The following is a 57,671-nucleotide window of genomic DNA, read 5'->3' as shown; positions in this document are numbered from 1 at the left end:
TTGTTAAAATCCATAGCGCAAATGTATAAAGTTTTTGTTAATGATAAACCAATAATCTTTACAACTTCACTTAAAAATGAAGAAGATTTTTCAGTTTATATTTACAAAAATACAATTATTGAAGAACTTATTTACAAGTTAAAAGTAGGTAAATTGGATGGTGTTTATATCTATTCTAATAACTTAACTGAAGACTGGATAGACTTTAAAGTTAAGTATAAAGTAATTACAGCGGCAGGAGGATTAGTTTTAAATGAAAACAAAAAAGTACTTTTTATTTACAGAGGAAGTAAATGGGATTTACCTAAAGGACGTGTAGAAGAAGGAGAAAATTTAGAGGAAGCAGCCATAAGAGAAGTTGAAGAAGAATGCGGCATTGAAAAACTAATTATTAACCGAAAACTACTTGTTACTTATCATTTATTTATGCTACAAAATGAATATCGATTAAAACAAACACATTGGTATTTAATGTTTTCTAATTATAAAGGAAGTTTAACTCCTCAATTAGAAGAGGGGATTACAAAAGCAGAGTTTAAAGATAAGAAAGAAACAAATAAAGCATTACAGAATACATTTGCTAATATAATAATGGTCTATGAATCTTATCTAGATAACATCGATTAATGACACTCTGTCATAAAAAATGATTGGATTTGTGTCTTTTTCTGTCAAAATACAAATAAAAAACCAATGGCATACACTTTGACTAATACTACTCGTAAAATTGAATTTAAAACTTAAAAAAGATAAATAAAGATTATGAGTAAAATTATAGGTATAGATTTAGGTACTACGAACTCATGTGTGTCTGTGATGGAAGGTAATGAGCCTGTAGTAATTCCAAATGCAGAAGGAAAAAGAACAACCCCTTCTATAGTTGCATTTGTAGAAGGAGGTGAACGTAAAGTAGGAGATCCTGCAAAGCGTCAAGCAGTAACAAACCCAACTAAAACAGTTTATTCTATTAAACGTTTTATGGGGAATAAATATTCTGAGTCTCAAAGAGAAGCAGAAAGAGTTCCTTATGAGGTAGCAAAAGGTGATAACGATACACCAAGAGTTAAAATTGATGATCGTATGTATACACCTCAGGAAATTTCTGCAATGATATTACAGAAAATGAAGAAAACTGCTGAAGACTACTTAGGTCAAGGAGTTTCTGAAGCTGTAATTACTGTGCCAGCATATTTTAACGATGCTCAACGTCAGGCAACTAAAGAAGCAGGAGAGATTGCAGGACTAAAGGTTCGTCGTATTATTAACGAGCCTACAGCTGCAGCTTTAGCTTATGGATTAGATAAAGCAAATGATGATAAGAAAATTGTAGTATTTGACTTTGGTGGAGGTACACATGATGTTTCTATCTTAGAATTAGGAGATGGAGTATTTGAAGTATTAGCTACTGATGGAGATACGCACCTAGGAGGTGATGATGTAGATGAAAAAATCATTAACTGGTTAGCAGATGAGTTTAATGCTGAAGAAAATATGGATTTACGTAAAGATCCTATGGCATTACAACGTTTAAAAGAAGCTGCTGAAAAAGCGAAGATAGAATTATCAAGCACAACTTCTACAGAAATTAACTTACCATATATCACTGCTACAGCTAGTGGACCAAAGCACTTGGTAAGAACGTTAAGTAGAGCTAAGTTTGAGCAATTAATTGACGATTTAGTAAAAAGAACTATCGAGCCTTGTCAAACAGCGTTAAAAAATGCTGATTTATCAACTTCTGATATCGATGAGATTATCTTAGTAGGAGGTTCAACTCGTATTCCTGCAATTCAAGAAGCAGTTGAGAAGTTCTTCGGAAAAGCGCCAAGTAAAGGAGTAAATCCAGACGAAGTTGTATCGTTAGGAGCAGCAATTCAAGGAGGAGTGTTAACTGGTGATGTAAAAGACGTATTATTATTAGATGTAACACCATTATCATTAGGAATTGAAACAATGGGTAATGTATTTACAAAGTTAATCGATGCAAATACAACCATTCCAACTAAAAAGTCGCAAGTATTCTCTACAGCAGTAGATAACCAACCATCAGTAGATATTCACGTATTACAAGGTGAAAGAGCGATGGCAGCAGACAATAAAACAATTGGTCGTTTCCAATTAACAGATATTCCACCAGCACCAAGAGGAGTTCCTCAAATTGAAGTAACTTTTGATATTGATGCAAACGGAATCATCAACGTATCTGCAGCGGATAAAGCAACAGGTAAATCTCAAAACATCCGTATCGAAGCTTCTTCTGGATTAACAGATGAAGAAATTCAAAAGATGAAAGCAGATGCAGAAGCAAATGCAGATGCAGATGCAAAGGCTAAAGAAACTGCAGATAAAATTAACGGAGCAGATTCCATGATTTTCCAAACTGAAAAGCAATTAAAAGAGTTTGGTGATAAATTATCAGCAGATAAGAAAGAACCAATCGAGGCTGCTTTAGAAGAGTTAAAGAAAGCACACGAATCTAAAGACCTTGCTGCTATCGATGCTGCAATGGAAAAGATTAACGAAGCTTGGAAAGTTGCTTCTGAAGAGATGTATAAAGCACAACAAGATGCACAAGCAAATGGAGCTGGTGAGCAAGGAAGTGCAGATGCAGGAGCTTCAGCTGAAGGAGGAGATAATGTAGAAGATGTAGATTTTGAAGAAGTAAAATAAATTTGATTGTATTATCCTAAAAAGCATTATAAGTTTTATTAGGACTGTAGATGTAAAAAAGCTCGTCATTTGACGGGCTTTTTTGTTTTTAAATAGGTATTAGGTGTTTTTAGAAAAAAAAAAAAGTGTTTTAGAAAAAGATAAAATCACTTCAGCAGTTTTTTCACTGTAAGAGGTGTCCTGTGTGTAATTTTACTTCCAATATAAGGGAGAAGTGCTTTATAACTATAAGGAAGCACAAAAAATAAATCAGAAAAATAAACACACATGAGAAAAAAAATTAACATGTATGCAAGTGCTATTCTTTTTGTACTTGTAAGTATCACAAGTTGTGATAAGGATGAAGAAATTATTCCAGCAGAGTTTTCTATTACTGATATAGAAAAGGATTTTGGAGCAGTAGAAGTAGAACAAACTATTAACTATTCGTTTAAAGTAACAAATGAGGGAGGTTCAGATTTAGAAATAGATGAATTTGTATTAAAAGGAACAAATGCTGCTGATTTTTCAACTAGTGCAGTACCAAAAGTAATTAAAAAGGAAGAATCGTATACTTTTGAAATTACCTTTGCTCCTTTAACAGAAGGAGAAAAAAAGGCTATCTTAGAAATTACGACTAATATTGGGAAAAAAGAAGTAAAAGTAACAGGAATTGCAAAACCAAAACCATTACCAGGTGTTGATTTAAGTGAAACGGCTTTGGTTTTTGGAAACGTAGAGATTAATCAAACAAAAGACGCTACGTTTACTATAACTAATAGTGGAGATGCAGACTTAGAAATTACAGGCTTTGAAATAAAAGGGACCAATGCTGCTAACTTTTCAACTTCAGCAACAACAGAAACTTTAGCTGCAGGAGAAACTAAAACCATTACGGTAGTATTTGAGCCAACCAATGTAGGAGAAAAAACAGCAAGTTTAGAGGTGACAACTAATGCAGGTGTTAAAGCCATTGCCTTAAGCGGTAAAGCTACAGCAACACCTATGTCAGTTATAGAGTTTAGTGAATCACCTATAAGTTTTGGGAATGTTGAAGTAGGTGAAGACTTATCTAAAAATATTATAGTTTCTAATACAGGAAATACAGATTTAGAGATTACTAATGTGAATATTATAGGAGGTAGTTCATCATCATCTTTTACAGTAATAGGAGGAACAAGTTCATTAATAAGAACTATTGCTCCAGGTGATACATATACTTTTGAAGTTAAGTTCACGCCAAGTTCACAAGGATTTGCTTCAGCATCTATTAGATTTTTTAATAACTCTAGTGAAAATGAAGTGTTTTTACCAATGAATGGAACAGGAACAGCGCCAGCACAACCTGCAATTGCTTTTAGTGAAACAGGATTAAACTTTGGTGATGTTACTGTAGGGAACTCTGGAAATGATTTAACTTTTGCTATTCAGAATAATGGTCAAGGAAATTTAGAGGTAAGTAATATTAGAATGAGCGGAGCCAATGCTAATAACTTTACTTTGGTAAATGTATCTGCACCACAAACGATTGCTCCTAATAGCTTTTATGAGGTAACAGCACGTTTTACACCACAATCTGAAGGACAAAAGCAAGCAATGATAGTTGTAGAAAGTAATGATCCTACAAAACCGAGTTATGCTATTATTATTAGTGGAAAGGGGTTGCAAGCTGCTACAGGTAATATTGTAAACATACCAGATGCCAACTTTAAGTCAGCATTGGTAGGGAATTCATCGATAAATACAAATGGAGATGGTGAAATTCAGGTTTCAGAAGCACAAGCTTACACAGGTGTCATTCGTGTAGATGGTCTTAGTATTTCAGATGTTACTGGTTTAGAGGTTTTTGAAAATATTTCACAATTTCATGCAATGAACAACTCTTTAACAAGTATAGATTTAAGCCAAAACACAGCAATAACACATTTGTCGTTAAAAAACAATAACTTAACTTCATTAGATCTTTCAGCTAATACAGCTTTACAAACAATATTAATTCAGCAAAATAGTATTAGTACAATAGATTTAACAAATCATTCTAGCTTAGTGAATTTTCAATGTGGAGGTAACAATATTTCTACGTTAGTGTTACCTACTATTGCAAACGGTTTAAGAACTTTATATTTAGAACAGAATCAAATTAGTACGTTAGATGTTTCTATGTATCCAGATTTAAGAACACTTGTTGCTTATAATAACAACTTATCAAGCATGGATATTTCTAATAATTCAAGAGTAATTTCATTGCATTTAAGAAATAATAATTTAACAAGTTTAAACGTAGCAAATGGTAATAATGTAAATTTCATTTATATGATTGCAGATGGAAATGATAACTTAACATGTATTCAACATGATGCTGGTTTTGATCCTTTGAATCCACCAAATACACAAGCAAACCAATGGGTTAAGCCATCTGGAGCTTCTTGGAATACAGTCGCATGTCAATAAAAAACATTCCCTTTAAATAGTAATTCAAGAAAGAAAGTTACCTGTGTAAAAAGCAGGTAGCTTCTAATAGTATAAAAACAATAATAGAAATGAAAAAATATACAATATTAGTTTGTTTATTCTTAGCTAGTTTTTTGTTTCATCAAACAGCCAATGCTCAGTTTGGTAACATGTTAAAAAAAGCTAAGCAAAAAGTAACAAAAAAAATAGAAGAGAAAGCTTCTTCATCAATAGAAAAATCAACTACAAGTTCAGATACTAATTCAACGTCTAATACAAATGAGTATTCAGATGAAGAGTTTAAGAAAGAGTTAGCTAAAAAGTATCCCAACGATAAAGAAAAGCAAGATTTTTATTTTAAAAAGTATAAAGAATATCAACAAAAACAAGTAGCGGAAAAAGAAGCCTTATTAGCTAAAGAAAATAGTAAAGGAACAGTTGTGAGCGAAATTCCTTCACCTATAGAAAGTAGTGAAAATGATAAATTTAAAGACAATCAAATTTATGTATTAAACAGAACGAAATTTAAAAAAATGCCTGCTTATGATGGTGGTTTTTCTGATAAGATGGAACTGTCTGGTTACTACCATTTATCACAATACTTTGTTAGAAATCCTTCAAGTCATTTTGATAGCAATCCAGGTGATATTTACGAAGGCTTTTCTATTGAATATGATCCAACATCATATCAGTTAAATGCATATTTTTCACCAAACCAAAAACGTTATGGTGTGGTTCCTGAAAAATATAGAAAATCTGCCGATAAAGGTAATATTCAGTTCCAATTTGGAATGGGAGGCGGACCAGAATGGACTAATGCTAATGTTCTTTTATTGGAACCAGGAGTATTATTAATTGGAGCAGAGGTATATCATAAAAACGATAACGTTGGTCATAAGTGGATGAATAATGCTCAACCAAAGCAGTTTGTAATTGCTGCAAAAAATCCAGAAAAAATTAAGAAGTATTATAAAAATCCTGAATTAACATCTCAAACAACTTTTGCTAAGTTTGATAACTTACGTAAAGATTGGTTAGGATCAAAGTTAAATAGTGTAACAATGCCAGCAAAAGGGAGTTTTGATAAAAACTCAGCAATTAAAAATGCAGCTGTAAGTGGATTGAATAAATATTATGGTAAAATGAGTATGAAAAATATATATCAATACATGACATCTGATAAATGGTCAACTGTAAAACATAAGGTAACAGGGGTACCTTTATATCAATGGGCTGTAGGAGCTGTTGTACAGAAAAATTCAGATGGGCAATGTATGTTGCAACAGTTTATAGTAAGAAAAGATTATATAGGTGGAGGAAAATATGGGAGTCCTTTTTTTAATGGAATTAACAGAGGAAGTATTAGAGCTCCTTATGGAGGGTATGTAAAATGTGATGCTAAACCTAAAAACTAAAATATAGACTTTAAGTTAAGAATAGTTCTAAAAGGTGGTGTTTTGCGTATTATTGCATAACCACCTTTTTTTGTAATAAAATTAAATTTGTGAAAAAAACTTTTTATATACTAATCTTTATTTCTTTTCTCTTTGAAAATGTATTTTCACAGGAGCCTTTTTATACACAATTTACATCTGATGATGGATTAGTATCTTTAGCAAATTATAATATTATACAAGATAAAAATAACCTAGTTTGGGTTGGAGGGGAGCAAGGTTTGTTTTATTACAACGGTAAAAGATTTAGGCAAGTTAAAAATACTATTTCTACCACAAAAAGTATTTTTAACTTACAAATAGATAAGGAAGGACAAATTTGGTGTTCGACCATTTCAGGACATATTTATAAAGTAGTAAATAAAGAACTACAATTATTTAAAGATTTTTCAAATGAATTGAAAGGAGCATTTGCAAGCTTAATTGTTTTTAATGATGATGTGTTCTTTATATCACAAAGAAAAAGTTACCAAATAGATAAAAAAACTGCGTCGATAAAAAAAGACCTAAATGCCAATATTTCTAAAATAGCAAAAACAAAAAATGGTTTTTTTTACTACAATTTAAAAGAAACTAATACTATAACTCAAGTTTATGAAGAAAGTGGGCAAGCAGTTTTTAAAAAAATAAATTTTGATATAGAAAAAAACTTTTTAAATGAAGGAAAGCTTCAAATGTTTGAATGGTTTGATGATGTTGTTGTTAAAGTAGAAAAGGAGAACTCAAAGATATTTTCAGTTAATATACATACGAGAAAAATAACTACCACAAAACTTCCTGAAGCTCTTAAAAAAGCACAAGTTTATAATACCAAAAAGTTTAAAGAAAACTGGTTGTTAACATCAAAAGGTATTTATATAACTTTAAACAAAAACAAAGTAAATAATACTAAACAAATTTTTAAAGATTATCATATAACTGATGTTCTAAAAGATAATGAGAATAATTATTGGCTTGCAACACTGCAAAATGGAATTTTCGTTGTGCCAAGTTTAGAAATAACGAAGAAAAGTTTTGTGGAAATAAAAGAAGATATTATCTCAATAGAAACCATTGGTAATAATAGATTATTATTAGGAACTCAAAATGGTAACTTAATAGATTACAATACAGAAGATAATTATTATAAAATTATCAGTTTATCTAATCAACGACCTGTTAATAGAATAAAATATAATAAAAACCTACAAAAAGCATATATAAGCACAAACGGAACCAGTAGCTATACATATGATATAAAAAAGTTGAAAATTACTAATGTAGGAAATCAGTTTACCACAGCTAAAGGTTTTACGAAAATAAATAAAGATTCATTGGTGTATCTATCATATCGACGTGCTATTATTTATACTCAACTTTCTAGAAATAAAGACTATATAGTTTTAGAAAACAAAAGACCTATTAGTACTCATTACGATTCAAAAAACAAACTTATTTACGTTACTTATATTGATGGAACAGTAGCCTATAACAATAAATTACAAACTATTCCAGTACATCATCAAAATAAACCTATTATTTTTTCTGAATACACTCAAACTACTAACGGTAAAATATGGGCAACTACAAGAGATAAAATTTTAGCTTTAGAGGCAGGAAAAGTAACTGATAGCATAACCTGTTTAAACGGATTGTTAAAATCTCAAATAAAAGGAATTTTAGGGAAGGACAATTTTCTATGGATTGTTACTGAAAAAGGAATACAGCGATACGATACAGATAAAAAAATAATAAATACAATAAACTTAACTGATAAAAGTGCTATAAAATTTAAAACTCCAGTAATACAAAATAATTATTTATGGATATCTGGTAACAATTTTTTATGTAGAATAAACACATCTGTTCCAGAGTTAATAGAACCAAAATTAGCTCCGTTAGCCTACATAAGTAATGTTAAAATTGGAGGAATAGAACAAGAAATAAAAACAAAATACAAACTGCCTTACAAAACTAACGACATTACATTTAACTTTAATGCTAATGGATTTAAATCTAGTAGTAAAAATGTTTTTCAATATAAACTTTTAGGTTTTAATACAGAATGGCAAACATCTGAGTTAAACGATGATGTAGTAAGATATATTGGAATTCCATCAGGAAGATATAAGTTTTTACTTAGAACCAAAAGTTTAGATGGAAGTATAGGAAAAGAAAGTAAAGGAGTTAAAATAATTGTACAAAAGCCTTTTTGGGAAAGTTGGTGGTTTATTGTGGCAATATTTATAATATCTGTTTTAGGAATAATAATATATTACCGAATTAAATTAAAATGGAAAGAAGAGGAAGGAGAACGAGAACTAGAAAGGGTAATTTTAGATAGTAGAATAAGTAAGTTAAGGCTAGAAAACTTACGCTCACAAATGAACCCTCATTTTATTTTTAATTCCTTAGGAGCTATTCAAGATTATGTAATGAAGAATGAGAAATATTTAGCAAGTGATTACTTAGTTAAATTTTCTCGTTTAATAAGAATGTATTTAAATCATAGTAGAGTAAATGTAATACTACTCAAAGAAGAACTTAGTTCACTCGAGATTTATATATCATTAGAGCAATTACGATTTGAAAATAAATTTAAGGTTCACTTCTTAGTAGATAAAAACATAAATAAAGATCAAATTGAAGTTCCGCCGTTGTTTATACAACCTTTTGTAGAAAATGCTATAAAACACGGACTTGTTCATAAGAAAGACCGAGGAAATTTATGGATAACAATAGAAGAAAATATTAACAAGGTTTTAATTATAACGATAAAAGATGATGGTGTTGGACGAAAAAAATCTTCAGAAATTAATAAGAAAAGAAAAGGGCATAAGTCTTTTGCTGTAAACGCTACCCAAGAGCGAGTTTCGTTGTATAAGAAAGAAAAGTTATTTGATATTTCAGTAGATTTTACGGATAAAGTAGATGAAAACAATAATGCTACAGGAACGATAGTAACACTAAAAATAAAAAGAATTTAATAATGAAAGCTTTAATAATTGATGATGAGGCAAAAGCACGTAGTGTAATGAAAACGATGCTTATAGAGTTTTTTCCTGAAATAAAAAATGTTATTACAGCAGATAACTTAGTAGATGGAGTAAAGTCAATTAAAGAAAACAATCCAGACATTGTTTTTTTAGATATTGAAATGCCTGAGTACTCAGGTTTAGAAATATTAGATTTTATTTCAGAGCCTATAGAGTTTCAATTAATTTTTACAACAGCATATCAACAATACGCATTAGAAGCACTAAAATTATCTGCAATAGATTATTTGGTTAAACCAATTGACAGAGAAGAGTTACGAGTAGCTATAAATAAAGCAAAAGTTAATATTAACCAAAAAAAGGTAACAGCACAATTTTCAGAGTTAAAAAAAGCCATTCAATCATTATCATCACATAAAATAGCTTTAGAAGTACCAGGAGAAATTATTTTTGTTTCGCATGAAGATATTTTATACTTAGAAGCAGATGGAATGTATACAAAAGTACATTTAGCAAATAGAGAAAGAGAATTAATTTGTAAACCACTAGCATACTTTGAAAATCAACTTCAGGGAAACAACTTATTTTTTAGATGTCATAGATCTTACTTAATAAACCTTCATTATTTAGAAAAATTTGTTAAAAAAGACGGAGATTTTTTACTAATGCAAAATCAAACAACAATTCCTATTTCAAAAACAAAAAAGCAAGAATTTCTAAAAATTATAAAAGAAGTATTTTAGATTTGTAAAATGCAATTTTACCAAAAAGAAATTCAATTACCAGCATTTAATAGAGGCTATCACTTAATTACAGATGTTTTGTTAGAAGCACTTCCAGAGCTTGAAAATATTCAAATAGGACAGTTACAGGTATTTATAAAGCATACTTCTGCTAGTTTAACTATTAATGAAAATGCAGATCCTACCGTTCGAATAGATTTCGAATCGCATATCAATAAAATGGTTCCTGAAAATATGCCATACTATAAACACGATTATGAAGGTGCTGATGATATGCCAGCACATATTAAAAGTTCTATGTTAGGATGTCAGGTACAAATTCCAATTACCAATGGAAATCTCAACTTAGGAACTTGGCAAGGAATATACTTAGGTGAGCACAGAAATTATGGAGGGAGAAGAAAAGTAGTATTAACAGCCTTTGGAAATTAAATGAAATATCATAAATTCAATTTTTACAGAAGTACGTACTGTGAGTTTAAAATGCAAAATATGAATTTCTTTGATGATATGAAGGCACATTTTCAAAGTAAATCAGGAAGCTATTACTATTACACAGAGGAGGGTGTTTTTCGTTATTCAAATCACTGGGGTAGAGTTGCCAATTGTCGTTGGAAGATTCAGGGAATAGAAAACTATAAAAATCAAAATTATTATGTAGGGTACGCAAATTGGTCTGATTTTTATCCATTAAATAGTACTGATAAAGTATTCTATTTAGAAGTAGATTATACAGTGCATAAAGTGAATATTAAAAGAGTTCAAAATAATTCAGAAGAAGCTCATTTTTTAATGACTTCAGAGTTTGCACATCAGCGTTTAAAGCAAGTTCAAACTTTATTTAAAGAGTATAAGTGGGCACGCTATTATGAAGAGGATATTGATATTTTGCGAAAAAAAATAATCAATAAACTAATAACAACAAACAAAACTCTACAACAAGTAAAGTTAGAGTTATAAATCTTTATAATCCCTGTTAACACCAATACTAAACCCAAAACGGGTGTCACTCTCTCTACCAAGTCTGTGAATAGCTACTTTACCTAATGGAATTTTACCAAACTCATTGTTTGTGATTTCTTCATTATTTAAAACAAGCTTTCCTTTAAACTGTTTTTTAGTGTTGTACTCACTTCTATCTTTTTTATTCTGATATATATTTATAGATAGAATATTATCCTTATCAGTATAGCCGCAAAAAATACCATGTGTATCCCAAATAATATAGTCATTACTTTTCTTTAATTCTCTACTAGGTTGACCTAAAACTTCAACCAAAGTACTATAATTAGTAGGGAATGTAAGAGGTTTGCTATTAATATGAATAACGTCCGTATCGCATACTATAGTTAAATTCGCTATTTTTTTCTTCTTAAAAAAATTAAACATAACAGTTCCTAATTTGATTAACGGGGGTTTAACGTAAAACTAAAAAATAAATTTTAACTAACTCCTTTCTCTTTTAGTTAAATTTGCTAATTAGATATAAAAGCCTAATAAATAATGAACATACCTCAAACAAGTTTTCCTCGAATAATAATTATAGGAGGAGGATTTGCAGGATTGGCAGCGGCAAGAGCTTTAGAAAACCAAGAATTACAGGTAGTTTTAATAGATAAACACAATTACCATACTTTCCAACCTTTACTATATCAAGTAGCCACAGGAGGATTAGAGCCTGATAGTATAGCGTTTCCTTTGAGAAAAAGATTTAATGATGTAGAAAACTTTTTCTTCAGATTAGCAAAAGTAACCCAAATACATGCCGAGAAAAACTATATAGAAACTACGATAGGAAATTTAGAGTATGATGAGTTGATTATAGCCACAGGGTCAACTACAAATTTTTTTGGAAATACAAATATTCAAAAATACGCGATGGAAATGAAATCAGTTCCGCAGGCATTGAATATTCGTAGTTTAGTTTTAGAGAACTTTGAAGAAGCATTATTGGTAACCGATTTAGAAAAGCGAAGAGCATTAATGAATTTTGTTATTGTAGGAGGTGGGCCAACAGGAGTAGAGTTAGCTGGTGCTTTAGCGGAAATGAAAAAAGGAATTTTACCTAAAGATTATCCAGATTTGGATATTCGACAAATGAAAATTAACCTTATTCAAAGTTCAGGAGAGCTATTAAAAGGAATGAGTAACAAGGCTTCTGAAAAAGCAGAAGACTTCTTAATAAAGTTAGGTGTAGATGTATGGAAAGATCTTCGTGTACTTGATTACGATGGAGAAACTGTTACTACAAACGGAGAAGATCATTTTAAAGCACAAACTGTTATTTGGGCAGCAGGAGTAAAAGGAGTTGCTGTTAATGGTTTAAATGAAGAATGTGTAGTTGAAAGAGCTAATCGATTTAAAGTAGATGAATACAACAAAGTAATTAGCTACGATAATATTTATGCTATTGGAGATGTAGCATGTATGAAAACAAAAGACTATGAAAGAGGCCATCCTATGATGGCGCAACCAGCCATTCAACAAGGTAGGTTAGTAGGTAAAAACGTCTTAGCGAAATTAGAGAATAAAAAACAAAAAGCATTTGTGTATAACGATAAAGGTTCCATGGCTACTATTGGAAGAAATAAAGCAGTAGTAGACTTACCGAGCTGGAAATTTCAAGGTGTTTTTGCGTGGTTTATTTGGATGTTTGTACACTTATTCTCACTTATCGGATTTAGAAATAAAGCAGTTGTGTTTATGAATTGGGTATATAACTACGTACGTTTTGATAGAGAAACAAGGCTAATTATCCGTCCTTACAAAAAGAAAAACAAGTATAGTTTTAAAGAACAAGAAAATGGCAATTACTAGAAATGTTAAATGCCCAAATTGTGGAGTTTTTAATAAGAATAGAGATTACTGCAAAAACTGTAACACATTAATTTCTTTTGAGAAAAAACAAGAACAAAAAGTTACAGCATATAAAGAAGAGGAGTTTAAAAAAGCAAAACATGAAATAGAAAACCCCAATTTAGCAGAACGATTAAAGAAACATCCGCTTTGGCTGTATCGTGTTGTTGGTTGGGTTTTATATTCAGCATATTTATTAGTCAGTGCTATTGGTGCTTTAATAGCATGGTTTATAGCTATGGTGGCAGCAGGATAGCGTGCAGAAAAAGATACTTACATATTATTTTATAGTTTCGATAATTATAGGAAGTCTTATTTATACCGCACAAAAGCTTGGTATAAAACTTCCTTCTTTCATTAATAATTATGTGAACGATTTTTTAATAATACCTATAGTATTAACAATATGCCTCTTTGTTTTACAATGGAGTAGAAACAATAAGAGTTATCAAGTTTCTTTAGGTGTAGTATTTTATATATGTGTATTATATTCCATATTATTTGAGTTTATATTGCCTAAATATTATGTAAGATATACAGCAGATATATTAGATGTTGTTTTATATTTTGCTGGTGGCTTTGTATTTTTAGTCTTGCAAAAAAAGAATAGCAGCACATGAAAAATAGGCTAATAATTTTATCAGATCTATGGGGAGCTGAAGATGCTAGTTGGGTTTCTTTGTATGTAGATATGTTGTCTAGTTATTTTAAGATTACATTTTATAGTAGTTGTGAGTTAGCTGAAATGCCGAACGAAGATTTATCAGAAGAAGAACGCCATAGTTTTTTTCTAAACGGTGGAGTAGAAAAGGCAGTTAAAAACTTAATAGAGTTAGAAAATGGACAACTTACGGTTTTAGCTTTTAGTATAGGAGGAACCATAGCTTGGAAAGCCTGTTTAAAAGGTTTAGATGTTAAAAAACTTTATGCTATTTCATCAACAAGATTACGTTATGAAACTGAAAAGCCAAAAGCCGAAGCAATACTTTATTTTGGAGAAGAAGATAACTACAAACCAAATGATAACTGGCTTAAAAATATGAAAGTAAGTCATAATATAATTCCACAGAAAACTCATGAGATGTACAAGGAAGAAGAGTTTGCCATTAAGTTATGTTTGCAAATAAAGAGTAGTCTATGAAATCATCTGAAAAAATACCTAATAAAACAGTCGTACGGATAAGTAATGCTATTGATTTTATTGAAGGAAATTTGGATAAAAAACTTGTTTTAGAAGAAATAGCAGAAAAGGCCTATTTCTCTCCATATCATTTTCATAGACTTTTTAAAGCCGTAACTAAAGAAACAGTAAATGATTTTATTACTAGAAAAAGAGTAGAAAAGGCAGCTTCTTTTTTACTAAATAAAAAGAATAAAACGGTAACAGAAGTATCCGAAATAGTTGGTTTTGTAACCCTATCATCATTTTCAAGGACTTTTAAAAAGTTTTACGGAATGAGTCCTGCTGAATTTAAAAAAGAAAGCCCATCTAAATATAGCAAGATTTGTAAAACAGAAAGCAAGAATGGAAAAATAGAAACACAGTTTGAACAATACATTTGTAACATAGATACAAACTTAAAATGGATGCAAATGAAAGCTAAAACTGAAGTAAAAAAAATGCCAACTTTAAAAGTGGCTTACTTAACACATCAAGGAAAAATGGATGCAGTAGAAAATGCTTACCATAAATTAATGAAGTGGGCTTATCCTAAAGGGTTAATGCAGCAGGAGAACTTAAGAATGTTAACGGTATATCACGACAGTCCTAAAATTACTGATGAAGACAAAATAATAATGAGTGTTTGTTTAACTTTAAATTCAGAGGTAAAAACTGAAGGAGAAGTAAGTGTAAAAGAAATACCTGAAGCAAAATGTATAGTATCTCGTTTAGAAATTACTCCGTCAGAATTTCAACAGGCATGGGAAAGTAGTTTTGTGTGGATGAGTGAACATGGTTTCAAAAAAGCTGACCAAGACCCGTATGAGATTTTTTATAACAACCCTAATGAACACCCAGAAGGTAAATGCATCGTAGATATTTGTATTCCTGTGGAGTAGAAAGTCATTGTAGTACTATTGATGTATGTTGCATAGAGTCTTTTTGGATACTATGCAACATCTCAATTTTATAAGACAGTTGTATCTAGTCAGCTAACGATTTAGGTTAAATGCTGAGTAAGGTATTACTACTATTCTTTATGATAATTCTTTTAGAGGAGTTTTAGGTTTTGAAGATAGCATGCTTCTAACAATAAAATAACTAGCCAATCCACAAACTATACCTGTAATTGCAGCAGGAAAAATAGTATCATCACCTATTCCTACTGTAGAGGCAAATATTACAATTCCCAAAATTTCTGCTCCAAACCAAGAGCCAATCATTATACCTTTCCACTTTTTAGGGTTTTCTCCTTTTTCTTCTGCTAATTCAGCTATTTTTTTACCTAAAAAGACTATTGCTAATATTTCTAACATATTTTTATTTTGATTAAATTTTCTTTTCACTTTTAATTCTCAATGTATACAACTAACATATGAGCATAATAAAAATTACTATTATATTCTTTAATAACAAATAGGAAGAAGTCTATAGCAATTTTTATTGAGTCAAATATAAAAAAATAAACATAAAAGATGTTTAATTATCATCGGGCAATACCCCAAGCCTAATTGGGATGTCTTTTCCTGTATAAGGGGAGTGGCACCCCTATAGTAAGGGGAACGATACTCCTTGGGTAAGGGGAGTAACATTCATTGCCTAATAGAAGTGTTTTTAAACAAACTATTTGTTGTAGAAAAATGTTAGTTAATTAGTAAGGTTGAAAAAGAAGACTGTAATTACTGATAGTTATATAAAACAAAAATCCCGAGTTAACAAACTCGGGATTTTTGTTTTATATTATTTTTTGATTAGTAATTTACGTAATCAACAATTTCTAGTCCGTAACCAATCATACCTACACGTTTGGTTTGTTTGGTGTTAGAAACTAAACGTAGTTTATGAATGTGTAAATCGTGCAAAATTTGAGCACCAATACCAAAATCTTTATTGTCCATAACTACATTAGGAGCTTTCATTTCTCCTTTAGCTTGGTTTTCTTTTAAAATACGAAGTCTGTTTAATAAGTTCAATGCTTGCATTTGCTGATTTATAAACAAGATAGCGCCTCTACCTTCATCATTAATAACCTTAAACATTTGGTCGAGCTTTTTATCAGCGTTGTTAGTTAAAGTTCCTAATATATCGTTGTTTACCAAAGTAGAGTTTACACGAGTTAAAATAGGTTCGTTTTTGCTCCATGTACCTTTAGTCAAAGCAATATGTACTTGGTTATTGGTAGTTTGTTGGTATGCACGTAAACGGAAATCGCCAAAACGGGTTTGAACATTAAAATCTTCTTTCTTTTCAATTAATGAATCGTGTTCCATTCTATAAGCTACTAAATCTTCAATAGAAACAATTTTTAAATCGAATTTTTTAGCAACTTTCATTAGTTGAGGTAAACGTGCCATGGTACCGTCTTCATTCATGATTTCAACGATAACTCCTGCAGGTTCTAAACCAGCCAAACGAGCAAAATCAATAGCGGCTTCAGTATGTCCAGTTCTACGTAATACACCTCCATTTTTAGCTTTTAAAGGGAAGATGTGTCCTGGTCTAGCTAAATCAAAAGGTTTAGTATCTGGGTTTATTAAAGCTTGAACAGTTTTAGCTCTATCTGAAGCAGAAATACCAGTAGTAACACCATTACCACGTAAATCTACAGATACGGTAAAAGCAGTCTCCATAGGGTCTGTGTTGTTACTAACCATCATTCCTAATTCTAACTCTTTACAACGAGTTTCAGTTAATGGGGTACATATTAATCCACGACCATGGGTTGCCATAAAGTTGATCATTTCGGGAGTGATTTTTTCAGCAGCAGCTAAAAAATCACCTTCATTTTCACGATCTTCATCATCAACTACGATAATAACTTTACCGTTTTTAATGTCTTCTATAGCTTCTTCAATTGTGTTTAATTGAATATTAATTGGAGTTTGTGTTGTCATTATGTTGTGGTTTTCTCTTTTTAGAGAATAAGTTTTTTACAGAGTTTCGTATTGGAGCAAAAAAACTATTAATATCAAATAGTCCTTTGTCTTTGGTAGCCCTAACAGTTAAAGTTATAGCCAAAGGTAGCATTAAAAATACACTTAGCCAAGATCCAGTAATGGCTGTAAGTGAGCTTTCTTCTGCTAAGTTTCTTCCAAAAGTGTTGGAGAAGAAGTATAAAACATAAATACCTATAGCCAAAATCATAGGCAATCCCATTCCTCCTTTTCTTATAATGGAACCTAAAGGCGCTCCAATAAAGAAGAGTAATAAACAAGAAAGTGAAAAGGCTACACGGTTGTAAAATTCAATGTCGTATAGGTTTAAATACTTTCGCTTGTTTTTTAGGGTGTCTTTGTTAGACTTGTTATTGTTTATTGTACGCTCTAATTTAGAAGTAGCTACAGAGAGAATACTTCGTTTTTCTTTTAATTCAAAGTTTTCAAGAATATTTAGCGAAAGGTCTTTGTTAATCAATGAATCAGGATACTGATGTAAGTCTTCTACATCAATACTTAAAAATAAGTTTTTGGCTCTACTATGAACAAAAGCATCATAACTTTGTTTCAAAGTTGGTAAAGTATCTTTTAATTGAGCCAAACTTAACATGTTGTAGTTTGTTTTATATTTCTCTTCTTCTAAGTCGTCATTGCTAAATGAAGAAATATCAATATTAATGGTGTACTTTTCAAAATCAGCATAGGAAGCAGGCATTTTTTCTCGCTCTTTAAAGGAAGCTCCGTTTTTTAAATGATGTTCAAAGTAGTAACCATCTTTTAAAACTAAAGTCATATAACGACTGCCTTCTTCTGAAAGGATTTCACCACTTTTTGCGGTAATAATTTTATTGTTTCCTTTTTTTGAAGATAAGTCGTAAATCATTACTTCTTTTAAAAGGTTGTCGTCTTCACCATATTTTTCTTTAAATTTTATTTGAAAGTTAGGTATCTCAGTATTAAAACTTCCAGCAACTAAAGCAATGGCAGGTTGCTTCTTTTTAATGTTTACCTTCATGTTCAATTGCTTAAGCATTGCGTATGGGTATACATAATTAAGAAACAAAAAGTTGATACCACTTAAAAAGATAGCTAAGAAAACAATAGGGCGTACCATACGTTGTAAGGAAACACCTGCAGATTTTGCGGCTGCAAACTCGTAGTTTTCAGATAAACTACCCAGTGTCATAATAGAAGACAGTAAAACACCTATAGGTAAGGCTTGAGGTGCTACAATGAGGGTGGTGTACCATAAGAATTTTAAAATAATTCCTATACTAATACCTTTCCCCGCAAAATTATCAAAAGCTAACCATAGCGCTTGCATTACCAGTACAAATAAAATGATAAAGAAGGTTGCTAAAAAAGGAACTAAGAAGCTTTTTAATATATATCTGTCTAATGTTTTCACAGATGCAAAGGTAGTAGGTTAGTGGCATATAAACACAAAAGTTTTGTTAATGATTTTTTTAGTAAACCAGTAACAAAACTTTTATGTAATTTTTTAATCGATATAGTATCCTTGCTTAGCGTACTTAGTTCTATCGAAAGAAAAAAGTTGAGCAGATATAGGTTGGTTACTTTTAAACTTAGTAATAGTAAAGGTAGTTTCAGCACCGTTAGAACCTATTTGTGTTAATTTGTAGATGTGCTTTGTTTTAGCATCAATACCTAATTTAACTTTTACAATATCAGAATTACTGTCAATAGGAGTAAGGTCTATATATTGAACTTTACGTCCGTTACTGTTCTTTAAAGCTCCCATTTGATAATTATAACCCTCTTTGTAAAAAGTTAATAATTTAGAAGGGTAAATAAAACCGTCTTCTTCATCTAAATTACCGTTGTTAATGCTAACTTCTTTTTCGTCTTGGTTAATAACAACTAATTTTTTTCCATCAAAAATAAAAGTATTTCCAAGGTAATCTAAGTTGTATTTTTCACCAGATAGGGTAATTTTACCTCTAATTGGTGGGTCGTTGGTAATACCAGCTTCTCTATTTATTAAAGAAGAGTTAAAACCGATAACCATGTTTCTGTAGGTACCCATTTTATTTGAAACTTCGTCTAGCAATTTTTTTGCTTCAGAAGAATTTGTTTGTCCCATAGCACTAATGCTAATACATAATCCAATAAATAATAATCCTATTTTTTTCATCGTCTTTCTTATTTCCACTTTCGGAATAGTTTATAATTATTAATTCTTTTCACTCTCTAACAATTGCTCTAAGGCAATTAAATCTGGTACAAGTACTTGTCGTGCTTTACTACCTTCAAAAGGTCCTACAATACCAGCAGCTTCTAATTGATCTATCAATCTACCTGCACGGTTGTAACCTAACTTCAATTTACGTTGCAATAACGATGCCGAACCTTGTTGAGCAGTAACAATAACTTCAGCTGCTTCTTTGAACAGTTTGTCTCTGTCCGCAATATCAACATCAAGATTTGTGCCACCTTCTTCACCAACATATTCTGGAAGTAAATAAGCTTCTGGATATGCACGTTGAGAGCCAATAAAATCAGTGATTTTTTCTACTTCAGGAGTATCTACAAAAGCACACTGAATTCGAGTAATATCATTTCCTCCAGAATACAATAAATCACCTCGACCAATTAATTGGTCTGCTCCTGGAGCATCTAAAATAGTTCTCGAGTCAATTTTTGAAGTTACTCTAAAAGCAATTCTAGAAGGGAAGTTTGCTTTTATAATACCTGTAATTACATTAACGGAAGGACGCTGTGTTGCTACAATTAAATGAATACCTATAGCACGTGCTAATTGAGCTAAACGAGCAATAGGGGTTTCTACTTCTTTTCCAGCGGTCATAATCAAATCAGCAAATTCGTCAATTACCAATACAATGTAAGGTAAAAAGCGATGTCCGTTTTCAGGGTTTAGTTTACGAGCCTTAAACTTAGCGTTGTATTCTTTAATATTACGAACCATTGCATTTTTAAGCAAGTCGTAACGATTATCCATTTCAATACATAAAGAGTTTAAAGTGTTAACTACTTTGGTAGTATCTGTAATAATAGCATCAGAATCATCTGGTAATTTCGCTAAGTAATGACGCTCTATTTTATTGAATAGTGTTAATTCTACTTTTTTAGGATCAACTAATACAAACTTTACTTCAGCTGGGTGTTTTTTATATAGAAGTGATGTTAAAATAGCATTTAATCCTACCGATTTACCTTGTCCTGTAGCACCTGCCATAAGTAAGTGAGGCATTTTAGCTAAATCGATAACAAAAGTTTCGTTTGAAATAGTTTTACCTAAAGCAATAGGAAGTTGCATTGGTGATTCTTGGAATTTCTTTGAAGAGATTACCGAATGCATAGACACGATAGTTGCTTTTTTATTTGGTACTTCTATACCAATAGTTCCTTTTCCAGGAATAGGAGCGATGATACGTATCCCTAAAGCTGAAAGAGATAAGGCAATATCGTCTTCTAAGTTTTTAATTTTTGAAATACGAACTCCTGCTTCAGGCACAATTTCATATAAGGTAATGGTTGGACCAACGGTTGCTTTTATTTGTGCAATACCAATTTTGTAGTTTTTTAAAGTTTCTACAATTTGATTTTTCTTAGCCTCAAGTTCAGTAGGGTCAACAGAAATGCTTTCATTATATTCTTTTAGTAAATTAAAAGAAGGAAATTTAAAATTTCCTAATTCTAGGGTAGGGTCAAATTCACCAAAATCTTTGAGTAATTGATCAGATAAGTTTTCAGAAACACTCTTTTCTTCTGCAATTTTTTCAATAGCAACTTCTACTTCTTTTTTACTGTCTTCTGATATATCTATTATAGGCTCGTTAGTTTGAGTAATATCTAAAGAAATCTCTTCTCTCTTTTCGTTATTTGAAGTTTCATCAACACCAGAATAGTTAGAAATAGTTGGTTGTAAATTTTCTAGAGATAATTCAAAGTTTGATTTATCTTTTTTAATTTCTTCAGTTTTAGAAACTTCAGAATTGGTGTTAACATCAGCATCATTTACAATAGTAGAGTCGTCTCTGTTAACTTTTGGAGTGTTTTTTATAGCATTAGCTTTTTTCTCTTTATTAACTTTTACTTTTTCGCTAATTGCTTCAGGAGTAATACTAAAGCGGATGATTAAATAAGCAACTAAAAAGAAAATGAGTAAAATAGCCAGCCCTGTTTTACCTAAGAAAGTTTGTAAGTATTCATTCAATTCAAAACCAATAACACCAGACAATAGTGCATGCTTTTTTTCAACAAAACCAAGAGCTGTTGCAAACCAAAGCATAATAAGAATAGCCCAATTCCAAGAAGTGATAATTCTTTTTAAATTGGTTTGTAGTAAAATTCTAGCTCCCGTTAAAAATAACGTTAGAGGTATTATGAAGGCTCCTAAACCAAAACCTTTATATACAAGAAAGTTGCTTAGTTTGGCGCCTATTTTTCCTAGTAAGTTTTTGGCAGGAATCGTTCTGTCAGCAAATTGATTTAATGTGCTTTGATCTTCTTGCCAAGAGAAGAAAAAAGAAATAAAAGCAACGGTTAAAAATATAGAAAACAGTAGCAGAAAAAAACCAAGAATAGTTTGATTTTGTCTGTTAGAAAAAAAGGTTTTAATCCTTTTAATAATAGATTTTTTTGGCTGTTTTTTTTGAACAGTTGTCTTCTTTTTTGCCATGTATTTTTGTTAGAAATAAATTGAACGCTACAATATAGCTATTATTTTAGGAAGGTAAATTATCCCAGCTATAATTAAAGATATTGTTGCAGCAAATGCAGGAGCACCTGCAGCAATATCTTTAATAAAGCCTATTTTTTTATGATAATCAGGATGAATAAAATCAGCTACTTTTTCAATAGCTGTATTTAAAGCTTCGGCCACTAAAACAATACCAATCGCTAAAGTTTGAATCATCCATTCTGTTGCAGATATATTAAAGTAAAATCCGAAGATGGTAGCAATTAAAGCAAATGTAAGTTGAGCTTTTATGCTATCTTCTGTAGTTATTAACAACCACATTCCTTTTACTGCAAATTTAATACTACGTATGCGTCCTTTTAAAAAGCCGTCATTCGGGTTCTTCATATGTTTTTAAAGAGCTTTTAATGCAGCTTCATAATTAGGTTCGTCTACAGTTTCGTTTACTTGTTCTGTATAGGTTATATTACCATTTTCATCAATGATAACAATAGAACGAGAATGTAAACCAGCTAAAGGTCCTGTAACAATTTCTAATCCATAGTCTTTACCGAATCTACCAGCAGCAAAATCAGATAACATTACTACATTTTCAATGCCTTCAGCACCACAAAAACGACCTTGGGCAAAAGGTAAGTCTCTAGAAATACATAAAACTTTAGTATTTTCTAAATTGGCTGCTTTTTTGTTGAATTCTCTAACTGATGTAGCACAAGTACCTGTATCGACACTTGGGAAAATATTTAAAATTAATTTAGAGCCACTAAAGTCACCTAAATTTTTAACAGATAAATCAGTTGCAACTAACGAAAAATCAATTGCTTTAGTTCCAGTTTCAGGTAAGTTACCTATTGTTTCTATTGTGTTACCTTTTAGAGTTATTGAAGCCATTTTATATGTGTTTTAGGAAAATCAAAAATAAGAATAATTAAATAACTTATAAGAATATTCTAAGTTTTCCTTAGGATTTTAATTTCTTGTAAAACCAGAAGACAATCTTTTTCGTAGGTATGATTAAATAGAAATATTAATTTAAAAAATCATTATTTATGAAAATCTTAAACTTTTTAAAAGTAACCGTTTTAGCAGCCGCTTTATTTACCAGCTATAGTATTACGGCACAAGAAAAAACAAAAATGGTTGGGGGCGCAGAAATGTATCCATCAAAAAACATTGTACAAAATGCTGTAAATTCTAAAGATCATACAACATTGGTGGCTGCTGTAAAAGCAGCAGATTTGGTAGATGTTTTATCAAGTAAAGGCCCTTTTACAGTTTTTGCTCCTGTAAACAAGGCTTTTGATAAGCTTCCAGAAGGAGTAGTTGAATCATTATTGAAACCAGAAAACAAAATGAAATTACAAGCTATTTTAAAATACCACGTTGTTGCTGGTAAATGGAGTGCAAACGAATTAGTAAAAATGATAAAAGACAAAGGAGGTAAAGTTGCTATAGAAACCGTTAGTGGTGGTAAAATCACTGCATGGATTAAAGGGAAAAATGTTTACATATCTGACGCGAATGGGGGAAAAGCAAAGGTTACTATTGCAGATGTAAATCAATCTAATGGAGTAATTCATGTAATTAATAGTGTTTTATTACCTAAATCGTAAGTACGAGAATAAAGTGTAATTATTTTGATGTTATAGAAGCCGCTTTTTTAAGCGGTTTTTATTTTGTTATAACCCTACATTATTTTAGATAACAGTTGTATTTTTGCAAGCTGAAAAGTGAACTAAATTGAACATCAAACAATATACATCAGAGTTTAAATATAATTTAAAACTGGCTGCTCCAGTAATGCTAGGTATGTTAGGGCATACTTTTGTGAGTTTTATAGATAACATAATGGTAGGCCAACTAGGAACTGCTGAGCTAGCAGCGGTTTCATTAGGTAATAGTTTTATGTTTATTGCCATGTCGTTAGGTATTGGTTTTTCTACCGCAATAACTCCTTTAATTGCCGAAGCTGATTCTTCTAATAATTTTGCAGAAGCAAAATCTACTTTTAAGCATGGGCTTTTCTTGTGTACTATGATGGGAATTATGTTGTTTTTGGTAGTTTTCTTTTCGAAACCATTAATGTATTTAATGAAACAACCTATAGAAGTGGTTGAGTTGGCAATTCCATATTTAGATTTGGTAGCTTTTTCGTTGATTCCTATGATTGTTTTCCAGGCATTAAAACAGTTTAGTGATGGAATGTCAATGACACGCTACCCTATGTATGCAACATTGATTGCTAATGTGTTAAATGTATTACTGAATTACTTACTTATTTACGGTAAGTTTGGTTTTCCTCAATTAGGTATTGTAGGAGCTGCATACGGAACGTTACTATCAAGGTTTGTAATGGTAGCGTATTTATGGTGGTTGTTAAGTAAAAAGGAACGTTCAAAACGTTTGGTTACTAATATCAAGTTTTTTGTGTTAGATACTTTGATGATTCGAAAAATCATAAATTTAGGTACACCAAGTGCTATGCAAATGTTTTTTGAAGTGGCCATTTTTACGGCAGCAATTTGGTTGAGTGGATTGTTGGGAAAAAATCCACAGGCAGCGAACCAAATAGCATTGAATTTATCTTCTATGACGTTTATGGTAGCAACAGGATTAAGCGTTGCTTCTATGATTAGGGTGGGAAATCAAAAAGGATTAAAAAACTATAAAGAATTACGAAGAATAGCATTTTCAATCTTTTTCTTGGGAACTATATTAGCGGTTGTATTTGCTACTTTCTTCTTTGTCTTTCATAAATCATTGCCAAATTTATATGTTGATTTAAGCGATGCTGAAAATTATGCAGATAATATGGAAGTAATGAGTATAGCAGCAAACTTACTAATAGCTGCGGCAATTTTTCAAATTAGTGATAGTATACAAGTTGTAATGTTAGGAGCTTTACGTGGCTTACAAGATGTAAAAATACCTACATTCATCACTTTTATATCGTATTGGGTAGTAGGTTTTCCTATTAGTTTTTTCTTCGGTTCAGAAGAGATGTATGGAAGCTTTGGTATTTGGTTAGGTTTGCTTGCAGGGTTAACAACAGCATCAATTTTACTTTTTATACGATTTAATAAATTAACTTTACAATTGATTAAAACAAAACATAATGAACTTACCTAAATTTTTATTAGCAGATAATAGCAATCACCCAGAAGATATCTTTGTTTTACATACAGAGTATCCTCGTTTTTTAATCAATTTAAAAGATGATGAAATTGAGTGGTTTGAAGACTTGTCTAACGAAAACGAACAAGATTTAGCTAATGAGTTAGAGGGCTTAATTGAGGCTGCAGGGGTATTTTATGACGCTGAAATGGAAGGATTAGAATAAAGTTTATTGAGAAGACTACAATAAATTATATTTTGAAATAGAAAACGCAATAGTGGTTAAACAATCACTATTGCGTTTTTGGTTTATTTAGTTATTTGATGTGTCCAAAAGGCACCACTAATGTCTGTTATTTTTACGGTGTATGTTCCGTTAGAAATATTTGAAAAAACTTGATTTTTGAAAATCATTTTAGCTTTAGCACCTAAAGGAACAACCAAGCTATGTTTACCCGGTTTTATTTTAGCAACATAATAATTTGAGATGTTTTCATTAGTTAAAGAAGATAAGTCTTTTTGAGAATACTGAATAACAATATTACCATTTTGATCAAATAACTCGATAGCGATAATCCACGATCCATATACATCAACACCTTCTGTTCTAAAAAGGTTGAAAGAAAGTGTATCGTTATTAATCTTACCTTCTGTTATTTCTATTTTAGGTTTAACCGATTTGTTATGAAGTGTTCCCCAAACACCACCATGAAATACTTGGTTGGTGAATAAAGTCATTCCTAAAATAGCTAAGGATCCTATTAAAACAAATCTTGGGAAAATGTTGTTTTTAATCGGTAAGATTCCTGATCCTAACCATGCAAACCATTTCTTTTTGGTGAAGGAAAAGTTGTTTTTTATAAAGTAGTTGTCTAGTGAGTATTTACCGCTTCCTGTTAAAAAGAGTACATATCCTGTTGCGATTCCAAGTACACCAATTTGCCATTCATCAAGGCATGTTGTTCCTATCCAACCAGAGCCCAAAAGAATACCCATAGCGAGACCAAATACACCAATACTCATTATTCTGGTAAATAAACCAAAGATGATAAATAGTCCTACAATTCCTTCAATAATGGTAAATATTACCATGTTTAACCATAGTATATCTGGATTTTCAACTAAGTATTGAATAAGAGGTTTAATACCCAATGCATTAGGAAGAAAATGGTTGAATTTTTCTCCAATGTATCCTGCTACTTCAGGGTCGAGTTTATTGGCTAAAATTGTCCTTCTCCAAAAAGCAGAGAAGTAGGTCCAACCAATAACTAACCGTATTGCCAGAGCCAAAAGCCCTGAATCGTTTTTTATATTGTTGTTAATCATTATGTTTTTATATTAAAACTTATACTATCCGTAGTTTATAGTACAAGCGATAGCTACATAAGTAAGTATCTATGTAGGTTATTATTTTTATTTGTAATTCTTAAGAAGAGGGAGGACTAAAGGTGGCCTTTAAAGTTCTTAAATAAAATATAAAGAGGAACTGAAGATACTACATGTCTCTTTTTTTGATAGCCAGTCCTTATTTTATTTGGGGAAGTTTCAAGAAACAGAAAAGAGGTGTTAAAATCTCTATTTATAAAAACAGGAAAAACTTTAACAGAAGGTATTGTTTGTAGTAGAGAAATATCAGTAATCTCACTACTATAACAACTAAGGTTACTTGTGGAGGTTTGACTTTTATTTGAAACTTCGGTTAGCGGAAGATTAAGTTCTGCTTGTATAAAGTTTCTAACTTTACAGGGAGAAAAAAATAATAAAATAACTAGACCTACTATAGGAAATAGCGAAGAAGTATTTGGTATTTTATTAAATTTTATCACAACGTAAACTTATAAAATAAACGGAGTGTAGTTTGTTATAATTTTCTTAATAAAGTTAGTGTATTTGTAAATGTTCCATTGTCTTACCAGCTAATCTTTTTTCTCCAACAATTTTAAAACCAAGTTTCAAGTAAAGTTTCTTAGCGTTAGGGTTTTCCTTATCAACTAAAAGCCCTAAGGTCTTCTTCTTTTTATGAACGTACTCATCAATTAAAAAGGTTAATATTTTAGAGCCAATACCTTTACCTTGGTAGCTAGGATTTACACCAATACAATCAATATAATATTCTCCAGACTGGGTTTCGTCTTCGTATGTTAGTTCTTGATTAAACCTAGTTTTTAGTAATAAAGCTACTGGTTTTTTAAGTTGTTTTAAGTCGGCACCATCATATAAGTTAGCTGCAGCAATGACTTTATTGTCACTTTCTATAACCCAACAGTTTTCGTAAGAGTACTGATTGCTTTTTTGAATAATTAATGATTCTAAAAAAGTAAGTGCTTTTTCTGTAGAATTTTCTCCAATAAATGTATAAATGATGTCTTCCATTGCCAAGAGCATGCAAAAAGCAATTTCTTTAGCGTCTTTTTGGGTAGCTTTTCTAATAATCATTGTAAATTTTTTACTTCGTTGTTATTTCTAACCAATCGCACGCTTATACCAAACGATTTTCCTCTATGTTCTTTTGTATAGGTTGTAATTTTTTCTCTATTACCAGATACAGCAAATCCTTCTTTAAAACTCATGTAGCTAGCAGTATTTTTATTAGGTGTTGTAGAACTCCAAAAAGCGTAAGCTCCTTTTCCCCAAAAGAAAGTAGAGTCAATCTCTGTAAATAATTGTTTATAATTAATTCTATCTTTTTCATTTTTATTGATAGAACGATATTCTTTTATGTTGGGAACTCTCCAATCATTAAATCCTGCATAGTTATGAGAATTCATTTTTTCTTGCCATTCAAATACTTCGTCCCACTTATTTAAAAACCTTTTTTCAATGGCACTAAAATCGTTCTTCATCCAAATTAAGTTTGTGGTAGAGTCTAACACAATTAAAGTAGTGTCAATTGTTTTTAGGCTCTTGTTAGGGGTAACTACTTTTATTTTTACTTCAGCTTTCTTTTCAGGGGTGTTGTTTTCTTTCTGAGCCTTCTTACATGATGAAAAGCTAAGTAGTAAAACAACAAGGGTAAGTATTCTCATTTTCTTAAAACTTCAATTTTTGCAAATTTATGCTCTCTAGAATTAATTTCTTACATATTATTACAAATAATATTTATGTAAACCTCTGTAACTTTCTTTTTTGATTTTTAAAGAAAATGTAGTTCCAAGAAAAGTTTGACGTGCTTGTTTAAAGTATCTATATTTGAGCCCTTAATGAAAATGATTTTAGATGTTAGATTTTGTGATTATTGGTGGTGCGCAAGCAGGCTTATCCATGGCTTACCACTTAAAAAAGATGGAAAAAAGTTTTATAGTAGTAGATGGAGAAGAAGAAATTGGAGCCTCTTGGCTCAATAGATGGGACTCTTTAAGACTATTTACACCAACTGAATATAATCACTTGCCAGGTTTAAAGTTTAACGCGCCAAAAGGTCATTATCCTTCCAAGTATGAGGTTAGCAATTACTTTAAATCGTATGTGAAGAAGTTTGACATCCCAGTACAACTGAATACGTTGATAATTTCTATTAAAAAATCAGTAAAAGGATTTCATGCATTATATAATGAGGGAGAAATTGTAGCAAAAAATGTAATTGTAGCAACGGGACCATTCCACATACCTTATACGCCACCATGTCATACAAAATTGTCAGAGAAAGTGTTGCAAATGCATAGTAATTACTATAAAAATAGTGAGCAGTTGCAAGAAGGTGATGTTTTAGTTGTTGGAGGAGGAGATTCAGGGTATCAAATTCTAGATGAGCTATCTAAGGATAAGAAATCAAATACAGTTTATTTTTCGGGAGATACTAAAGTAAAAACCTTACCCCAGCAGTTTTTAGGAAAAACTCTATGGTGGTGGTTTACTTTAATTGGATTTTTAAAATTTAACAAATATAGTTGGATAGGGAAAAAAATAAGCACTTCTTTACAGCCTGTAATTGGCACGGATGTAAAAGAAATTCTATCTCGTGAAAATGTAGTTACAGTAGGAAGAACCAAGGATGCTTTAGATAATGAAGTTGTTTTTGAAAATAAGAAAGTAACATCAATAAAAAATATTATTTGGGCTACAGGATATCGTCCAAACTTTAAGTGGATAGAAGGCTTGGAGTTAGATGCAGATAATTATCCCAAAAATTATAGAGGAGTGAGTAATATTGAAGGGTTATATTTTATAGGCTTACCTTGGATGTATACTCGTGGTTCTGCTACTTTAGGAGGTGTAGTAAAAGATGCTAATTATTTAGCCAATGTAATTAGTGAAAAATAAACTTACGTATGTAAAAAACAAAACCACTAATAACTAATAGTATTAGTGGTTTTGTTGTATAAGAGATAAAATGTTACATCTAATAAACTAAGCTTAATTACTTAATTAAGGAACTTAAAATTTTAGCACTTAAAAATAATCCAAAACCAAATACGGTATGTGTTATTAAACTCATTATTCTTGCTTTGATTGGATCAGGAGTGTTAGAAGCGGCAATTCCCAATCCAAATGCAGGTTGCATGAAAAAGAAAGGTGCTACCACTGTTACAATTCCTATAATTAAAGCTGGTAAAAGTGTAGGGTGTTCAAGCCATTTTTTACCAAAAATAAAGACTAAGAGAAAAGCAAATACAATTCCTATAGTATAGTGTGCAACCCAACCAATTAGGTGCTCATGTTTTATGGAAGGAGCGGTAAATATTGTATGATGAGAAAATTTACCGTCAAAAAAATAACCAATCCAACGACCCAGAAATTTGTAATCAAGAGTTTTGATACCAAAGTAATTTAAAATGATAGAGTAAACATCCATGGTTGCTGTAGCACCAATACCTACTAAAATTGTTTGAAATAAATGATTCATGTTGTTTTTCAGACAAAAGTAAAATGTGAGAAGGTGGTTGTGATAGGACAAATCAGAGAAAAAATAGGATAAATTAACATAACATAATTAAAATTTAGTTGTTCTCTTTTACTGTAATAAAAAGTCAAAATCTTATTACATTCGCAGTATGCAACAAACAACAAATACAATAGTAATGGTTCGTCCTGCAAGCTTTAGGATGAATGAGCAAACAGCAGTAAATAATTATTACCAGCAAGAATTATCGGGAATGTTACCTGCATCAGTTAATGCTAAAGCACAAGAAGAATTTGATGCTTTTGTAGAAAAATTACGAGCTGTAGGAGTTACTGTAATAGTTGTTGAAGATACTAAAGAGCCTAATACACCCGATGCATTATTTCCAAATAACTGGATTTCTTTTCACGAAAATGGAGATGTAGCTATTTATCCGATGTTCGCAGAAAATAGACGTTTTGAGCGTAGAGAAGACGTATTGGAAATACTAGAAGAGAAAGGTTTTGTAATTGAAAATGTTGTAGACTATTCAGAAGCAGAAGAGGAAGGAATTTTTTTAGAAGGAACTGGGAGTATGATTTTAGATAGGCATAATAGAAAAGCCTATTGTGCTTTGTCTCCTCGTGCTGATGAAGAATTATTTATTGAATTTTGTGAAGATTTTGAATACACACCTGTAATTTTTACAGCGAATCAAACAGTTGAAGGAAGGAGAGAAGCTATTTATCATACGAACGTGATGATGTGTGTTGCAGAAACTTTTGCGGTAGCGTGTTTAGATTCGATAGATGATAAAAAAGAAAAGAAAAACGTATTAAAGCATTTGAAGTCGGATGGAAAAGAAGTTATTGCCATATCAGAACAACAAGTAACACAGTTTGCAGGAAATATGCTACAAGTTAAAGGAACGAATGATGAGCAATACTTGGTTATGAGTTCTTCCGCCTTTAATTCATTAAACCCAAATCAAATTAAAGTTATAGAAAAGCATTGCAAAATAGTACACAGCTCTCTAGAAACTATAGAAACCTGTGGCGGTGGAAGTGCTCGCTGTATGATGGCTGAGGTTTTTTTACCAAAAGCCTAAGTAACCATTGTGTTAGAAACTTTATAATTTTTATAGTATTGCATTAAAATAAAAGAACAGATTACAGAAGATGCAATCCCTTCAATGGCTAATGCAAATACAACTAGTGGTAAACTTAAATTTTGACCCCAAAAAGAAGATTGTTCAAGTATTGTCATAAAACCAGCATCAATAAAATCTACATATATAATTAGTCCCAAAATAGTTAAGGCTACAGCAATTATTGAGGTTCCAATTCCTAATAAAAAATTGCTGAAATATAACGACTCATGGTTTTTGACAATATTGGTTTTTATAGCTCTGTTAATACCATAAAGAACGAAAGCAAAGTTTAAGAAACGTAGTTCGGAAACATCTTCTAATCCAAAAATTTTCATAACTAGAAAGAAGCCGACAATGCCTGCAAAAATTAGCAACGCATTGCTGAATATAATTTTATTGCTCGTCATAATAGTGCATTTTAAGAGTTAATTGTCTTAAAAGTACAAAATAATGATATGAAAATCAATTATTTATAGTAAAGCTTCTCTTAAAATTGTTACGGGATGTTTTGCTAAACGTTTTGTCCCGTCATAAATTTGATGACGACAACTAGTACCAGCAGCAACTATTTCTGTATCAACGGAACAATTTCGAACCTTAGGAAACAATGTATCTTCACCCACTTGCATACTTACTTTATAATGCTCTTTTTCATATCCAAAAGAGCCTGCCATACCACAACAACCTGTATTCATAATTGTTACTTTATAGTTCTTAGGAATATTTAATATAGAAAAAGAAGCGTGTGTACTAGACAATGCTTTCTGATGACAATGCCCATGTATTTTAAGTTCCTTTGTTTCATTACTAAATTTAGTAGTGTCTATGGAACCTCTAGCATGTTCATCAGCTAAAAACTCCTCAATAGTAAAGCAATTTTCAGAAAGTTTTTTGGCAGATACCTTATCATCTGCTAAACGTAAGTACTCGTCTCTAAAGGTTAAAATAGCCGAAGGTTCTATTCCAATTAATGGAGTTTCTTCAGAAATTAATTCTTTAAAAGTATCCACGTTTTTATTAGCAATTTCTTTAGCTTCTTTTAAAAATCCTTTTGAGATATAACTACGCCCACTTTCCTCGTGGTTTACAGTTTTTACTTCATATCCTAATTTTTCTAATATAACAACTGCGTCTTTTCCAATTTCTGCATCGTAATAGTTTGTAAACTCATCATTGAATAAGTAGATGGTTTTTGTTGAGTTGATTGATTGATGTTTTTTTAACCAAGCACTCAAAGGTTGTTTTGCTAACTTAGGAACAGAACGCTCTGTGGCAACTCCCATAACCTTTTTAGCTAGAGTAGTATTGGTAAAGAAATTTGTTAGTGCAGGGAATTTACTTCCTAATTTATTGTATTTAGCATTGTTAGCAAATAACTTACTACGGAAAGAATATCCGTTTGTTTCTTGATATTGGTACAAGAATTCTGCTTTCATCGAAGCAATATCTACATTACTTGGACATTCACTAGCACAAGCCTTACAACTCAAACATAGGTCTAAAATATCTTTTAATTCTTTAGAATCGAATTTGTTTTTAGCAGTATTGTTAGTTAAAACTTCACGAAGTGTATTGGCTCTAGCACGGGTAGTTTCTTTTTCGTTTCGAGTTGCTCGATAACTCGGACATAAAGTCCCGCCAGCTTCAGGAGACTTACGACAATCACCTGAACCGTTACATTTTTCAGCCAACTTTAAAATACCTTCACTATCTGAAAAATCTTGAATGGTTTCAATATTAGGTTCATTTCTGTCAACTTCATAACGCAAACTTTGATCCATCGGAAAAGCATTGGTAATTTTTCCTTTGTTGAATACGTTATTTGGATCGAAAGCCTTTTTTATTCTTCGTAATAGTTGGTAGTTGTTGTCACCAATCATTAGCGGAATAAACTCCGCACGCACAATACCATCACCATGTTCACCACTAAACGATCCTTGATACTTCTTAACTAACTCAGCAGTTTCAGTAGTTATTTTTCTAAACAGTACAACATCTTCCTGTTTCTTTAAATTCAAAATAGGACGTAAGTGTAGCTCACCAGCTCCTGCATGCGCATAATACACCGCTCTTTGCTGATATTTATCCATAATTTTAGTAAACTCCTCAATATAGGTAGGTAAATCTTCCAAGGCTACAGCAGTGTCTTCAATACAAGCTACCGCTTTATCGTCTCCAACAATATTTCCTAATAACCCTAAACCGGCTTTTCGTAGTTGATGGACTTTAGCGATGTCTTCACCATATACTTTAGGGTAGTGGTACCCAAAATTGTTTGTTTTTAAATCTTCAATAAGTTTATCGGCTAGTATTTCTGCTTCTTCAATGGTATCGGCAGAAACTTCTAACATTAAGACTGCTTCAGGGTCGCCTTGTAAAAAGAAGCGATTCTTTGCTTGTTCACGGTTGTTTTTAGTACAATCTAAAATTACTTTATCCATTAATTCACAAGCATAGAGTGTGTGTTTCATGGTAGTAACAGTAGCTTTTAAGCTTTCGTTTACACTAGTAAAATGCGGACATACCATAATACTTTGCGTAGGAGGTAAGTCGTCTAGTTGAATCGTAATAGCCGTTGAAAATACTAAGGTTCCTTCACTTCCTGATAAAAATTTAGCAGGATTGATAGTTGGTTTAGTTCCGCCAAATAAATCGGAAGTTAAAAATTCATCAACAGCATATCCTGTATTTCTTCGGTGAATGCTTTCTTTTGGGAATTCTTTTTTTATTTCTTGCTGAACAGCTTCTTGAGAAAGCTCTGTATAAATAGCACGATAGATATTTCCTTCTAACGAATTTTCTATTTTCTTTTGGTTGAATTCTGCTGAGGTAATTTCAGAAAAAGTAACTTCACTTCCATCACTTAACAAACCTTGGATAGCAATGACTTTATCACGAGTTACTCCATAACGTATAGAAGTACTTCCTGAAGAGTTGTTACCTACCATTCCGCCAATCATACAACGGTTAGAGGTTGAGGTATTCGGTCCAAAAAACAATCCGAATGGTTTTAGGAAGCGGTTTAAATCGTCACGAATAATTCCAGGTTCTACCGTAATGGTTTTGTTAATTTCATCAAAAGCCAATATGTTGGTAAAGTGTTTAGAAACGTCTACAACAATTCCATCTCCCACACACTGTCCTGCTAATGAAGTTCCTGCTGTACGCGGAATTAAGGTGATGTTATTTTTAGTAGCAAAATCAATTAATAGTTGAATATCCTGTATGTTCTTAGGATAGGCAACTGCTAGTGGGATTTTACGATATACTGAAGCATCGGTTGCGTAAATGTTTTTATGTAGGTCGTCAAAAAATAGTTCGCCAGTTAATGATTTTTTGAACGTTTCTAGTTGTGTTGTTTGTACCATTATCTTAAATACCTAAAATGTGGGTAGTGTTGTTAATTATTCTATTGGAATGTGACGCTTAAAACAGGTATCGAAACATATAAAAGTATCGGTTCCTGCCACTCCTTTAATTAAATGTACGTTATCGTATAGTATTTTTTGTAAATGTTCGTTGTCTCTAGCAAATATTAAAATAAAAATAGCGTAGTAACCAGAAACAAAGTTACATTCGGTTATTTCGGGTATTTTTTCCAACTCGTACATTACTTCTTTAGCAAAGCGAGCTTCACGCAATCGAATACCTGTGTATGATTTGGTTTTATAGCCTAAGCTTTTTTCTTCTAAAACAAACTCCGCATTTTTAATCACACCTTCAGCGGTTAGTTTTTTAATGCGTTGATGAATTAAGGAATTGGAAACTTTTAACTCTTCCGCAATTTGCGAATAGGCTTTACGAGCATCTAAACGTAATTTTGATAGTATTTGTTTGTCTATATAATCAAATTGATTTTCCAAAAGAATAATTTTGTTAGAATAAACTTAATATAAGCTACAAGATAAACAATCGTTTTTAACGAAAAAAAAGTGTAGCCGATAATGCAAATATACGGCTACACTTTTTCAATATTCTATTTTATGCTTAAGCATTTATTACTGCTAAGCAGTTTTGTATGCTTTCATCTTGCATGTCTTCATACCATTTTGTTAACTTATAAACAGGTTCACCTAAATCTTTTTCAAATAATGATTGATTTGAAGTGCCTTCATATTCGCGTTTAGCATCATCTGTTCCTAAGTTTGAAGCAAAAATTCCTGCTGCACTTACAGGTAAGAAATCTTCGTAAACCATAGGTTCTATGCTTAAATAGCCATCCTCTAATAATTGGTTTACATCTGCTTTTGTATACACTTTTTCTTTAGATAAAGTTTTTGCTTTATCGGTAGTGAAATAATGGAAATATGCCAACTCTTTTGAGTGTAGCTCTTCATAGTTATCAGGAAAAACTTTAAAATTTTCTGCTAATAATTTATTGTATTCTGAGGCGTTTTCGGCAGTTGGTGATCCACCAATAGCTTTACGTGTTTTACCTAACAACTCGTGATACAAGTCAAGTCCTTTTTGAGTTAACGCTGCACCACGTTGTTCAATCTCACCAAAACGAGCTTTGTGTTCGCCTATTTCTTCTTTTTCAGCATTGTTTTTAAAAGTTACTTTTTCGGTCAATGCTTTAAAACTTGTTTGGCGTAATAGAATAGGGCATTTTCTTGCAGGAGGTCCTTCTATATTATCTTTTGGTGGAATATTACGAGTTTCCATACTTATTTGCACCTCGTCTATATCTAAAGTTCTAGGGGTTAGGTGGTTGATGTGAGGCCCTTTGAAAGCAACTACATCAGCAATTAATCTGTGTTGATTTAATAAAGCTTCATACATTTCATAATCTACAGTAGCAGTATCGTGCCAACGAAAAGTTTCTAATGCTTCTTGAACAAAGGTTTCGGCATCTTCTTTATTTAAACCTCCTTCTTTTTCAGACTTATCAATGAGTTGTAAAACTTTTTCTGTAAAAATTTGACGTTTTTCTAAAATAGTTTCAACATTGTTACGAAGTTCAACATCATCAATTAAATCTAAACGTAATAAAGAGGTAAAAACTCTGAATGGAGCTTGGTTAAGAGCGGTACTTTCAATAGCTCTAAATGCTGTAGAATGAACAGGAACACCAGCTGGGGCTAAATCGTAGTAGCCAACAGAATACATTCCCATTACTTTAAACAGACGTCTCATCGTAAATAACTCATAGGGTTTACCTAAACGAATTGCTCCGTGGCGTTCCATATTTAGTCGAGTTAATTCTCCTGTATGTGCTAACTGCTCTTCAATTTCTCTAGACTCAGAAAGAACATTATCATTGATATCATGAACCAAATCAAGTAACTCACCATAAAGTGGTACCTCATTTTTGTACATATCAGACATAATTTTAGAGAAGCGGTTACGAATGTACTCTGGAGAGACAAATTCTTCAGCTGTATTAGTAAAACTTTCTAGTTTATTTTTTGATGACATAGTTTATTGAGATTTGCTACAAATTAAATGAATTTAATTTTTTTTAGTGTTTATAAAAGTGAATTTTGTTTTATTGGTGTTTATTTTGAGTTTATTTGATTTTATAGATGCGTTTTTGTAAACCAAAAAGACAATTTTTCACTGAAAAAGTGATTTTTAAAAGTCAATTTGACTTTTTTAGTACACAAGCTTTTGTGAAATTTTAATATTATTAGAGAGTAAGTGTAGTATACATATTCTAAACAACAAACTTAAAAGCTTTACTATCTTAAGAATAATAGAGAATAATTGTTTTCATAGATGGAGTTCCTGTTGAACTTTAAGAAGAATTTACAAAAGGTAGTTTGTTATTTAAAATGGTTTATATATCTGATTTAAATATTTTTTCAAAAGCATTGTATACAGCTTCATGTAAAGCATCTCCATGAGTTTTATCTTCTAAAAAATCAAAGTGAAGTTTTGAATTTTCAGTTGCTTTATCAAGCAGTTTGTTGTATAGTTCTTTGGCAGTTCTTTCCATAATTGGGCCTTCTTTACCAACTGCAATGTAAATGTTCTTCTTAGTGGTATACTTTACTGGTGTGAAGGTCAAAAGTTTTTCAGCATCCCACCAAAGACTAGGGCTTACAATTATGTAGTTGTTAAAAAGGTTGGGAGTTTTAAATAAAACTTCTGTAGCTAAAAGCCCTCCAAGTGATTGTCCGATTAGTGTTTTGTTATTAGTGACTCTGTAGTTGGCATTAATAAAGGGTAACAGTTCTTTTTGTAGAAACTGAATAAACTGTTTAGATTTTCCAGAGGAAGGAAACTCTTTTTGATCAATTTCAAGGGTTGAAGGGTAAGTGAAATCTCTTTTTCTATCTACATTTCCAATACCAACAACAATAGCTTCAGGGAGCATGTTTATCCATGGAAAAGAACCAAATTGCACAATTCCAGCAATGTGAATAAAATCCTCATTTTTAGAGCCGTCAAGTAAATAAATGATAGGATATTTTTTTGAATTATAGGTGTTGTAGCTAGCAGGAAAATAAATATTTAGTGTTCTGTCCTCTTTTAAAATAGCCGACTTTATTTGAACAGTTTTTCCAATAGAAAAATCACTTTCATTAATTTTTTCAGGAATATTTTGAGCAAAACTAGCGATAGTTATGAGTATAGTGGTAAGTATCGAAATTTTATGCATCATTTCATGACTTTTTGATATTTAAGTAAATATAGAATACTTTTTTTTATGATAAAAAAGCCTCTAGTTTTACTTAAATCAGGAAAATGAATTATTGCATTCAAGCTTGCATGCATAGAGAAGTTTTATTTTAAATAATTTAGAGATTTCAGAGAACTGTTTCATTAATTGTGTTTTTTAATTCCAAGCACTAGTGTTTTAGAGTCCTTGTCTAACAGAAATAAAGAAAGGTTTATAAATGAAAATGTCACATTAAAAAAGTTTAATAAAAATTGAAAGGTGTATATTGCTTTTTCTCTTCTTAAGTTAATTATAGGTAATTATTTAGTTAGTGGTAAAAAAGAAATCTTTTAGTCCACTTAAAATACTTTGCACAGCATAAGAAGCCAAGATAAGCCCCATCACTTTACTAATAACTGTAATACCATATTCGCCAATCCTTTTTTGTATACGGCTGGCTAATAAAAGAATTATCATAGTGAGTGCTACCACAAAAAGAACGAGTAAGGTAGTAATAATTTGTTGTTGTATGGTGTATAAATGGTTGTCGGTTAATAATACTACAGCCATAATGGCTCCTGGAGAGGCAATTGAAGGGATTGCTACAGGAAAAATAGTTACATGTTTATAATCTGAAATTAAATGTTTTTCAGATTCTGGTTTTCCTTCGCCAAAAATCATTGTTAATGCAAAAAGAAAAAGGATAACACCTCCAGAAATTTGAAAAGCATCTAGAGTAACTTTCATCCCTTCTAAAATAATTTGCCCTACAACAATAAAGAATAGTAGAATTAAAAAAGCAATGAATGATGCGCGGATAGCTACTTTTTTCTTGTGGTATGTATCCAATTGTTTGGTAGCTTCTAAATATACAGGAACTGTTCCTAAAGGATCAATAACTGCAATTAAAAAAAGGATGGTTGTAATTATTTCTGCTACCATTATTAAAATTTGTTAGATAACGAAGTTACTTTTTTTGAATGTAGTATCAAATATAAAAACAAAAAGCCAAAGCTGTACAGCTTTGGCTTAACTAATAAAACCAAGTATTAGTGTCATCGGAGTTAGCTAACCAATGAACTAATGTTGTTAGTGTCAACTATATTTTAATGTAGACTAATAACTTTTGTCATTAACCACTTTTCATGTTCTTTTTTCCAGATAGCAATAAACTTGCTAGGTACAGATTTAGCATTAGGTTCTCTATTATTAAAAAATTTATGATAACCTATTTGAACGGCTCCATACTTATTAATAGGGTATACCTCAATGCTACCCTTTATCAAGGTACGAGTAACCTTACCACAAATATTTTTTTTAGTGGCAGCTATGATTTCATTTTTAGAGGTAGATAAACCACCCTTGTCATGAAAGAATTCAATATCATCACTTAAAATACCTGCTTGGGTTTTCATGTCACAAGTATTATAAGCGTTAAAGAATATACTATCCATTTTTACAATTTGATTGTGTAGATCAATATCAACAGGTTTGTAGTTAGGAATCTCTTGTACTTGTCCATTCATTACCCATGATAGTAAAAGTGTGTATAGTAGGGTAACTATTTTCATAAAAAAGTTACCCTTAAAAAAGAAGTCAAATAAATCATTCATAGTTTTTCAGTTTATGCGTTTACCAAGTTTTAAAGCTTAAAGCTCCTTCTTCATTATACAGTCTACGGAATCCTTTTGATATAGTATCTAATGTACCGTTTGAAATTTTAATACTACCTACATAGCCATCGTTACAATCAATTTCTAAAACTAGATTGTCAATTGTTTTATCATTATTAAATTTAGAGCTAACAATATCAATATCTATGTTTTTACGATCTTTAAACCAGTTGATTAATTTGTTAAGCTCATTTTCAGTAGTTTTCTTTGAGATGATAAATTCCGCTTTTGTATCATTAATTGTGCTGTCAAATAAAAAGCTTATTTCATCATCATTATCAGAGTCCCAATCATCAGACTCTTCATTATTAATATCTTCTTCATCACAATCTAAACAGTTAAAGCCTTTAGAAGTCATTTTAAAATGATGGTTGGCCATATCACGGTCGTATACATTTTGGACGTTTTTTACATCATCTAAAAAGTTGCGAGACGAACCTTCAAAGTATACAGTTGTTCCTTCAGGAATGTATAAAACAGCGTCAATTTCTTCATCTTTCCACATGTTTTTGTATTCACTAATAAAAAAGGCATCAAAAACAATAGTGTTGTTAGCTGTTTTAAAGTTGTATTGAATGGCTTCTGCATTACTATTGGCATTATGACGTTTTCTTCCTTCAGAAGTTTTCTTTATTTCTATATAAGCATTACCAGTTTCACTCTTACGAACATCGATATTTATATCGTTAGAGTATTTCATTTCTTTATCATTTACATGAACAGATACTGAATTATCTCTATTGCGTAAGTTGTGTTGATAGTAAATATTATCGTCGTTTACTACTCGTATTTTTAGCGGCTCTTCTTGATTGTAGGTAATACTATGTTTCGAAACATGTGCACCATCGTAAGCATGTGTGGTAAAATATTCAATACCAGAGAACCCGATTGCTAATAAAGATATCAACCAAAGTCCGAATAATGTTAAAACTGTTGCAATACCAAGTCTTTTAACATTAGGAGATAAAATTCGTAATCCTAAAATAAATAGGACAACAAAAGGAATTCCTATTAAGAAAAATACAAATGTCATTAATAACCATTTAGGCATAGCCGAATCATAAAAGAAAGGAGGGTAGTGAATCATGTCTCCATCAAAATTTAAGATTTCTAAGCTTCCTACAGAAAATAAGGTTAGTAGCAATGAAATGATTGTAATACCAGCGATAAATATTAATAAAACGCCCATGAATTTACCAAACACTTTGAATACGGCTAGTAAAATTTTACCCATAGTGTCTATGAAATCCTGAAAACCAGATTTAGTTTGGTTACGTAGTTTTTGATAATCAGCATTTGAAATTTTATCCGATAAATCATGGGCGCCTTCCTTTACCTTTGATGAAAGGTTTTCAAACTCATTACGAATTTTTTTTTCAATGTTATCAATATTTACAGCTTCACCCTCCATTTGCAACTTTTCAGAAGTGGTTTTAGCTTCTGGTAGAATAACCCATAAAATGATATATCCTATAATTCCAAAACCAAATCCTGCTAATGTTAAAATAAGGAAAGCTAAACGAATCCAAACAACATCAATATTAAAATAATGTCCAAGTCCAGAACATACTCCTCCTAGAAACTTGTCATCACCATCTCTAAACATTTTTTTGTTAGAAGTATTTCTCTTATAGTTGTAAGAAGTATTTTCGCTATACCCTTCTTCAGCTTCCGCATAGTCTTCAGGTTGCCCCATAATAGCAATAATTTCTTCAATGTCGCTTTCATTTACTACTTGACGAGCATCAGTAATTCTTTCAGATAATAACTCACTAATACGAGCTTCTATATCTGCAATAATTTCATTTTTTCCTTGTGGATCATCGCTTAACGAACGAGCGATGGCATCTAAGTATCGTTTTAATTTCTGATAGGCAGTTTCATCTATGTGGAAGAAAAATCCGCCCAGGTTTATATTTATTGTCTTATTCATCTTTAGTTGATTTTGTACTTGTTACTTGGTTTACTGCGTTTACTAAATTATGCCATGTTTTGTCTAATTCTTTCAAGAACATTCCGCCATTTTCTGTGAGTACGTAATATTTTCTTGGAGGTCCAGAGGTTGATTCTTCCCATCTGTAACTTAATAATCCTGCATTTTTTAAGCGGGTAAGTAACGGATATATGGTTCCTTCAACCACAATCATTTCAGCACTTTTAAGATTTGAGAGTATTTCAGAGGTGTATGCATCTCCTTTTTGTAAAATAGATAAGATACAGTACTCTAAAACTCCCTTACGCATTTGTGCTTTTGTGTTTTCTATCTTCATGTAATGCGGTTTATGGGTTATTTTATAAATTTTATTGTAAGTGGATATTTATACATTTCACCTTTATTAGCTTTCATGGCTGCTATAATTATCAGCGCTACTTTAATAAGAGCGACAATACTTACAACAGAAGCGAATCCAAAAATACCAAACAATCCTCCGTGTCCATGGTATCCACCAAAGTCGATATCTATACCATCAAACCCGTTGAAAATTCTTCCGAAGAAAAAAGGAATAAAAGAAAGGCCTAGTATAAAAATGTATAAACTATAACTGATGTTAAAATTAACGGCCTCTTTACCATGTTCATCTAAAAAAGTACTTCGTTCTTTTAAAGTTTGCCATAATATAAGTGGGGTGATAATACTTCCTAAAGGAAATAAATACCCTGCAAAAGCAGAAATATGTATTAAAAAAGCATTGGTATTTTGGTTGTTGTGTTGCATAGTGAAATGATTTATATAATACTTTATAATGCAAATATATATCTTTTAAAAGGTATTATGCAATACATAGTACTAAAAATTAACAAAATTTAACATTTAAATGAAGCGATATAATTAAATAAAAAGCTGTACATTGCCTGTAAATACTGAAAAAATGAAGTTTACACCAAGAAAAGTTAATGCCTTTTTATTATTTAAGTTACCCTCAGCTTTTTTTACTGGAGTGCGATTAAAGTCGCTTACTAACGACAGAGCAGTGGTTAAAGTAACCCACAAATGGGTAAATCAAAATCCATTTAAATCAATGTTTTGGGCAGTACAAGGAATGGCATCAGAATTATCTACAGGTATTTTGGTAATGAAAGAAATAGATGCTTCGAATAAAAAAATTTCTATGCTGGTTACTAATATGAATGGAACTTTTACTAAAAAGGCTACAGGGAAAATTCGTTTTGAATGTAACGATGGTAAATTAATAAGAGAAACTATACAAAAAGCAATAGATACAGGTGAAGGGCAAACAATAACTGTTACTTCAGAAGGTTTTAACGAAGAAGAGGTTTCTGTTTCAAAATTTGAATATGAATGGAGTTTAAAGGTTAAAAATTAGTTTTGTGGTGAGGTTTAATTATATTTTTATAATTATAGTACTGCTATTTTCTTGTAAGAGTGAAGAAAAGGGTAAAAAAGAGAAAGTTGAAACAAAGTTTTTAGTTAATAATCAGTTTCAAGAAATACTTGATAAGACAAAATTAGAAGGAGCTATACTAGTTTATGATTTGCATAAAGATGTGTATTATTCTAATAATTTTGATTGGTGTAAAGCTGGAAATTTACCGGCGTCAACATTTAAAATTCCGAATTCTATCATTGCTTTAGAAGCTGGAGTCGTAAAAAATGATAGCGCAGTCTTTAAATGGAATGGAGAATCTAGGTATCTAAAGATTTGGGAGCAAGATTTAACGTTTAAAGAAGCTTTTCACTACTCTTGTGTTCCATGTTACCAAGAGGTAGCTAGAAAAATTGGAGTTGAAAGAATGAAATCCAGTTTAGCAAAGTTAAATTTTGGTTCAATGGATGTAAATGAAATGACTTTAGATAATTTCTGGTTAGAAGGAAAATCTAAGATTAATCAATTTCAGCAAATAGACTTTTTAAAACGATTACATAATTCAGAGTTACTTATTAGTGAGCGTACCGATAGTATCATGAAAAGTATGATGATAATGTATAAAAGCAATCAGCATGTATTAAGAGGTAAAACAGGTTGGTCAGTAAGAGGTGAAGAAAATAATGGTTGGTTTGTAGGTTACGTTTTAGTTAAAAAGAATGCTTATTTCTTTGCCACAAATGTAGTTCCAAAAAAGAATTTTGATATGAAGTTTTTTAGTAGAGAAAGGAAAGAAGTGACTTTTAATGCTTTAAAAGCGTTAAAAGTATTAAGCGAAAAAGAATCTTTTGTAACAAAACAGTAAAAAACTCTTCTTATAAATATAAAAACAAAAAATTATGAATGCACACGAAATAGATTATCGCATTTTTGGAGAAGAAATGCAGTATGTAGAAATAGAATTAGACCCGCAAGAAGGAGTAGTTGCTGAAAGTGGTAGTTTTATGATGATGGATGCTGATGTGAAAATGAACACAATTTTTGGAGACGGTTCAAATCAAGAAAAAGGATTGTTAGGGAAAATTTTTTCTGCAGGAAAACGAATCTTAACAGGTGAAAGCCTGTTTATGACGGTTTTTACCAATGATGGTCAAGGAAAAAAACAAGTTTCTTTCGCATCACCATATCCAGGGAAAATAATTCCAATTGATTTAACAGAATTTGGAGGGAAGTTTATTTGTCAAAAAGATGCTTTTTTATGTGCAGCTAAAGGGGTATCTATTGGAATTGAGTTTTCAAAACGCTTAGGAAGAGGGTTGTTTGGAGGAGAAGGTTTTATCATGCAAAAAATGGAAGGCGATGGTATAGGCTTTGTGCATGCAGGTGGTACAATGGCAAAAAAGGTATTACAACCAGGAGAAGTTTTAAAAGTAGATACAGGCTGTATTGTTGGTTTTACTCAAGATGTTGATTATGATGTTGAATTTGTAGGAGGTATAAAGAATACCATTTTTGGAGGTGAAGGATTGTTCTTTACAAAGCTGAGAGGTCCTGGAACTGTATATATCCAATCATTACCATTTAGTAGGTTAGCAGGTAGAGTGTTGGCTATGGCTCCACAAACAGGAAAAGGAGATAGAGGAGAAGGAAGTGTTTTAGGAGGTTTAGGAGATATTTTAGATGGAGATAATAGGTTTTAGAAATATAAGTAAATAAAAAAGACCGCTAATTTTTATTAGCGGTCTTTTTTATTTTATTGGTAAATTAGATACCTAATTCTTCAAACATATTGATTAAACGTTCTCCTTCTGATGGTGCTGGAGCGTTTGGACTTACAATATTACCATCAGGATCAATGATGATAAATCTTGGTAAACCTTTTATTAAGAAGTTTTGAGCCCAATCTAAATTTAAGTGACTATCTCCAGCCATTAACTGTATACCAGTCATTTCTCTATCTTGAATGGTTTCTTTCCATTTTTCGTCATTACCTTTAGCATCAACATTAATGCTTACAAACTCAATGTTTTTACCATGGTATTCTTGCTCTAATTTTTTTAATAAAGGGATTTCTCTTTTACAATAAGCACACCAAGTAGCCCAAACATCAATGTATAAGTACTTTCCATGTCCTAATAAATCATCTAAAGAAGTTGTACCTCCATCATAGTTTACATAATCCTTAAACTTAGGAGCAGGTTGTCCTTTAGCAGTGGTTTTTAATAAATTGTAATCTTCAGTAATCTCCTTTTTATGTGTTTCATTAGTTGAATATGCCATGAATTTTCTGTAAAATTCTTTTAAATCACTAGCATATGTAATACTATTTTGGGCACTATTATATAATAAATCGTTTTTAGCAATTGTGTCAGTAACTTCAGTATGAACAGTTTCTAAATAAGTTAAATAATAATCATCACCTTCTTTATTATTTTCTCTGGCCATATTTTTTAACTCGGCTTCTAACATTGCTCTATAGAAGTAACAGTTAACATAATCTGAACCACTACTGTAGTTGAAGTTTTCTAAAGGGTCAGGGAAATCTCCTGAAACTTTAAAATCTTTATCGCCAGTTAAAGTAGCATGAAAGTCTTGATAGTTGTACAAGTTTCTTAAACATTCATAGTCAATATTTTTAACTTCTTGTTTTAAGAAGTCAGCAGGTAATTGCTTGGAAATTGAAAGTTCTGTTACAGCATCTTTATATTCATTAGTTTTTGCTAAGAACTCTTCTTCTTCTAAAGCAAAGTATTCATTGGCACTGACAAGTATTTCAGGCCAAGTTTTTTGTTTTTCATAAAGGTAACTATTGATGTTTTTGTTAGTACCTTCAAAATTGATGAAGTCAGCATTCTTGTAATCAAATACAATACCTGTATCATCAGTTTTTGTTAAGTATAAATTAATAGGTTTTTTATTACAAATTAGAGTGTAGTAACCATCTCTATTAATTTTAAGGGTATCAACAAAAGAACCAGTCTTTCTATCAAATTTTATTTTCTTTTCAAAACGAAAGCCATTTAAAGTAATATTACTCTTTTTGAAGTTTTCAATTTTACCCGTCAAAACCAAGTAGTCTTTAACAGGTTTTTCTTCTTTTTTACATGAAATTATGGTAACTCCTAAGAGGGCTAAAAGTACTAGTTTTTTCATTGTTTAATGTTTAGTGAGAATATGGTGTTTAAGGCGTCGAAGTTACTTTTTTTAACTTTTTTATCAAAAAAATTAACAGTTTATTTAAATAACACTCTATTTTTTACATAAGATTCCCTTGAGGTTTTATCTTTTTGGTTCTTTGTACATCTTAAAAATATTAAAAAAGGATACTACACATGTAATAAATTTACAACCAGTTGGTTTATAAGATATTCATAGTGTTGTATTACTAGATAAAAGGTTTTTTACCAGAAGAGTCAAAAGTAAAAATATTAAAATGTCTCGCTTATCTTGATGAGAAAATGAAAACTCATAGCGATCCAATTTATAGAATCAATACAGGTTTTGGTTCGTTATGGAACGTTAAGATTAGTTTACTTACACCATAGATTTATTACAATAAGTAGCTTTTTCAAAATCTCTTATATTGATAGAAATGATAGGAACTTCAGGGAACATAAGTTTTAATTCAGTAATAATTTTTTCTGAAAGGTTCTTTTTTTGAGTGATGTTTCTTCCTTCCATAATGTTGGCAAAAACATGGATGAAATTATCGTTAGTATTTCCCGTAATATAATATTCAAAAGGATTAATTCTTACCTTAATATCTCGCTTGTCAAAAAGATTAGTTGATTCAGCAGTATCATAAACTTTTTGTATAATTTCTTTAGGAGATTTTAATTTGATAATGTTTTCAGAGCAATCAATCACAAAATGTGGCATAATTTTTATTTAGTTTTTTATAGGTTAAAGTATAGTAACTCTTTGTGAATTCCAATGGTTGAGTTTGCTGTACAGTTTTATTATTGCTGACAAATTATTTTTTAGCTCGTTCTACTAATTCTAATTGTTCAATTTTAGCTTCAGTAGTAAAGAGACCGTAATTGATAAAAGCTTTTTTCTTTTCTATTTTATCAATGGTGCCTACTGCATTACCATCAACTAAACGAACTCTGTCATTTACTTTAAAAACATAGGCGGCTCTTTCTTTAGCAATTTTTTCGGCTTCTTTTTTCTTTTCTTCTCGAACTTTTACAACTTTTTGAAGTACTTCTTTTTCTACTTTTTTAATTGCTTCCTGTTGTTTTTTTGTTGCAACTTTCTCTTCTTTTTTTTCTGTTTTAGTTTTCTTTTTAGGTGGATTCTTCTTTATATACTTGGTTTTTTCAGCCATAGCCCATTTAAAAAAGCTAGCAGAAAGTTCTTTCTTATTATTTGTTTGGAAGTACTTATTGAGCATTTCATTAATGCTCCTTCCTAAAGATAGCATGCGTTGATTGTTATCGTATAACTCTTGAAAACCTTCTAATTTTTCACGTATTTTAAGTTCTTTTTCTTGTAAGTTTTCAATATGCTCTTGTCCTTTCGATTTTTGTTTGTTTAAACTTTCAGAAGTTTTTTGTAAGCGATTTCGCTCCTTTTGAAGTTTAGAAATCGTCTTATCTAAACGAACTTTTTCGGTTTCAACACGTTTTTTAGCACGATTGATTAAGCTATATGGAATTCCGTTTTTCTGCGCTACTTCAAAGGTAAAAGAACTTCCTGCTTGTCCGATATATAATTTGTACAAAGGTTCTAAAGTACGCTCATCAAATTGCATATTAGCATTGGTAACATTATCCAATTCATCAGCCAATACTTTTAAGTTTGCGTAGTGCGTGGTAATTATTCCAAAGGCTTTCTTCTCATAGAATTCTTCCAAGAAAATCTCAGCCAAAGCTCCTCCTAATTCAGGATCAGAACCTGTACCAAATTCATCAATTAAAAACAGAGTGTTGTCATTGCATTTTCTTAAAAAGTAACGCATGTTTTTTAATCGATAACTATAAGTACTCAATTGATTTTCGATAGATTGATTATCACCAATATCAGTCAAGATAGTATTGAAAAGTGTGGTTTCACTACGTTCGTGAACAGGAATTAATAATCCACTCTGTAGCATGACTTGTAATAAGCCAATTGTTTTTAGCGTAATACTTTTACCACCAGCATTCGGGCCTGAAATAACAATAATTTGTTGCTCTTCACTTAACTGAATAGTCTGTGGAATAGTTTCAATATTTTTAGCGTTATTCTTTTGCCATAAAATAGGATGAAAAGCATTTTTTAGAAAGACCTTTTTTTCCTTCGTAATTTTAGGAAGTAGTCCGTTGATGCTTTTTGCATATTTTGCTTTAGCACCCACCATATCTAAATGTGTTAAAAAAGAAATATATTCAGTTAATAGCGGGGTAAAAGGTCTTATTTCAGTAGCTAAAGCTCTTAATATACGTACAACTTCTTGCTTCTCTTCATATAACAGGTTTTGTAACTCTCTACTGTAAGCCAACGTAGCTTGAGGAGCGATATATACAATATTACCTGATTTAGATGAACCTAATAAGCTACCCTTAACTTTACGTCTATGCATAGCCAAAACAGCCAGTACACGTTGGTTGTCGATAACAGTTTCTTTGATATCGTCTAAGTAACCACTCGAAATATTTTTACTCAAGGCACGAGAAAAACTTTCTGAGATTTTACCTCTAACCGCGCCAATATCTTTACGTATATGTTTTAAAGCAGCAGAAGCATTATCGGCAACCTCACCATATGGAGTAATTATCTTCTTTATGCTATCTACAATTACTGTTGTAAACTCAACTTCATCACTTAGGGAAAATAATGTAGGGTAGTAGGTTTGAAACTTTTTTAAAAATTTCTTTTGCTCATTCACAGTTTCTGAAACAGCTGAAACCTTTAAGAAACCGTCTGTTTCTAAAAAACTATTTTCTATAGCAAGTCGCTTAATTTCTTCAGAAATATCTTCAAAATAATGATTCGGAATTCGGTTTTCATTTTCAAAAGAAGACAGATATTCATTTACCATATTCAACTCAAAAAATAATTTTCTTTTGTTTGAAATAGGTTGAATTAGCATTGTTTTCTCTTTTCCTAAATTAGAAATGCAATGTGTTGCAACTTGTTCTAAAACTGTTGTAAATTCTAAATCTTGAAGTGTTTTTTCTGTAATGTTTTTAGTCAAAATAGTATATTTGAAACCACGACAAAAATAACAAACAATGCAAGTAAAAATTAATGATAGCTGGAAAAATATTTTACAATCAGAATTTGAGAAGCCTTATTTTGAAAATCTTACCAGTTTTGTTAAAAATGAATACTCAAAACATACTTGCTACCCAAAAGGGTCGGATATTTTCGCAGCGTTTGATTTTTGTGCGCTAGATGATTTAAAAGTAGTGATTTTGGGTCAAGATCCATACCATGGAGTAGGGCAGGCAAATGGATTGTGTTTTTCGGTACATGATGGTATTACACATCCACCATCATTAATTAATATTTTTAAAGAAATTGAAAAGGATGTAAATATTCCATATCCTAAAAGTGGTGATTTATCCCGTTGGGCAAAACAAGGAGTGTTGTTATTAAACGCAACCTTAACTGTAAGAGCAGGGGAGGCAGGAAGCCATCAAAAACAAGGTTGGGAACAATTTACTGATGCTGTAATTCAGAAAATATCTGAAGAAAAAAAAGATGTTGTGTTTTTACTTTGGGGTGGTTTTGCTAAGAAAAAAGCAAAGCTTATTGATAAAAACAAGCATCATATTTTAACCTCAGGTCATCCATCACCTTTAAGTGCTAACCGTGGGTATTGGTTTGGTAACAAACATTTTTCTAAAACCAACAATTTTTTACAAAGTATAGGTGCTGCAACTATTCAATGGTAATTTCTGGTAAAATGGTTTTGTTGTAATAGGGTAAAATAATTGCATCTAACATATCTTCGGTAACATCAGGGTAGTGTACTTTAACAATTTTGTTAGAGTTAATCCATTTTTCAATTTTTGGTAATTGTTTTTTGCTTAGCTTTTTTACGACTGTAACTCCCATTTCTTTTAAAGTAACAGCGTTGCATTGTTGTTCGTATTGATTTTTCATTGGAATAACCAATAGTTTTTTACGTAAGTATAAAGCCTCTGTAGGTGTTGCAAAACCGGCACCACAAACTATTCCTTTAGCAGAAGCCATGCTGCGAATGAAAGCATCGTCGTTTATTGGTAGGATGGTAATATTATGAAAGAATTGATGTTCTTTTGTTTTTTTAGAAAAGACTTGCCACTTTATGTCTTTTATGTTTGAAAGTACTTTGATTATTTTTTCATCGCTGTAAGAAGGTAAATATACTGTGTAATGTCCTTTGTTTGTAATATTTCTATAGCGAATTTCCTTACGAATAATAGGCAAGAAGGTTGAAGAGGAATGAGTTTTAAAGTGAAATCCGAATTTATTTTTTGCAGGTGCATAGTATTTAATAATTAAACGTTCTAGCCTAAACCTTTTAAAAGCAGAGTTTTTTTCGTTTAATAAAGCGTTTTGGTTACTTAAAGAAATAATAGGGACATTTCTAAACAAACATGCCCAAGCTGAGATAGGCTCAAAATCGTTAATAACTAAATCATATTCTTTTACAGGTAATGTTTTAACTTCTTTGTAAACTTTCTTAAGCTTTAAGTCTTTTAAGCTACTAATTAGATCAATTCCTCCCTTTTTACCAAAAACGAACCCCAAACCATGTAATTTATATTTTATACTGAAAGGAAGCTCTATTTCGTATTGTGAACCACTAACCAATATGTCAACATCACCACGTCTTTGCAAATGTGGGATTATCTCTAAAGCTCTACTTGCATGTCCGTTTCCTGTTCCTTGAAAAGCGTATAATATTTTCATCTTTTTAATTTTTTTATAATTGATTGTTTTTAGAAAATTACCTATTTAGTAGGGACTGACCATTTCCTAACTTAATGTCCATTATAAGCTTCATGGTTATTGGGTTTTAATGTTAAACTCTTTGAGGAGCTCTGTAAAAAGCTCGCTATTGTTGTGTTCAGAACTGATGTGTTCTAAATCTTTTACAGGGTAGTCTAAATGAATGTTTTTAGCTATCTCATCCTTTTCATATTCATATAAAGACCACGTTTTGTTTTTGTATTCTAGAGCAGTTAAGTTTTCTATCCAATCGCCAGAGTTTAAGTATACAGTACTTCCTTTTTCAGTTTTGATGGTTCTCATTTCTGGTTGATGAATATGTCCGCATACTACATAGTCGTACCCTTCATCAATAGCAATGTCTGCAGCAGTTGTTTCAAAATTATTGATGAATTTAATGGCGCTTTTTACACTATTTTTAATTTTTTTGGAGAAAGAGAGTCTGCCGTATCCTAGTTTATGACTTACCCAGTTTACAATCGTATTAATAAGGATTAAAAAATCATAGCCCATTCCGCCTAGTTTCGCAAGCCATTTTGAATGTTGCATAGTAACATCAAAAACATCTCCGTGAAAGAACCATCCCTTTTTACCATCAATATCAAGTACTACTTTGTTCACGATTTCGAAGCTTCCTAAGCGAAAACCTTTAAACCTACGCAGCATTTCATCGTGATTTCCTGTGATGTAATACACTTTTGTTCCAGAGGTAATAAAGTTCATCAATTGTTTGATGACTTTCATATGTGGTTTAGGAAAGTAACGTTTGTTAAATTGCCAAATATCAATAATATCTCCGTTCAAGATTAATATTTTAGGATTGATAGTTTTAAGGTAGTTGTTAAGCTCTGTTGCTCTACAACCAAAAGTTCCTAAGTGTACATCTGATATTACAGCAATATCTAATTTACGTTTTTTGTGTTTTTTCATTCTAAGTATACTTCGATGTTTACCAAAGTTACTTTTCGAATGTTTTTAAAAAGTGAAGTAATTATAAATTATTGGTAATAAAATCTTTACTAAAAAGTGTAGTGAAGGTTATGTAAAAGTAAAAAGCTCGGTTTTTACCGAGCTTTTTATATAGTTTGTTTGAAGATTATTTATTGTACAATACCCACTCTCCCTTTTCTAATAAAGGAATGGCTTGTTTGTACTTAACTTCTTTCTCTTCACCAGACATTACATTTTTGATGGTAACTTTTTCGTTACGACCAATTTTTGGTTGTTCACGAACAACTGTTTCTACAGCTTGTTGTTCCTGTGTTTGTTGGTTACGTGCATTGCTAATAGCTTGCTGTGTTGAGTTTTGAACTTCATCTTTACGTAAATCTAATTGCTCACGTTGTTGTTCACGAGCTTCAGATACTTGTGAAGCTTCTTGACTAGGTAATTTTCCTTTAAACAAGAATGATAATACTTCTTTGTTAATCTTATCAATCGTTTCTTGGAATAACTCGAAAGCTTCAAACTTATAAACTAGTAAAGGATCTTTTTGCTCGTACGTAGCATTTTGAACGGTTTGTTTCAGCTCATCCATTTTACGTAAGTGATCCTTCCAGTTTTCATCAATAATTGCTAAAGTGATGTTTTTCTCAAAATCATTAACTAATGATTTTCCTTCACTTTCGTAAGCTTCTTTTAAGTTGGTAACTACTTGTAAAGTTTTAGAACCATCAGTAAAAGGAACTACAATACGCTCGTAACGGTCACCTTCGTTTTCAAAAACATTTTTAATTACTGGGAATGCATTTTCAGCATTTCTTTCCGCATCATTTTTGTAGTGCTCTGTTACTATTTTGTATAGCTTGTCAATTAATTCTTGCTCTGATGTTTTATTGAATTCTTCTTCAGACAAAGGAGAAGTCATTGCAGAGAAACGAATTAATTCGAACTCAAAGTTTTGGAAGTCTTTTGCCTCTTTATTTTGTCTTACAATTGAATCGCATGTATCATAAATCATGTTTGCGATGTCAATTTGTAAACGTTTTCCATCTAATGCATGACGACGACGTTTGTATACAAACTCACGTTGTGCGTTCATAATATCATCATACTCTAATAAACGCTTACGGATACCGAAGTTGTTTTCTTCTACCTTTTTCTGAGCTCTTTCAATAGATTTTGAAATCATAGAGTGCTGAATTACTTCACCTTCTTTTAATCCCATTCTATCCATCATCTTAGCGATTCTTTCAGAACCAAATAAACGCATTAAATTATCGTCTAAAGCTACATAGAACTGAGAAGAACCTACATCTCCTTGACGTCCAGCACGACCACGTAACTGACGGTCTACACGACGAGAATCATGACGTTCTGTACCAATAATAGCTAAACCACCTGCTGCTTTAACTTCGTCAGATAATTTAATATCGGTACCACGACCAGCCATGTTTGTTGCAATAGTAACAACACCAGGTTTACCTGCTTCAGCAACAACATCAGCTTCTCTTTTGTGTAACTTTGCATTTAAGATATTGTGAGGAATCTTACGAATCTGTAACATTCTTCCTAATAATTCAGAGATTTCAACCGAGGTAGTACCTACTAATACTGGTCTTCCTTCTCCAACTAATTTTACGATATCTTCAATTACAGCGTTATACTTTTCACGTGTAGTTTTATAAACTAAATCTTGTTTATCGTCTCTTTGAATTGGTTTGTTTGTAGGAATTTCAACTACATCTAATTTATAGATTTCCCAGAATTCACCCGCTTCAGTAATCGCAGTACCTGTCATACCAGATAACTTACGATACATTCTAAAGTAGTTTTGTAAAGTAACGGTAGCAAACGTTTGTGTTGCATCCTCAATCTTCACATTTTCTTTAGCTTCAATGGCTTGGTGTAATCCATCAGAGTAACGACGACCGTCCATAATACGACCTGTTTGCTCATCTACAATCATTACTTTGTTATCCATAACCACATACTCCACGTCTTTCTCAAAAACCGTATAGGCTTTTAAAAGTTGGTTCATGGTATGAATACGCTCGCTCTTCACGCTAAACTCGCGGTATAATTCTTCTTTTTGATCAGCTTTCTCTTCTGGAGTAGCATCGCTATTATCTATTTGACCAACTTTTACACTAATATCTGGTAAAACGAAGAACGTTTCATTTTTTGTGATATCAGAAAGATGTGCAATACCTTTATCAGTTAAATCAATTTGATTATTTTTTTCTTCAATAGTAAACCATAATTCTGCATCAACTTCAGGCATTAGCTTGTTGTTATCTTGCATGTAAAAGTTTTCTGTCTTTTGAAGGATCTGTTTAACACCTTCTTGCGATAAAAACTTAATTAAGGCTTTGTTTTTAGGAAGACCTCTGTAAACTCTTAATAATAAGAAACCACCTTCTTTAGTATCTCCCTCTTTAATTAAACGTTTAGCTTCAGCTAAAACACCTACTAAATATTTGTTTTGAAGCGAAACTAAATCAGCAACTAGAGGTTTTAATTCATTAAATTCATGATGATCTCCTTGTGGTACAGGTCCAGAGATAATTAACGGCGTACGAGCGTCATCAATTAAAACAGAATCCACTTCATCAATAATAGCATAGTTCGGTGCGCGTTGTACTAAATCTTTTTTAGAATTAGCCATGTTATCACGCAAGTAGTCGAAACCAAACTCATTGTTAGTTCCGTAAGTAATATCAGCATTATAAGCTTCTCTACGTGCTTCAGAATTTGGTTGGTGGAAATCAATACAGTCAGTACTCAATCCGTGGAACTCAAAAATAGGAGCCATCCACGCACGGTCACGTTTTGCTAAGTAGTCGTTTACAGTAACAACATGAACTCCGTTACCCGTTAAAGCATTTAAGTATACTGGAAGTGTAGAAACTAAGGTTTTACCTTCACCAGTCATCATTTCGGCAATTTTACCTTGGTGTAATACAGATCCACCGATTAATTGTACATCGTAGTGAATCATGTCCCAAATTACTTCTTTACCAGCAGCATCCCATGAGTTAGCCCAAAAAGCTTTGTCATCTTCTAAAGTAATGTGTTCTCTAGTAGCTGATAATTCTCTATCAAAAGGAGTGGCAGTTACTTCTAATTCAGTATTGTTAGCAAAACGTTTTGCTGTTTCTTTTACAACAGCAAAAGCCTCTGGCATTATGTCTAATAAAACAGCTTCAGATGCTTCGTAAGCTTCGTCTTTTAATTTATCAATTTCAGTATAAATTTCTTCTTGACGATCGATGTCTGCTTTTTTAGCTTCTTCCTCAAGTTCAGCTATTTTGTCGTTAAAAGATTTGGTGGCGTCTTTAATTTTCGATTTAAATTCGATTGTTTTTGCCCGTAATTCATCATTTGATAAACTGTTTAATGAATTTTCAAAAGATCGTACTTTTTCGACGATCGGTTGTAGTGATTTTAGGTCCTTTTGTTGTTTGTCTCCAACAAATAGTTTTATAATCGAATTTAAAACGCTCATTTGTAAAATATTGTTTTATAGCTAATTAAGTTGTTTTTAATTAGCGTTTTTTGTGTTTTTTATTGAGTGCTTAAAAGTAAGCAAAAAAAAAGCCTCTGTAAAAGAGACTTTTTATTATTTATTTTTTTCTAGTATTCATCTTCATTCCAAAGATAATCTTCTTCTGTAGGGTAATCTGGCCAGATCTCAATAATAGAATCGTATGCCTCACCTTCATCTTCGATATCTTGTAAGTTTTCTACCACTTCTAACGGTGCTCCAGTACGAATAGCGTAATCAATTAATTCGTCTTTAGTTGCAGGCCAGGGTGCATCTGCTAAATAAGATGCTAATTCAAGTGTCCAATACATTTCTTTATCTGTTTAATAAGATTTTCCGCAAAAATAATTTTTTTTTGTAAAAAGTCAAGTTTTTTTTAAAAAATGTGAAATCAATAATTAAAGAACTTATAGCTTTTCAGGAATCCATTTAATTTCCTCAGCTTGTAAGTCTTGGGTCAACTTTCGTGCCAACACAAAAAGGTAGTCAGAAAGTCGGTTTAAATACTTTAAAACAGTATCACTAATTGTTTCTTCTTCATTTAAAGCCACAGCTAATCGTTCCGATCTACGGCATACGCAGCGTGCTATGTGACAAAATGACACGGTTTGATGACCGCCTGGTAATACAAAGTGTGTCATTTGAGGTAGGTCTTTATTCATAAGGTCAATTTCGTCTTCTAAGAACTGAATTGACTCTTCATTAATCTTAGGAATATTTAAGCGTTCTTTACCACTTTTTAAAGTTTCTTTTTCTGGTGGTGTAGCTAACATGGCACCTAATGTGAATAAATCGCTTTGAATTTTTGTTAATTTCTTTTTTAGAGTTTCGTCAATGTTTTGATCTCTAATTAATCCGATGTAAGAGTTGAGTTCGTCAACGGTTCCATAGCTTTCTATTCGTAAGTGGTGTTTAGGTACTCGAGTACCACCAAATAGGGCAGTGGTACCTTTATCACCTGTTTTAGTATATATTTTCATATGTTTTTTATTGTTTTGATTAATTATTTTAAGATAGCTAATTTATCTAAAATATAATCAGGACAACGCATAGGTTTTTTTGTTTTATTGTTAATAAATGCTAACACAGTATTTCCAGTTGAAATTAGTTCGTTATTTTGATTGGTAATTTCATAGTCGAATTCAATTTTTACCGAAGGTGTTTTTTTTAAAATGGTTGTAATGGTTAATTGATCGTCGTATAACGCCGATTTTTTAAAGTTACAAGATAAAGAAATAACAGGCAACATGATTCCTGTTTTTTCCATATATTTGTAAGTAACGCCCAGAGAACGTAGCCATTCGGTACGACCAATCTCAAAAAATTGTGCGTAGTTTCCGTGGTAAACTACTCCCATTTGATCAGTTTCAGCATACCGAACACGTATAGATGTGTGATGTTTTTGCAAAAGATTTTTTTATTTTAATTGCATTAACGATACGTAAAAAAAAAATAAAAGTCAATAGTAATTTGATTTTTTTATACTAAAATTTATTCACACTTTTGTTCGCCCAGACTTTCATGTTTGGTGTCCCCTAAACCTGAATAAAAATTAACAACTAAAATTGTTTTTTACCAATATGACTAAAACAGCCGATTCAGTTTGGATGGAATGCTTGTCTTTTATCAAGGACAACATTAAACCACAGGCATATAAGACTTGGTTTGAGCCTATAAAGCCAATTAAATTGGCAGGGGAGGCTTTGACAGTTCAAGTACCAAGTAAGTTTTTTTATGAGTGGTTAGAAGAGCATTACATAAAACTGTTAAGAGTAGCTTTGGTTCGTCAGTTAGGAAATGATGCTAAACTAATTTATGATGTACGTATGGAGAATACGTACAGTAGTAATAGCCCTCAGACAGTAAAAATACCTAGTTCAAATCGTAATCCTTTAAAACCGCAAAAGGTGACAGTTCCGTTGGAGTCAAAACGAGAACTAAAAAATCCATTTGTTATTCCAGGGTTACAAAAGGTGAAGATAGAATCTCAACTGAATCCAAATTATAATTTTGTGAATTTTGTTGAAGGGGATTCTAATAGGTTGGCACGTTCTGCAGGTATGGCTGTAGCAAATAAACCAGGCGGAACTTCATTCAATCCATTGTTAATATATGGTGGGGTTGGATTAGGAAAAACACATTTAGCTCATGCTATTGGTGTTGAGATTAAAGATAAATATCCAGATAAAACGGTATTGTATATTTCTTCTGAAAAATTTACACAACAGTTTATTGATTCTGTAAAATCAAATACCAGAAATGATTTTATTCATTTCTATCAAATGATTGATGTGTTGATTATTGATGATGTGCAGTTTTTATCAGGAAAAGCTGGTACGCAAGATGTGTTCTTCCATATTTTCAATCATCTACATCAAAATGGAAAACAGGTTATTTTAACTTCGGATAAAGCACCTGTTGATATGCAAGATATTGAGCAACGATTATTGTCTCGTTTTAAATGGGGGTTATCAGCTGAGTTACAAGCACCTGATTACGAAACAAGAATTTCAATCTTACAAAACAAATTGTATAGAGATGGTGTTGAAATGCCTGAAGAAATTGTTGAGTATATTGCAAAGAATATCAAGTCGAATGTTCGTGAGTTAGAAGGAGTGATAATTTCAATGATAGCTCAAGCTTCTTTTAATAGAAAAGAGTTT

Annotated in this window: 54 protein-coding genes (2 of these 54 cut by a window edge); 22 read left to right on the top strand and 32 right to left on the bottom strand. The window is 31.5% G+C overall.

What is annotated here, in order from left to right; translation table 11 throughout:
- Window positions 1-14: the 5' portion of an orotate phosphoribosyltransferase gene (gene pyrE, locus D6T69_RS12310; protein WP_125068008.1), read on the bottom strand. The gene continues 637 nt to the left of window position 1, outside the view; only the first 14 of its 651 coding nucleotides appear in the window; it begins with the start codon at window positions 12-14; its stop codon lies off the left edge, out of view.
- 7 nt (window positions 15-21) lie between these two features.
- Between pyrE and D6T69_RS12305 the strand changes: the two genes are divergently transcribed.
- The 8 genes from D6T69_RS12305 to D6T69_RS12270 all read left to right on the top strand — a co-directional run bounded on the left by D6T69_RS12305 (window position 22) and on the right by D6T69_RS12270 (window position 11,232).
- Window positions 22-627 carry an NUDIX hydrolase gene (locus D6T69_RS12305; protein ID WP_125068007.1) on the top strand — a complete coding sequence of 202 codons (606 nt, stop codon included), beginning with the start codon at window positions 22-24 and terminating at the stop codon, window positions 625-627.
- 135 nt (window positions 628-762) lie between these two features.
- Window positions 763-2,670, top strand: coding sequence for a molecular chaperone DnaK (gene dnaK / locus D6T69_RS12300; protein ID WP_125068006.1), 1,908 nt, complete (start codon window positions 763-765; stop codon window positions 2,668-2,670).
- 267 nt (window positions 2,671-2,937) lie between these two features.
- On the top strand, window positions 2,938-5,100 hold the full coding sequence (locus tag D6T69_RS12295; RefSeq protein ID WP_125068005.1) for a choice-of-anchor D domain-containing protein: 2,163 nt from the start codon (window positions 2,938-2,940) through the stop codon (window positions 5,098-5,100).
- 89 nt (window positions 5,101-5,189) lie between these two features.
- The gene (locus D6T69_RS12290; protein ID WP_125068004.1) at window positions 5,190-6,515 is read left to right on the top strand and encodes a hypothetical protein; all 1,326 of its coding nucleotides are present in this window, start codon (window positions 5,190-5,192) and stop codon (window positions 6,513-6,515) included.
- 89 nt (window positions 6,516-6,604) lie between these two features.
- Window positions 6,605-9,520: a sensor histidine kinase gene (locus tag D6T69_RS12285; protein ID WP_125068003.1), complete on the top strand. Its 2,916-nt coding sequence runs from the start codon at window positions 6,605-6,607 to the stop codon at window positions 9,518-9,520.
- Window positions 9,521-9,522: 2 nt separating this feature from the next.
- A complete protein-coding gene (locus D6T69_RS12280) occupies window positions 9,523-10,272 on the top strand; it encodes a LytR/AlgR family response regulator transcription factor (RefSeq protein ID WP_125068002.1) in 750 nt (249 codons plus the stop codon).
- Between the two features lie 9 nt (window positions 10,273-10,281).
- The gene (locus D6T69_RS12275) at window positions 10,282-10,704 is read left to right on the top strand and encodes a secondary thiamine-phosphate synthase enzyme YjbQ (protein ID WP_125068001.1); all 423 of its coding nucleotides are present in this window, start codon (window positions 10,282-10,284) and stop codon (window positions 10,702-10,704) included.
- A gap of 60 nt (window positions 10,705-10,764) precedes the next feature.
- Window positions 10,765-11,232, top strand: a complete 468-nt coding sequence (locus D6T69_RS12270) for a hypothetical protein (RefSeq protein WP_240628310.1) — start codon at window positions 10,765-10,767, stop codon at window positions 11,230-11,232.
- On the opposite strand, the gene D6T69_RS12265 is transcribed toward D6T69_RS12270, so the two are convergent.
- Window positions 11,227-11,661, bottom strand: coding sequence for a DUF7738 domain-containing protein (locus D6T69_RS12265; protein WP_125067999.1), 435 nt, complete (start codon window positions 11,659-11,661; stop codon window positions 11,227-11,229). The genes D6T69_RS12270 and D6T69_RS12265 overlap by 6 nt on opposite strands.
- 114 nt (window positions 11,662-11,775) lie before the next feature.
- Between D6T69_RS12265 and D6T69_RS12260 the strand changes: the two genes are divergently transcribed.
- The 4 genes from D6T69_RS12260 (at window position 11,776) to D6T69_RS12245 (ending at window position 15,189) form a co-directional block, all read left to right on the top strand.
- Entirely contained in the window at window positions 11,776-13,089 is a 1,314-nt protein-coding gene (locus tag D6T69_RS12260) for an NAD(P)/FAD-dependent oxidoreductase (RefSeq protein WP_125067998.1), read from the top strand.
- Complete coding sequence (locus D6T69_RS12255) at window positions 13,076-13,384, top strand: hypothetical protein (protein ID WP_125067997.1); 309 nt, start codon at window positions 13,076-13,078, stop codon at window positions 13,382-13,384. The genes D6T69_RS12260 and D6T69_RS12255 overlap by 14 nt, the downstream gene beginning before the upstream one ends.
- A gap of 360 nt (window positions 13,385-13,744) precedes the next feature.
- Complete coding sequence (locus D6T69_RS12250) at window positions 13,745-14,269, top strand: alpha/beta hydrolase (RefSeq protein ID WP_125067996.1); 525 nt, start codon at window positions 13,745-13,747, stop codon at window positions 14,267-14,269.
- On the top strand, window positions 14,266-15,189 hold the full coding sequence (locus D6T69_RS12245; protein WP_125067995.1) for an AraC family transcriptional regulator: 924 nt from the start codon (window positions 14,266-14,268) through the stop codon (window positions 15,187-15,189). The genes D6T69_RS12250 and D6T69_RS12245 overlap by 4 nt, the downstream gene beginning before the upstream one ends.
- A gap of 138 nt (window positions 15,190-15,327) precedes the next feature.
- Here the strand turns inward: D6T69_RS12245 and D6T69_RS12240 are convergent, their stop codons facing one another.
- From D6T69_RS12240 to tpx, 7 genes are all read right to left on the bottom strand, one after another.
- Window positions 15,328-15,636: a hypothetical protein gene (locus D6T69_RS12240; RefSeq protein ID WP_206197815.1), complete on the bottom strand. Its 309-nt coding sequence runs from the start codon at window positions 15,634-15,636 to the stop codon at window positions 15,328-15,330.
- A gap of 405 nt (window positions 15,637-16,041) precedes the next feature.
- Entirely contained in the window at window positions 16,042-17,184 is a 1,143-nt protein-coding gene (gene ribB / locus D6T69_RS12235; protein ID WP_125067993.1) for a 3,4-dihydroxy-2-butanone-4-phosphate synthase, read from the bottom strand.
- Window positions 17,162-18,634, bottom strand: coding sequence for an LptF/LptG family permease (locus D6T69_RS12230; RefSeq protein ID WP_125067992.1), 1,473 nt, complete (start codon window positions 18,632-18,634; stop codon window positions 17,162-17,164). The genes ribB and D6T69_RS12230 overlap by 23 nt, the downstream gene beginning before the upstream one ends.
- 93 nt (window positions 18,635-18,727) lie before the next feature.
- Window positions 18,728-19,381, bottom strand: a complete 654-nt coding sequence (locus D6T69_RS12225; protein WP_125067991.1) for a LolA family protein — start codon at window positions 19,379-19,381, stop codon at window positions 18,728-18,730.
- Window positions 19,382-19,420: 39 nt separating this feature from the next.
- Window positions 19,421-21,889 (bottom strand): DNA translocase FtsK, encoded by a 2,469-nt coding sequence (locus tag D6T69_RS12220; RefSeq protein WP_125067990.1) that lies wholly within the window; start codon window positions 21,887-21,889, stop codon window positions 19,421-19,423.
- A gap of 27 nt (window positions 21,890-21,916) precedes the next feature.
- On the bottom strand, window positions 21,917-22,297 hold the full coding sequence (locus D6T69_RS12215; RefSeq protein WP_125067989.1) for a diacylglycerol kinase family protein: 381 nt from the start codon (window positions 22,295-22,297) through the stop codon (window positions 21,917-21,919).
- Between the two features lie 6 nt (window positions 22,298-22,303).
- A complete protein-coding gene (gene tpx, locus D6T69_RS12210) occupies window positions 22,304-22,801 on the bottom strand; it encodes a thiol peroxidase (protein ID WP_125067988.1) in 498 nt (165 codons plus the stop codon).
- A 158-nt stretch (window positions 22,802-22,959) separates the two neighbouring features.
- On the opposite strand from tpx, the gene D6T69_RS12205 reads away from it, so the two are divergent.
- From D6T69_RS12205 to D6T69_RS12195, 3 genes are all read left to right on the top strand, one after another.
- A complete protein-coding gene (locus D6T69_RS12205) occupies window positions 22,960-23,523 on the top strand; it encodes a fasciclin domain-containing protein (RefSeq protein WP_125067987.1) in 564 nt (187 codons plus the stop codon).
- Between the two features lie 127 nt (window positions 23,524-23,650).
- Window positions 23,651-25,039: an MATE family efflux transporter gene (locus D6T69_RS12200; RefSeq protein ID WP_125067986.1), complete on the top strand. Its 1,389-nt coding sequence runs from the start codon at window positions 23,651-23,653 to the stop codon at window positions 25,037-25,039.
- Complete coding sequence (locus tag D6T69_RS12195; RefSeq protein WP_125067985.1) at window positions 25,026-25,250, top strand: hypothetical protein; 225 nt, start codon at window positions 25,026-25,028, stop codon at window positions 25,248-25,250. The genes D6T69_RS12200 and D6T69_RS12195 overlap by 14 nt, the downstream gene beginning before the upstream one ends.
- Window positions 25,251-25,333: 83 nt before the next feature.
- On the opposite strand, the gene D6T69_RS12190 is transcribed toward D6T69_RS12195, so the two are convergent.
- The 3 genes from D6T69_RS12190 to D6T69_RS12180 form a co-directional block, all read right to left on the bottom strand.
- Complete coding sequence (locus tag D6T69_RS12190) at window positions 25,334-26,350, bottom strand: TQO small subunit DoxD (RefSeq protein ID WP_125067984.1); 1,017 nt, start codon at window positions 26,348-26,350, stop codon at window positions 25,334-25,336.
- 555 nt (window positions 26,351-26,905) lie between these two features.
- Complete coding sequence (locus tag D6T69_RS12185; RefSeq protein ID WP_125067983.1) at window positions 26,906-27,460, bottom strand: GNAT family N-acetyltransferase; 555 nt, start codon at window positions 27,458-27,460, stop codon at window positions 26,906-26,908.
- Complete coding sequence (locus D6T69_RS12180; protein ID WP_125067982.1) at window positions 27,457-28,050, bottom strand: Lcl C-terminal domain-containing protein; 594 nt, start codon at window positions 28,048-28,050, stop codon at window positions 27,457-27,459. The genes D6T69_RS12185 and D6T69_RS12180 overlap by 4 nt, the downstream gene beginning before the upstream one ends.
- Before the next feature lie 190 nt (window positions 28,051-28,240).
- Here D6T69_RS12180 and D6T69_RS12175 point away from each other — a divergent pair, with 190 nt between their 5' ends.
- Entirely contained in the window at window positions 28,241-29,284 is a 1,044-nt protein-coding gene (locus D6T69_RS12175; protein ID WP_125067981.1) for a flavin-containing monooxygenase, read from the top strand.
- A gap of 97 nt (window positions 29,285-29,381) precedes the next feature.
- Here D6T69_RS12175 and D6T69_RS12170 read toward each other — a convergent pair whose 3' ends face one another.
- Entirely contained in the window at window positions 29,382-29,867 is a 486-nt protein-coding gene (locus D6T69_RS12170) for a DUF2938 domain-containing protein (RefSeq protein ID WP_125067980.1), read from the bottom strand.
- A 148-nt stretch (window positions 29,868-30,015) separates the two neighbouring features.
- On the opposite strand from D6T69_RS12170, the gene ctlX reads away from it, so the two are divergent.
- Window positions 30,016-30,951, top strand: coding sequence for a citrulline utilization hydrolase CtlX (gene ctlX, locus D6T69_RS12165; RefSeq protein WP_125067979.1), 936 nt, complete (start codon window positions 30,016-30,018; stop codon window positions 30,949-30,951).
- Here ctlX and D6T69_RS12160 read toward each other — a convergent pair.
- From D6T69_RS12160 to D6T69_RS12115, 10 genes are all read right to left on the bottom strand, one after another.
- The gene (locus D6T69_RS12160) at window positions 30,948-31,400 is read right to left on the bottom strand and encodes a hypothetical protein (RefSeq protein ID WP_125067978.1); all 453 of its coding nucleotides are present in this window, start codon (window positions 31,398-31,400) and stop codon (window positions 30,948-30,950) included. The two genes, ctlX and D6T69_RS12160, sit on opposite strands and share 4 nt — an antisense overlap.
- A gap of 63 nt (window positions 31,401-31,463) precedes the next feature.
- Window positions 31,464-34,361: an FAD-binding and (Fe-S)-binding domain-containing protein gene (locus D6T69_RS12155; protein ID WP_125067977.1), complete on the bottom strand. Its 2,898-nt coding sequence runs from the start codon at window positions 34,359-34,361 to the stop codon at window positions 31,464-31,466.
- 36 nt (window positions 34,362-34,397) lie between these two features.
- Window positions 34,398-34,856 carry an Lrp/AsnC family transcriptional regulator gene (locus tag D6T69_RS12150; protein WP_240628309.1) on the bottom strand — a complete coding sequence of 153 codons (459 nt, stop codon included), beginning with the start codon at window positions 34,854-34,856 and terminating at the stop codon, window positions 34,398-34,400.
- A gap of 124 nt (window positions 34,857-34,980) precedes the next feature.
- Window positions 34,981-36,411 carry a 2-oxoadipate dioxygenase/decarboxylase HglS gene (gene hglS / locus D6T69_RS12145; protein ID WP_125067975.1) on the bottom strand — a complete coding sequence of 477 codons (1,431 nt, stop codon included), beginning with the start codon at window positions 36,409-36,411 and terminating at the stop codon, window positions 34,981-34,983.
- Between the two features lie 361 nt (window positions 36,412-36,772).
- Window positions 36,773-37,600, bottom strand: a complete 828-nt coding sequence (locus D6T69_RS12140; protein WP_240628308.1) for an alpha/beta hydrolase — start codon at window positions 37,598-37,600, stop codon at window positions 36,773-36,775.
- Between the two features lie 321 nt (window positions 37,601-37,921).
- Window positions 37,922-38,539, bottom strand: a complete 618-nt coding sequence (locus tag D6T69_RS12135) for a MarC family protein (RefSeq protein WP_125067974.1) — start codon at window positions 38,537-38,539, stop codon at window positions 37,922-37,924.
- 164 nt (window positions 38,540-38,703) lie between these two features.
- Complete coding sequence (locus D6T69_RS12130; protein WP_240628307.1) at window positions 38,704-39,210, bottom strand: nuclear transport factor 2 family protein; 507 nt, start codon at window positions 39,208-39,210, stop codon at window positions 38,704-38,706.
- A gap of 19 nt (window positions 39,211-39,229) precedes the next feature.
- Window positions 39,230-41,203 (bottom strand): PspC domain-containing protein, encoded by a 1,974-nt coding sequence (locus tag D6T69_RS12125; RefSeq protein ID WP_125067973.1) that lies wholly within the window; start codon window positions 41,201-41,203, stop codon window positions 39,230-39,232.
- Complete coding sequence (locus tag D6T69_RS12120; protein WP_047789417.1) at window positions 41,196-41,540, bottom strand: PadR family transcriptional regulator; 345 nt, start codon at window positions 41,538-41,540, stop codon at window positions 41,196-41,198. Before D6T69_RS12120 ends, D6T69_RS12125 begins: the two co-directional genes overlap by 8 nt.
- A 17-nt stretch (window positions 41,541-41,557) precedes the next feature.
- Window positions 41,558-41,986 carry a DUF4870 domain-containing protein gene (locus tag D6T69_RS12115; protein WP_125067972.1) on the bottom strand — a complete coding sequence of 143 codons (429 nt, stop codon included), beginning with the start codon at window positions 41,984-41,986 and terminating at the stop codon, window positions 41,558-41,560.
- Window positions 41,987-42,140: 154 nt separating this feature from the next.
- Here D6T69_RS12115 and D6T69_RS12110 point away from each other — a divergent pair, with 154 nt between their 5' ends.
- Genes D6T69_RS12110 through D6T69_RS12100 form a run of 3 tightly spaced genes read left to right on the top strand, consistent with a single transcriptional unit; the run spans window position 42,141 to window position 44,296 of the window.
- The gene (locus tag D6T69_RS12110) at window positions 42,141-42,596 is read left to right on the top strand and encodes a DUF4442 domain-containing protein (RefSeq protein ID WP_073183040.1); all 456 of its coding nucleotides are present in this window, start codon (window positions 42,141-42,143) and stop codon (window positions 42,594-42,596) included.
- Window positions 42,597-42,603: 7 nt separating this feature from the next.
- Entirely contained in the window at window positions 42,604-43,461 is an 858-nt protein-coding gene (blaOXA, locus tag D6T69_RS12105) for a class D beta-lactamase (RefSeq protein ID WP_125067971.1), read from the top strand.
- Window positions 43,462-43,495: 34 nt separating this feature from the next.
- The gene (locus D6T69_RS12100) at window positions 43,496-44,296 is read left to right on the top strand and encodes a TIGR00266 family protein (protein WP_125067970.1); all 801 of its coding nucleotides are present in this window, start codon (window positions 43,496-43,498) and stop codon (window positions 44,294-44,296) included.
- 64 nt (window positions 44,297-44,360) lie between these two features.
- Here the strand turns inward: D6T69_RS12100 and D6T69_RS12095 are convergent, their stop codons facing one another.
- The 3 genes from D6T69_RS12095 to D6T69_RS12085 all read right to left on the bottom strand — a co-directional run bounded on the left by D6T69_RS12095 (window position 44,361) and on the right by D6T69_RS12085 (window position 48,777).
- The gene (locus D6T69_RS12095) at window positions 44,361-45,749 is read right to left on the bottom strand and encodes a TlpA family protein disulfide reductase (RefSeq protein WP_125067969.1); all 1,389 of its coding nucleotides are present in this window, start codon (window positions 45,747-45,749) and stop codon (window positions 44,361-44,363) included.
- Window positions 45,750-46,130: 381 nt separating this feature from the next.
- Entirely contained in the window at window positions 46,131-46,475 is a 345-nt protein-coding gene (locus tag D6T69_RS12090; RefSeq protein WP_125067968.1) for a 5-carboxymethyl-2-hydroxymuconate Delta-isomerase, read from the bottom strand.
- Between the two features lie 94 nt (window positions 46,476-46,569).
- Window positions 46,570-48,777, bottom strand: coding sequence for an endonuclease MutS2 (locus D6T69_RS12085; protein ID WP_125067967.1), 2,208 nt, complete (start codon window positions 48,775-48,777; stop codon window positions 46,570-46,572).
- Window positions 48,778-48,814: 37 nt separating this feature from the next.
- Between D6T69_RS12085 and D6T69_RS12080 the strand changes: the two genes are divergently transcribed.
- Entirely contained in the window at window positions 48,815-49,480 is a 666-nt protein-coding gene (locus D6T69_RS12080) for a uracil-DNA glycosylase (protein WP_125067966.1), read from the top strand.
- Here D6T69_RS12080 and D6T69_RS12075 read toward each other — a convergent pair.
- From D6T69_RS12075 to D6T69_RS12050, 6 genes are all read right to left on the bottom strand, one after another.
- Window positions 49,467-50,483, bottom strand: a complete 1,017-nt coding sequence (locus D6T69_RS12075) for a glycosyltransferase family protein (protein ID WP_125067965.1) — start codon at window positions 50,481-50,483, stop codon at window positions 49,467-49,469. The two genes, D6T69_RS12080 and D6T69_RS12075, sit on opposite strands and share 14 nt — an antisense overlap.
- Window positions 50,484-50,579: 96 nt before the next feature.
- Window positions 50,580-51,452, bottom strand: coding sequence for a UDP-2,3-diacylglucosamine diphosphatase (locus D6T69_RS12070; RefSeq protein WP_125067964.1), 873 nt, complete (start codon window positions 51,450-51,452; stop codon window positions 50,580-50,582).
- A 166-nt stretch (window positions 51,453-51,618) separates the two neighbouring features.
- Window positions 51,619-54,969: a preprotein translocase subunit SecA gene (secA, locus tag D6T69_RS12065; protein WP_125067963.1), complete on the bottom strand. Its 3,351-nt coding sequence runs from the start codon at window positions 54,967-54,969 to the stop codon at window positions 51,619-51,621.
- A gap of 128 nt (window positions 54,970-55,097) precedes the next feature.
- Entirely contained in the window at window positions 55,098-55,319 is a 222-nt protein-coding gene (locus D6T69_RS12060; RefSeq protein ID WP_047789198.1) for a DUF2795 domain-containing protein, read from the bottom strand.
- Window positions 55,320-55,415: 96 nt separating this feature from the next.
- Window positions 55,416-55,988 carry a cob(I)yrinic acid a,c-diamide adenosyltransferase gene (locus D6T69_RS12055; protein WP_125067962.1) on the bottom strand — a complete coding sequence of 191 codons (573 nt, stop codon included), beginning with the start codon at window positions 55,986-55,988 and terminating at the stop codon, window positions 55,416-55,418.
- Between the two features lie 23 nt (window positions 55,989-56,011).
- On the bottom strand, window positions 56,012-56,416 hold the full coding sequence (locus D6T69_RS12050; RefSeq protein ID WP_125067961.1) for an acyl-CoA thioesterase: 405 nt from the start codon (window positions 56,414-56,416) through the stop codon (window positions 56,012-56,014).
- 172 nt (window positions 56,417-56,588) lie between these two features.
- Here D6T69_RS12050 and dnaA point away from each other — a divergent pair, with 172 nt between their 5' ends.
- Window positions 56,589-57,671, top strand: the 5' portion of a protein-coding gene (gene dnaA / locus D6T69_RS12045) for a chromosomal replication initiator protein DnaA (RefSeq protein WP_047789195.1). It continues 342 nt past the right edge of the window; 1,083 of the gene's 1,425 nt are visible here — the first part of the coding sequence; it begins with the start codon at window positions 56,589-56,591; the stop codon falls past the right edge of the window.

Source organism: Tenacibaculum singaporense, assembly GCF_003867015.1.
GTDB lineage: Bacteria > Bacteroidota > Bacteroidia > Flavobacteriales > Flavobacteriaceae > Polaribacter > Polaribacter singaporensis.
Note: the sequence above shows the minus strand (reverse complement) of the source record. Positions and strands in the feature narration are given on the sequence as shown.

Excerpts from the sequence above, each read along its gene's own strand:
- D6T69_RS12305 (WP_125068007.1), top strand. The coding sequence starts at position 22 with ATGTATAAAGTTTTTGTTAATGATAAACCAATAATCTTTACAACTTCA.
- dnaK (WP_125068006.1), top strand. The coding sequence starts at position 763 with ATGAGTAAAATTATAGGTATAGATTTAGGTACTACGAACTCATGTGTG.
- D6T69_RS12295 (WP_125068005.1), top strand. The coding sequence starts at position 2,938 with ATGAGAAAAAAAATTAACATGTATGCAAGTGCTATTCTTTTTGTACTT.
- D6T69_RS12290 (WP_125068004.1), top strand. The coding sequence starts at position 5,190 with ATGAAAAAATATACAATATTAGTTTGTTTATTCTTAGCTAGTTTTTTG.
- D6T69_RS12280 (WP_125068002.1), top strand. The coding sequence starts at position 9,523 with ATGAAAGCTTTAATAATTGATGATGAGGCAAAAGCACGTAGTGTAATG.
- D6T69_RS12275 (WP_125068001.1), top strand. The coding sequence starts at position 10,282 with ATGCAATTTTACCAAAAAGAAATTCAATTACCAGCATTTAATAGAGGC.
- D6T69_RS12270 (WP_240628310.1), top strand. The coding sequence starts at position 10,765 with ATGAATTTCTTTGATGATATGAAGGCACATTTTCAAAGTAAATCAGGA.
- D6T69_RS12265 (WP_125067999.1), bottom strand. The coding sequence starts at position 11,661 with ATGTTTAATTTTTTTAAGAAGAAAAAAATAGCGAATTTAACTATAGTA.
- D6T69_RS12260 (WP_125067998.1), top strand. The coding sequence starts at position 11,776 with ATGAACATACCTCAAACAAGTTTTCCTCGAATAATAATTATAGGAGGA.
- D6T69_RS12255 (WP_125067997.1), top strand. The coding sequence starts at position 13,076 with ATGGCAATTACTAGAAATGTTAAATGCCCAAATTGTGGAGTTTTTAAT.
- D6T69_RS12250 (WP_125067996.1), top strand. The coding sequence starts at position 13,745 with ATGAAAAATAGGCTAATAATTTTATCAGATCTATGGGGAGCTGAAGAT.
- D6T69_RS12245 (WP_125067995.1), top strand. The coding sequence starts at position 14,266 with ATGAAATCATCTGAAAAAATACCTAATAAAACAGTCGTACGGATAAGT.
- ribB (WP_125067993.1), bottom strand. The coding sequence starts at position 17,184 with ATGACAACACAAACTCCAATTAATATTCAATTAAACACAATTGAAGAA.
- D6T69_RS12225 (WP_125067991.1), bottom strand. The coding sequence starts at position 19,381 with ATGAAAAAAATAGGATTATTATTTATTGGATTATGTATTAGCATTAGT.
- D6T69_RS12220 (WP_125067990.1), bottom strand. The coding sequence starts at position 21,889 with ATGGCAAAAAAGAAGACAACTGTTCAAAAAAAACAGCCAAAAAAATCT.
- D6T69_RS12215 (WP_125067989.1), bottom strand. The coding sequence starts at position 22,297 with ATGAAGAACCCGAATGACGGCTTTTTAAAAGGACGCATACGTAGTATT.
- tpx (WP_125067988.1), bottom strand. The coding sequence starts at position 22,801 with ATGGCTTCAATAACTCTAAAAGGTAACACAATAGAAACAATAGGTAAC.
- D6T69_RS12205 (WP_125067987.1), top strand. The coding sequence starts at position 22,960 with ATGAAAATCTTAAACTTTTTAAAAGTAACCGTTTTAGCAGCCGCTTTA.
- D6T69_RS12195 (WP_125067985.1), top strand. The coding sequence starts at position 25,026 with ATGAACTTACCTAAATTTTTATTAGCAGATAATAGCAATCACCCAGAA.
- D6T69_RS12190 (WP_125067984.1), bottom strand. The coding sequence starts at position 26,350 with ATGATTAACAACAATATAAAAAACGATTCAGGGCTTTTGGCTCTGGCA.
- D6T69_RS12185 (WP_125067983.1), bottom strand. The coding sequence starts at position 27,460 with ATGATTATTAGAAAAGCTACCCAAAAAGACGCTAAAGAAATTGCTTTT.
- D6T69_RS12180 (WP_125067982.1), bottom strand. The coding sequence starts at position 28,050 with ATGAGAATACTTACCCTTGTTGTTTTACTACTTAGCTTTTCATCATGT.
- D6T69_RS12175 (WP_125067981.1), top strand. The coding sequence starts at position 28,241 with ATGTTAGATTTTGTGATTATTGGTGGTGCGCAAGCAGGCTTATCCATG.
- D6T69_RS12170 (WP_125067980.1), bottom strand. The coding sequence starts at position 29,867 with ATGAATCATTTATTTCAAACAATTTTAGTAGGTATTGGTGCTACAGCA.
- ctlX (WP_125067979.1), top strand. The coding sequence starts at position 30,016 with ATGCAACAAACAACAAATACAATAGTAATGGTTCGTCCTGCAAGCTTT.
- D6T69_RS12160 (WP_125067978.1), bottom strand. The coding sequence starts at position 31,400 with ATGACGAGCAATAAAATTATATTCAGCAATGCGTTGCTAATTTTTGCA.
- D6T69_RS12155 (WP_125067977.1), bottom strand. The coding sequence starts at position 34,361 with ATGGTACAAACAACACAACTAGAAACGTTCAAAAAATCATTAACTGGC.
- hglS (WP_125067975.1), bottom strand. The coding sequence starts at position 36,411 with ATGTCATCAAAAAATAAACTAGAAAGTTTTACTAATACAGCTGAAGAA.
- D6T69_RS12140 (WP_240628308.1), bottom strand. The coding sequence starts at position 37,600 with ATGATGCATAAAATTTCGATACTTACCACTATACTCATAACTATCGCT.
- D6T69_RS12135 (WP_125067974.1), bottom strand. The coding sequence starts at position 38,539 with ATGGTAGCAGAAATAATTACAACCATCCTTTTTTTAATTGCAGTTATT.
- D6T69_RS12130 (WP_240628307.1), bottom strand. The coding sequence starts at position 39,210 with ATGAATGATTTATTTGACTTCTTTTTTAAGGGTAACTTTTTTATGAAA.
- D6T69_RS12125 (WP_125067973.1), bottom strand. The coding sequence starts at position 41,203 with ATGAATAAGACAATAAATATAAACCTGGGCGGATTTTTCTTCCACATA.
- D6T69_RS12120 (WP_047789417.1), bottom strand. The coding sequence starts at position 41,540 with ATGAAGATAGAAAACACAAAAGCACAAATGCGTAAGGGAGTTTTAGAG.
- D6T69_RS12115 (WP_125067972.1), bottom strand. The coding sequence starts at position 41,986 with ATGCAACACAACAACCAAAATACCAATGCTTTTTTAATACATATTTCT.
- D6T69_RS12110 (WP_073183040.1), top strand. The coding sequence starts at position 42,141 with ATGAAGTTTACACCAAGAAAAGTTAATGCCTTTTTATTATTTAAGTTA.
- D6T69_RS12100 (WP_125067970.1), top strand. The coding sequence starts at position 43,496 with ATGAATGCACACGAAATAGATTATCGCATTTTTGGAGAAGAAATGCAG.
- D6T69_RS12095 (WP_125067969.1), bottom strand. The coding sequence starts at position 45,749 with ATGAAAAAACTAGTACTTTTAGCCCTCTTAGGAGTTACCATAATTTCA.
- D6T69_RS12090 (WP_125067968.1), bottom strand. The coding sequence starts at position 46,475 with ATGCCACATTTTGTGATTGATTGCTCTGAAAACATTATCAAATTAAAA.
- D6T69_RS12080 (WP_125067966.1), top strand. The coding sequence starts at position 48,815 with ATGCAAGTAAAAATTAATGATAGCTGGAAAAATATTTTACAATCAGAA.
- D6T69_RS12075 (WP_125067965.1), bottom strand. The coding sequence starts at position 50,483 with ATGAAAATATTATACGCTTTTCAAGGAACAGGAAACGGACATGCAAGT.
- D6T69_RS12070 (WP_125067964.1), bottom strand. The coding sequence starts at position 51,452 with ATGAAAAAACACAAAAAACGTAAATTAGATATTGCTGTAATATCAGAT.
- secA (WP_125067963.1), bottom strand. The coding sequence starts at position 54,969 with ATGAGCGTTTTAAATTCGATTATAAAACTATTTGTTGGAGACAAACAA.
- D6T69_RS12060 (WP_047789198.1), bottom strand. The coding sequence starts at position 55,319 with ATGTATTGGACACTTGAATTAGCATCTTATTTAGCAGATGCACCCTGG.
- D6T69_RS12055 (WP_125067962.1), bottom strand. The coding sequence starts at position 55,988 with ATGAAAATATATACTAAAACAGGTGATAAAGGTACCACTGCCCTATTT.